This window comes from Mesorhizobium sp. AR10 (assembly GCF_024746795.1).
Taxonomy (GTDB): Bacteria; Pseudomonadota; Alphaproteobacteria; order Rhizobiales; family Rhizobiaceae; genus Mesorhizobium.
Genome location: NZ_CP080524.1, coordinates 2,635,301 through 2,688,095, shown reverse-complemented (window position 1 = coordinate 2,688,095; position 52,795 = coordinate 2,635,301). Strand labels below are relative to the sequence as shown.

Below are 52,795 nucleotides of genomic sequence, written 5' to 3'. Positions count from 1 at the left end.
GATACGTTCATTCAAGGACAAGACCAGCGAGGCGGTTTCGAAAGGCAAGGCTCCGAAGGGCTTCCCATCGGATCTCGTTCGTTCCGCTCAACGCAAGGTGTTCATGATCGACAACGCCGCCGAACTGTCAGACCTGAAGACGCCTCCCGGCAACAGGCTTGAGCCGCTGAAAGGCAACCGTGCTGGTCAGCATTCGATCCGCATCAACGATCAATTCCGCATCTGCTTTCGGTGGGTGGACGGCGGAGCAGAGGCGTAGAAGTCACCGATTACCATTAGGGCGCTGCCCAAACCGTAAAGGATACCAAAGATGGTTGTTAACATCTTCCCCCCGATCCACCCCGGAGAAATCCTCCGCGAGGAGTATCTCATACCACTTGGCCTGAAGCCCTATACGCTGGCTAAAAAGCTGCATGTGCCGCGCACACGTATCGAGCGCCTGGCCAGCGAGACGACACCGGTAACTCCCGACACAGCGTTGCGCCTTGCGAAGTTTTTCGGAACCACGCCGCAGTTCTGGATGAACATGCAGTCCAGTTATGACCTTGCCGTGGAGGGAGAGGCCAAGAAGGCCGATCTCGAGACGATCGAACGCTTGGAAGTTGCTGCTTGAGGTAAGCGGCACTGGCAACAACCCGCCTCGAGCCGCCTTTGGTGCTGCCGCAAAAAAATCTCGGCGGTCTGTCGGATTATGGCCGCGCACCCCGTCCTTGTGATGCCGACACAATGATGCCGGCGCCAATCGAGGAGAGCATCATGTTTAACCTGTCATCCATTGGTCGTATTGCGAGCCGTTACACGGCGGCTCGCGCCCGTTACCGCAGCGAGCGCGCGCTGCTTTCCCTGCCGATCGAATTGCGCAAGGACATCGGCTGGCCGGAAATCGTCGTCGACGCGCAAAACAGCCCAAGGATTGCGCGTGTTGACTAAAGGTCATCGCCGACGGCCTCGCGCAACTGGTGTCGGCATAGAAAAACGCATAGGCGGTGTAGGATCGCCGCCGCCTCACTCGTCCTAGGGTTCGCAAGGCCACACCAAACGCAAAGAGGAGCAAGCGATGAACGACCAGCCCCACACCCAGCCGGCAGTGAAAGTTCTCGGCGGTTTGACCCCTTATCTCCAGCTGGACGGCGCCTTCAAGGCCGCCGAATTCTACAAGAAGGCCTTCGGCGCCGAGCAGGTATTCTTCTATCCGCCCGATGAGCAGGGCCGCACCATGCACATTCACCTCCACATCAACGGCTCGACGCTGATGCTCTCCGATTTCTATCCCGAAAACGGGATGCCCGCCGTCAAGCCGCAAGGCTACACTATGCAGCTCCACCTCGGCAGCGACGACATCGACGCCTGGTGGAAGCGCGCCGTCGATGCCGGCTGCGAAGTCGCCGTGCCGCTCCAGGTCATGTTCTGGGGCGATCAGTGGGGCAATATGCGCGATCCCTTCGGCGTCGAATGGGCGATGAACGCGCCGGCCAAGAAAGCCTGAGCAATCGCGAATGGCGAAGCCCCTCACCGGCTGGCGCTGGTGAGGTCCCTTTCGACGGCACTCCAGGAGGCTCCAAATGTCCTATGTCGATGGTTTTGTACTCGCCGTGCCCAAGGCGAAGCTCGATGACTACAAGAAGCTGGCCAACCTCACAGGCCCCATATGGATGGAACACGGCGCGCTCGCCTACGTCGAATGTATCGGCGACGACGTGCCCTATGGCGAGTTGACCTCGTTTCCGCGTGCCGTGCAGGCCAAGGATGACGAGATCGTCATCTTCTCCTGGGCCGTCTAAGAATCGCGGGAGAGCCGTGATGCCGTCATGGCCAAGGTCATGGCCGACCCGCGTTTGACACCCGATTGGGGCCCCATGCCCTTCGACGGCAAGCGCATGATCTTCGGCGGCTTCCAGCCATTCATGGAGCTCTGACGCCAAGCTGGGCCGAGATTGAGGTCAGGCCGAGTCGAGAACGGTGGTTTCCGAGAACCGGAACGGAGCGTACGTTTAAGTACGTGAGTACCGGAAGCGCAGGGACCTACCGTTCGCAGGCCGGCCTCACCTCAATATCGGTCTAGCTTGTCGAGCAGCGGCTTTAGCCGCTCCCCATAGCGCTTCCACAGATCGACCGAGCCCTGATACATCGGCTGGCGCACTTGCGCGGCGGACGCCGTGCGCACCGGTCGGTCGGTCTCGTGGAACGACAGCGCCGCATCGTCCCATGGCAGGCCGAGATGGGCGATCAGCGCCCGCGTCTGCCCTTCCTGGTCGGCGACGAAATCCTCGTAGCGCACATCGTGCACGACCCCCGGCAAGACGGCGCGCCAATGCGCCATGATGTCGGTGTAGAGATTGTGGAAATCGGCAAGCTCGCCGAGGTCATAGCCGTAGCGGTGGCTGTCGCCGCGGAAATGCACCTTGTAGATCGACAGGCAGGTTGCCGCCGCATCGCGCGCGCAATGGATGATCTTCGCCTTCGGCAGCATCAGATGGATGAAGCCGATCAGCAGGAAGTTGCCAGGCATCTTGTCGGTGACATGCCTGTAGTTCGGATAGCGGGCATGCAGCATGTCGAGATAGGCCCGGCCGGCCTCGGCAAACTCCGCGTCTGATACGTCCACCAGTCCACAGGGGAAGCCGCCGGGCATATTTGTCGGGAACTGCTTGCCGACCGCGGTCTTCAAAATACTGAGCTCGCCCGCACCATAGACCTGCGGATGGCTGGCGATGATCTGTTCGACCAGCGTGGTGCCCGAGCGCGGCATGCCGACGACGAAGATCGGCGTGTCATCGGAAATCGCACTTGGCTTGTGCTTTTCGAAAAAGCCGGCGTCGAACACCGTCTTCATCGCCTCGAATTCGGCGCGCGTCCTGACCGGATCGTAGTCGATGCCCTTGCGGCGGATCGCATTGCCTTCAGCGAAATAGTCGAAGGCCCTGTTGTAATCCTTCAGATCGTCATTGGCCTTGCCGAGACCAAAGGACAGCTGCATGCGCGCCAGGCTGTCGGCCGGCGCCTTGGCATGCTGTGCCTCCATGCCGGTCAGTTCCGCGTCGCGCTCCTTCTGGCGCTTGACCTGCGTCAGCATCAGCCATGCCGTGGCCATGCCGGGCTCAACTGCCAGCGCTTGCCGGAACAGATCGGCCGCTTCATCGAGCTTGCCTTTTTCCATCATCCCGACGCCGAGCCCATGCAGCAGGTTGGCGTCCTTCGGCCGGATCGTCAGCGCCTCGCGGAAGGTTGCCAGCGCCTCATCCAGACGCCCGGCTTCCTGCAGCGTTTCGGCTAGCCCAATGCGCGCACGCACATGGAAGGGATTGCGACCGATCGTGCCGCGATAGATCGTTTCGGCCTCCTCGAATTGGCCGAGCTGTTTCAGCGCCGAGCCGAGATTGTCGCGCGCCGCCAGTTGATCCGGTCGGATCGCCACCGCCCCACGGAAGAAATCGACGGCCGCACTGACACGGCCGACGTCGCGCATCACCGTGCCGAGATTGTTGAGGAAATCCGGATTCTTGGGTTGCAGGCGCACCGACTGTTCGATGAGATCGAGACCGTCGGCGCTACGCCCGGTCTGGTGCAGCAACAGCCCTAGGAAATGCGCCGCCGCCGCATGGTTGGCCTTTTGCGCCAGCACCTGCCGATACAGGGTCTCGGCCTCTTGCCGGCGGCCGGCTTGATGCAGTTGCAACGCCTGCTGCACGCGCTGATCAAGTCCCAGCGGTGGTTGCCCACCACCTGCGCCTGCCGGTTTTCTTGGATCTCGGTTGATGGGAAACCTGCCGTGTTTGTCTGCTTGCCGGACCTAAGGCATGGCAGACGCAGATTCAAGTGTGGATCGAGGCGGCGCCGCGCTCGAATTCCCTAGTGCGTGCAGGAACCAGGCGACGCCTGGCGCGAGAACGATGCCTTGCGTCTTGCGACATTATGGGAGTTCAGGAACAGCATCCCGTCGGTGGCATCACTCTTGCTGAGACCCACCATGGTTCGCGTTCCGACTTCAGCCGGAATGCCGGTAAAGACATGGTAGATGGTCCACGATCTGTTCATCTCGATACGCCGCCCATAGTCGTGGCTCATATGGCCAAAGCGTTTGCTCTTGTCGTCTCCGACCGTGGTGCTTCTGATGACATCCATTGGCAGTCCTTCCCTCGCAAGTCGGCCCTCGTAAATCGGGCCTTCGCCAAAATTGGGCTTTCGCAAAAATTGAAGCGGCTGACAAACCTGTCTGCGATTGGTCTCGAACCGAACCCGCCCCAACTCGGCTCTATCAAATCAGGCGGTTGCTTTCGGCAATTTGACGTGCCCGGCGCAGTGTGCCGTCAGTGTCGGCGATCGTTCGCCTTGCCGCCTCGTCAGCTCTGATCGTCAGCCGCGCCGAGATGACTTTTGTCGGCTTGACGATCGGCTTGATTGTCACCGTCGTGCCATCCGGGGTTTTTACGGAAATCATAGGTTTTCCTCTCATGCCTAAATAAAATGCAAATGCCGGGACAAATGCTCCGGCAAATTATCAAACAATTTTTGAGAATGCGGCTGGACCCTATCAGCTTCCTACAGATAGTTATAGAGAACGAATTTTGCGAGAAGATCAGGCATTTACCGAAATCTTCTTGATTTGCACGGGATTTTAGATTAACAATTTGAGATCGTTTTTTGGGCCAAGCTTGGCATCTCGCGGCGTCGGAGGTTCACGACCCCGCCAATCTCATTCCAAATCGCCGACACTCAAATTGCCGATAGCAAGAGCGCGCGGCACATTCGCCCACATCGAGTCACCAGAATGTCCGGCCGCACCACCCATTCCATCGCGCATTTCACGGCACCTTTCGTGCTTAGTGGGTTGGAAGGAAAGCTGCCGGCCGGCGACTACGACATCGACCATGACGAAGAGCTGATCGACGGCATGTCGTGGCTTGCCTGGCGCCATGTCGCCACCTTCATCCATCTGCCGGCAAGGACGGTGAAAAGCCCGACCAGCCAGCTCGTCGCCATCGACCACGCCGAACTCGAAACCGCGCTTCGGCAAGACCGGGAGAACGCCGCATGATCCGTTTCCAGCAGAATGCACGCCCACGCACCGACACGCCCGCGCACCACTTCGCGATCGGCCAGACAGTTCGCATGAAGAGCCGCACCGGCCTCGTGCAGAAGACCGCGGAGCTGTTCCAGATCAAGAGCATGCTGCCGGTCAAGGACGGCTCGCCGCAATACCGCATTCGCAGCGACCAGGAGACCCACGAACGGGTCACCACGGAAGACAATCTCGAAGCGGCCGACAATCCGGCCGTCTAGAGCATGTTGCCCAAAAGTGCGCAGCGGTTTTGGGACAACGACATGCATAAAAACAAAGACTTAAAGCGCTTCGACTGAACCCCTTCACGCGACGCGCCGAAGCCGACACCACAACACCTACCGTCCACCACGCAACGAGGGACCAGAAAATGGCCAAGGGTCAACAGCGCAGCAACCGCGAGACACGCAAGCCCAAGAAGGACAAGGTTGTGGCCAAGCCGGCCTCGCCTTTCGGTTCGGCGGTCAAGCAGGCGGAAACCAGTCTGAAGCCGAAGTCCAAGGGCTAGGCCCAAAAAACTGGCCCGGGCCTTGGGAAAATCTGATGCTCAAACAGACTAGAGCATCGGCATTCCAGGGTCCTGCGCCCGTCTCTCTCGGGACCTCAAAATACAAGACGCGCCGCAGGATTTCTGCCGCGGCAACAGGGCCGCGCAACGCCTGCCCAACACGGAGGCGCCGCTTGAACTTCGTCATCGAGTTCTATCGGTCGCGCGATGCCGACGAGGCGATGCTCGACAAGGTGTCGCTGGAGGCGCCGAACCTGCGCGCCGCCCTGCAGGGCGCAACCGCGCTGTTCCACACCCTGGCCATGCCGCAGATCCCCGACCGTCTGCGCATCTCGGACGAGGACGGCAGCGAGCTTTACGCCGGCCCTGCCGATGGCGCGTATCCGGTGGCGTGAAGGAGCGGTCCCATTAAAGTTCATGTAAGGTCGAAGCCGTAAGATCCACTTCGACTGGCCCTTGGCGCATTGGGGGCCTGACACTTTGCGGGTACCCGGCACGACAATCGCCGCTCGCATCCGAGGCAGGAGGCGCATGGACAGGTCGCGCATCATCGTGATTGCGGTGGTGTTGGCCTTGCTCGGCGCCATGGTGCCCATCGCCGCCATGTTGCATTTTTCATGGGTTCTCGCAGTTCAACAAGAACACGACCGGCTGCAGCTGTTCGCCAGCCGCGTGATCGCCAGGGCCGACATATCGCTCAACGATGCGACCGGAGCGCTGCGGCAAGTCGATCAGTTCACCGGCATCCGCTGTTCTGCGGACCACATAGCCCGCATGCGGCAACTCACCATCAACACGCGCTCGATCGAAGAGATGGGCTATTTCGAAGATGGCCTGCTCAAATGCACGTCCTGGGGGCCGACCAAAGAACGCGTCGCGCAAACCCCGCCGGATTTTACCACCGCGAGCGGCGTTGCCATCACGGCTCGGATGCAGCCTTTGGCAAGCCAGGACCATCCGCTGATGGCGCTACAATACAAGGACCACAACGTCCTCGTAGATCCGGTGCGCTTTGTCGACGTCATCGTCGATCCCGGTGTCCAACTTGCTCTGGCGACGGAAAAGGGCATCCTCCTTGGCGCTCTGAACGGGCCTGATCCCGCCCGCATCGAAAAGATGATCGCCGGTCCCGGCAACGGCATCGATGACGGTCATCTGTTCGCCACCGCGCGCGGGATTGGCTGGCTTGCCGTCGCCACCGAACCGGAAAGCCAGATTCTGGACAGTGTTCGCAGACAGCAGCTTCTGCTGCTTCCTCTCGGCGCTTTCATTGCCGCCTTTATCATCGGCATGGTGGTCTGGTTGTCGCGGCGGCGGCTGTCGCCCTTGGGAGAGTTGCAGATTGCGGTCCGCAAGCGCGAGTTCATCGTTCACTATCAGCCGATCGTCGAACTCAGGACCGGCAACTGTATCGGAGCGGAAGCGCTGGTGCGCTGGAAAAGGCCGGACGGCTCCCTGGTGCGGCCCGATCTTTTCATCCCACTGGCCGAAGAGAGCGGCCTGATCACGCAGATCACCGATCAAATCGTCGCCCTTGTGATTTTCGATCTGAACAGGCTGCTCGTCACCGATCGCTCCATCCACGTCGCAATCAATCTCAGCGCAGCTGATGTCAGCACGGCAAGGGTCCTTCCCGTGATCGAAAAGGCCCTGCAGCACACGGGAATCCAGGCGCGGCAAATCTGGCTGGAGGCGACGGAGCGCGGCTTCGTGGACATTGATTCAGCGCGCTCGACCCTCATTCGCGCCCGCGACCTTGGCCACACAGTGGCAATCGACGACTTCGGCACCGGCTATTCCAGCCTGTCCCATCTCGAAGGTCTGCCGCTGGATGCGCTGAAGATCGACAAGTCGTTCATCGATACGATCAGCACCAACTCCGCCACCAGTTCAGTCACACCGCATATCATCGGGATGGCCAAGGCACTGAATCTGAGGATCATTGCCGAGGGCGTGGAGACACAGGCACAGGCCGACTACCTCGTGGAACACGACGTCGAGTATGGCCAGGGCTGGCTGTTTGCCAAACCGATGCCTGCGGCCGAGTTCATCGCCTATTGTCGACAGTTCAAGTCACCTGGATAGAGGCCGGCCGTTCCGTTGCAGGGCACCTTCGTCCATTGTGGGAGAAGGCCCGGCCCTATCGGCCGGCCGGTGGCCTCCCCGTCCGGAGACGGGGAGGAACTGGGACTCTCTAGCAGGGACCGTCGTCGACGACGCGATAGTCGGCGGCACGAGCCTCGCAGGCGTTCGGGAAGGTGCGCAGCTCACCAGAGCGGCGGCCGCAGACCGGAGCATATTCGCGCGTGCAGAACGTCTGCTCCTCGCCTCCGCCGCCACCACCGCCGCGGCACTCGCCGTCACGGATGATGCGGTATCCGGCCCGGTCGGCAAGGCAGGCATTGGCGAATGTCTGGCGGTCGCCGCCGCGCCGTGCGCAGACCGGCTCGTATTGTTTGGTGCAGAATTGCGGCTCCGGCCTTGGCGGGCGTGGCCCTGGCCCCTCATCGACCACCACAGTGCAGGCGCTAAGAATTGCCGACAGGAACAGGATGGCAAAACCCTGTCGCGAGAAGATTGCCGCAAGAAACTTCATGAATATGTCTCCCTCGAGACCCCCGTCCCGGCGCTAAACGCACCAGCCGATCCTCGCCATTCCAGTGCCAAATGCAACCCCCGTTTGCGGTACGCCGTATGACGGAAACGATGGCGACGTGCTCGCGCACACCGCCTTCGACGTGGCTGGCCACCGCCGCTGGACCATGCGTGGCCGGGCTCTGGCCGATGACCAGGAAGAGAGCCGGGTCTATCGATGCGCTGCGTCGGGATGCGCCCATCGGGGCGGCCCGCGGGTCTATCTTGCAACCATCACGTTTCCGTGCGATAAATTTTGTGTTCGGGCATTTGCGACCCGGAGAGCGGAACGTTTTGGACGACCTTTCCCCGATACTGTGAATCTCTGACGGCCCCGTTTTCGGCGGGGGGTTTGACCATGCGCAAATGCGTGACTGCCGAAGCAACCACCGGGACTTGCCCACGGCGCCAGGCAGCGGGCAAACCACAAGACTGACACGGGTGAAGGAGTTTCCCCAATGGCCCAGACCGGCACCGTTAAATTCTTCAACGCGACCAAAGGCTTCGGCTTCATCACGCCAGACGGCGGCGCCAAGGATGTGTTCGTCCACATTTCCGCAATCGAGGCTTCGGGCCTGCGTACTCTCGTCGACGGCCAGAAGGTCACCTTCGACGTCGAGCCCGACCGTATGGGCAAGGGTCCGAAGGCGGTCAATCTCCGCGCCGCCTAAGCCATCGGCGTGCCAGCGCGTCCGTTCGGACGCGCGGAGGAGGCTGCAAGGCCTTGAGCCGGCCTACAGAGCCGGGTTTGAATTTTCGAAGGCGCGACGGTTTTCGTCGCGCCTTTTTCGTGTCCGGGGTCGCTTGCCCATCCCGCAAAACTTTCTCTTGCCGATAGCGCTAAAATAAAGGACAAATTTCCATTCGGGCATTTGCCGGCCCGAGACTGACTTTATGGGATCAAAGGGAGCCTCCCATGCCGCAGACCGGCACCGTCAAATTCTTCAATCATGCCAAAGGCTTCGGCTTCATCACGCCGGACGATGGCGCGAAGGATGTCTTCGTCCATATTTCGGCCGTGCAAGCGTCGGGTCTTCCCGGTCTTGAGGATGGGCAGAAAGTGACTTTCGACACCGAGCCGGACAAGCGCGGCAAGGGGCCGAAGGCCGTCAACCTTTCGGTCGGCTGAGCGGCCTGAAGGACAGGACCGAACGCTCTCCACGAGCGTGCGATTTATGGCGCCCGCATCGAACCGCCTCCGAAATTTCGTTCAGCCCCTGTTCAGCCACGGTCGCCTATTAGTCTTTGGTAAAGCCGGACCGCATCCCCCGAAAACTACACGGGCCGGCACGAAGGAGACCAAAATGAACCGAATTCTCAAGACCGCCATCCTGGCTGCAGCCGTCGCCGCGACCACGCTCGCCACCTTGCCTGCGGCCAACGCCGGCGAGTGGCGTCACCGGCACCGTCATCATGGCAATGGCGACGCCATCGCGGCTGGCGTCCTTGGCCTCGCCGCCGGCGCGCTGATCGTTGGCGCGCTCAACAACCCGCAGCCCAGCTATTACGACCCCTACTATGACGAGTATGATCGCGACCCGCGGCCGCGGCCGGCCCCGGTGCGCCGCTACTATGTCGAACCGCAGGTCGTCTATGCCGACCGCTACGCCGAGCCATGGACCCGCGCATGGTACGATTACTGCTCGGACCGCTACCGGACCTTCAACGCCCGTACCGGCACGTTCACCGGCAATGACGGAGAGCAGCATTTCTGCACCGCCAACTGAAACAGCTATGCTGTTTCGAACAAAAAGCGCTGCCCCTGGGCAGCGCTTTTTTCGTTCTCGCGACTGCCGTTGAAGCCGTGCCTTCAGACGAGGAATGGATTGGTCCGGCGCTCCTCGCCGAAACGGCCGCCGGGACCATGACCGCAGATGAAGCCGATATCGTCGCCGAGCGGCAAGAGCTTGTTCTTGATCGAGGCAATCAGCGTGGCATGGTCGCCGCCCGGCAGATCGGTGCGGCCCACCGAGCCGCGAAACAGCACGTCGCCGACATGGGCGAACTTTGCCGCACGGTTGTAGTAGACGACATGTCCGGGCGCATGGCCGGGACAATGGAAGACCTCGAACACATGCTGGCCGAACGACACGGTTTCGCCCTCGGTGAGGAACCGGTCGGGCACGCAATTGCGCACGGTATCGGTGATGCCGAAGCGTTTCGCCTGGTTCTCAAGATTGGCGAGCAGCGGCCGGTCGGTCTCATGCGGGCCAATGATCTCGACGCCGAGCGCCTCCTTCAAATCCATCGCACCGCCGGCATGATCGATATGGCCATGCGTGATCCAGATCGCACCGGCGATAATCGCATTGTCCTTCAGCACCGACAATATCTTGTCGATGTCGCCGCCAGGATCGACGACGACACCGCTCTTGTCGTCCATATCGAAGAGGATGGTGCAGTTCTGCTGGAAGGGTGTAACCGGCACGATGCCGGCATTGAGCTGCCCCATGGTCGTCCTTTCGGTGTGTTGGAGCGAAGGATGCTCCGACCTCCGATGTAGAGACACAGGCGAAAGCCGTCCACCGCCAAAAAGGCAAACAGTGAGTACCCCAAAAACAAAAATGGGCGGCCGAAGCCGCCCATGCGAAAAGCCTGAAATGTCGAGGCTTATTTCTTCATCGCACCCATGACCGCGCCGATGATGCCGGTCAGGATGGCGCCGCCGCCGGCGCCGCCAACGATGTTCTCCAAGTTCAACGCGCTACCCAATCCACTCGTTGCCGCTGCAGCCGCTGCCGGATCGACCGCACCGCCGCCGAGCAGGCTGCCGAGGATGGCCGCGCCGCCGACGCCGCCAATGGCGCCACCCAGGATTTTAGGAAGCTGACCCAACGCCGCCTGCTTGAGCGCCGCACCGACCGCCTGACCACCGATGATACCCGTAATCACCTGAACAATGATCGGAAGAAGCGTGTTCATGTCCATATTACCAGTCCCTCCATAGCTGCCAGCCTCCCGGGCCGACGCCATCATGAGACGCCGAATTAGACGAAAGTCAAATGCAGACGTGCTGAAATAAAAAGGGCGGCCCGAAAACCGCCCCTGCTTGACTAAAAAGCTGTGACTTTCGCTATTCTGCTGCGATCGCGTGCTTGGGTTGAACGGCTGCAGAATAGTCATTCATCAATGTCTTGGCGATCTCGCCGACCTCGAATCGGTATGGCCCGATCTCCGAAACCGGCGTCACTTCGGCTGCTGTCCCGGTGAGGAAACACTGCTCGAAGCCTTCGAGTTCGTCGGGCATGATGGCGCGCTCGATCACCTCGAAGCCATTGTCCTTGGCCAGCCCGATGACCGTGCGGCGGGTGATGCCATCGAGGAAGCAATCGGGCTTGGGCGTATGGATCTTGCCGTCCTTGACGAAGAAGATGTTGGCGCCCGTCGCCTCCGCGACCTGGCCGCGCCAGTCGAGCATCATGGCGTCGGCATAGCCTTTGGCTTCGGCGGCATGCTTGGACATGGTGCAGATCATGTAGAGGCCGGCAGCCTTCGACTTGGACGGCGCGGTGCGCGGGTCGGGCCGGCGCCACTCGGCCAGATCGAGACGGATGCCCTTGAGCTTCTGTGCCGGGTCGAAATAGCTCGGCCATTGCCAGATGGCGATGGCGCAGTTGATGCGGCTGTTCTGCGCCGAAACGCCCATCTGCTCGCTGCCGCGCCAGGCGATCGGCCGGACATAGGCGTCCTGGAAGCCCTGCTTCTTCAGAAGCGTGGTGGAGGCGTCGTTGAGTTCTGCCACCGAATAGGGAATCTTGAAGCCGAGCAGGCGCGCCGATTCATGCAGGCGCTCGGTGTGCTCGTTGAGCTTGAAAATCTCGCCGCCATAGGCGCGCTCGCCCTCGAACACGGCGCTCGCGTAGTGCAGACCATGGGTCAGCACATGGACCTTGGCGTCGACCCATTTGACGAACTCGCCGTTCATCCAGATAAAGCCGTCCAGTTGGTCGAAGGGAACGGATGCCATGGAAACCTCCCGCGGACCGCCGCCCGCACATCATTGTGTCGTTGCTTGTTTCGTGTCGGCCGCATCAGGGCAGACGGTGTCTCAAAGCGTAGGCGGATATTTGAGGTATGGCAAACTCAGGAAATTCCGGAAAAACGGCTTCCCCTTGCCTTTTCGTTCGCAATCCGCCGAAAAGCTTGCCAAAAATTACCATTGCCGGAAAATTACGTCAATAGTACTGACATAGTTTCCTGGTTCATACGGAGAAAAGATGACGGATCGAAGCCAAGCAGCCGGTAAACCGATCAGGACGGCGATCACCGACGAGGACGGCATAGACTTCGCCATCATCGAATTGTTCTTCTTTGCCTATCGCGATTTTACCTCGGATCCGGACCAGATCCTGGCCGACTACGGCTTTGGCCGAGCCCATCACCGGGTGTTGCATTTCGTCAATCGCAGGCCGGGCCTCACGGTCGCCGAACTGCTCGACGTCCTGAAGATCACCAAGCAGAGTCTGGCGCGTGTGCTCAAGCAATTGATCGAAACCGACCATATCGTCCAGTTGCAGGGTCCTCGCGACCGTCGCCAGCGCGAACTCTATCCGACGGCCAAGGGCCGTGCGCTGGCTCTGGCACTGGCACGGCCACAGTCGCGCCGCATCCATGCGGCATTGGAAGATTCCGGAGCCACCGAACGCGCTTTGATCGAACGATTCCTGGAAGCGATGGTCAATCCGGAACTAAGGGCGCAGATCGACATTGTGCCAACAAAGATGTCAGGGAAAAGCCATGGAGACCATTGAAACGGTTGATCATCCGATAGCACCGGACGATGACGCACCGCATCTGCTTGTGGTCGACGATGACACCCGCATCCGCAACCTGCTCAAGCAGTTTCTGACCGAAAACGGCTTTCGCGTCACCGTTGCCGGAAATTCCGGCGAAGCCAGGCGAAAGCTCGCCGGTCTCGACTTCGATCTGATCGTGCTCGACGTCATGATGCCGGGCGAAAGCGGCGTCGACCTCACCAAGGCGTTGAGGGCCGAGAAGAATGTACCGATCCTCATGCTCACCGCGCTTTCCGAAACCGACAGCCGCATCACCGGGCTCGAGGCTGGCGCCGACGACTATCTGCCGAAACCGTTCGATCCGCGCGAGCTGATCCTGCGCATCAACAACATCCTGCGCCGCGGCGGCCCCGCGACGACGCCCAAGGTCGAGCAACTGGTCTTCGGCCCTTATACGTTCCAGATCGCCCGGCGGGAGTTGAAGCGCGGCGGCGAGGCTCTGAAACTGACCGACCGCGAGCAGGAGATCCTGGCAATCTTCGCCGCACGAGCCGGCGAAACCATACCGCGCCATGAACTTGTCGGCGACGATTCGGAAGTCGGCGAGCGTACCATCGATGTTCAGATCAACCGGCTGCGCCGCAAGATCGAGCGAGATCCGTCCAATCCGGTCTGGCTGCAGACCGTGCGCGGTATTGGGTATCGGCTCAGTGTAGAATAGCTGATTAACTATCAAGCGTTTTCAATAACTTACAACCAAAACTGTCAAACTATCCTAGTTGGTTTGACAGTTTTTGTTCCCGCTCCGTGCTTGGAAATGGCGTTCATCGCTTCATGCGCTAGGCGCATCTGATCAACGGCCTCGGTGTAGCGAACGATTTCATCAAGCTTTTTGTGGCCAGTAATTGCCTTGATCTGGTGGGGGGTGCAGCCGGCTTGGGCAAGCCGTCGGCTACACGCCTTGCGCAGACCGTGCGGTGAAAGCCCCATGGCGCCGCTTGCCATATCCTCGCGCAAACCAGCTTCGCGGACACAGACCCGGAACCAGTTAGTGAAAGACTCGGGCTGGAACGGCTTTTCGTATTGCGTCAGGAGAAATGTGAGATTGTCCTGGGGCCGGGCATCCAGCGTGCCTTTGAGGTATGCATGAAGCGGGATCGAGACGGCCGTGCCAGTCTTTTGCTGCCGAATGGACAAGACGTCGTGCTTGACGTGCTGCCGACCCATACGAATCACGTCTGAGCGTCGCTGGCCCGTAAACAGCAGAAGGTCGAGGGCGAGGCGGGCGCGGGTGCCCTCCGCGTGCGCCGAGTAGAACGCGACAATGTCCTCCTCTTGCCAAGTGATGAACCCGCCCGACTTGATTTTCATGCGCCGTATCCGGATCGTCGGATCGTCCTTGCGCATTCCCATATCGATGGCGCGCCCCATCAGCAGCTTGATCATCTTCAGCAGTTCGTTGGCCGCGCCAGGGTGTTCAGCCTTCTTGTCCATCATCCTGAGGACGTGCTTGCGCTCGATCCTGTCGACCGAGCCAATGCCGTATTCAATACGGATACGCTCAAGTGCGTTCCGATACGTCTTCTGGCTTGCCTTTGCTAGATTTCTGAAATCCGCACTGCCGTAGTAGGAGAGGATCAGGGCCCCCATCGTGCCGGGCTGGGTTCGATCAGCTCCTATCATGGTTGTTGGCGCCGCCCTGCCGGCTTGCCACGCCTTCAGCGCCGCCCCATAAGCATCCATGAACTCCGTCGAGTATGGAAGACCTGGCAGGGTAGTGTTCGACTGTCTGAAATAGTGCCGTGGCCGGCCGGTTCGATCAACAAAGGCTTTGACGTGCTTCGGCAGCTTACGCTTCATTGGACGAGCCGATCCCACTCGTTGTCGGAATCTTGAGACTCGGAAATCCCGCTCAGGCCGTCAAGCGCCCTCTCAAGTGCGCGGACATCCCAACGCTTGACGCCAGGAAGCCGCAACGGCGGTGGCATGATGCCGGCACGCACCAGCTTGTCAAAATAACCGACGCTAGCACCCACGAAGCTGGCGGCTTCGGGACGGCCAAAGACGCGGCGATCCGATGGTGGTAAGGCGTGGATAAGCCCGCAGGTGATCATTGTCATGGCAGAATGCTCCTTCTGCTGACGTTATAGCGCTGTTGCCGCCGAAGAGCCGAAAACGGAAAAAAGAATTCGATCGTGGGAAGCGGACTCCAGTTACGGGGGACCCGCTAGCGCATGGGTCAGCCAAGACTCACAGATCGAGCCCATCGACCGCCCTCTCGGAGGCGTCCTCCGGACCATGACGACCGTCAGTTTCAAACGGAATGACAATGTGCACGCGAAGGGAGGTTCGGCCGGGATCGAACTTTGCAAATTGACGACCGTCAAGGCGTTGGACCCTGAATTGGTCTGGAAATCTTAGGAGTTGAGTCCCGAAGACGGTTTCCGGCCTGTCGTAATCAGACATGAACCTTCTCAGACAGCAGCCCGACGACAGCCCTGATCACCGACGGAGCATGGCTATGGTACCGAGCAAGGCTCAGAGAGATTTGAGATTGAACGCCGAGGCAGCCTCCACAACGCTTCTGAATGCGCGTCTAGCGGATGCAATCGACTTGGCGCTTTCCGTCAAGCAGGCGCACTGGAATCTCAAGGGTCCGCAGTTTATCGCTTTGCATGATATGCTTGACCATCTGCGTGGCGAGGTTGACGGTCATGTTGACACAATCGCGGAGCGCGTCGCGCAACTCGGCGGCACCGCGCTAGGGACCACACAGACCGTCGCCAAGGCGACAACGCTGCAAGCGTACCCAACCGACATATACAAGATAAAGGACCACCTCGCCGCGTTGATCGAGCGCTATAGCGCAATGGCCGATGCCGTCCGCAGGGCGATCGAGGATGCCGATGAAGCCGGCGATTCCGGCACTGCGGACATTTTCACGGCCTTTTCCCGCGCTTTGGACAAATCGCTCTGGTTCCTCAAGGCGCATGTCCAGGAATCGGACTGAGGTCCGCCGGGTAAGGTCTCTTTGGGAGAAAAACAGCACGTATACACTGCCAGGCCTGATCATGCGAAGTGTAATTAAGAAAGGTCCGTAGTCTCACCGTTGAGCCTTCGGAGACCGGACGACCGGAGCCCTGCGCCAAGCACGACGTCTCTGGCATTCCATCAACGAGGAGAACCGCAGCATGCCGGTGAAACTCAATCGAACAGGGTATGACCAGGCAACGAAGCTTATCGAGGAAGATCGTGCTGTATTGGATGAAAGAGATGACTGGAGCGAACACCAGCCCTCGACAGGGGACAAAAACAGATTCATCGAAGACCACGGGTTTCGCGAATACCAAAAATGGCATCTGGGCGTCGACGATGCGCAAAGCGAGAACAACAAGCGGCGCTATAAATTCCCGTACGGCGACTTCAAAAATGTACATCGTTGCGCCGTGCTCGCTGCCGAATCGCGAGCCGGCCAGTACAAGTATCTTGATATCGAACTTGCTGCGGCTCATTTGCACGGCATGTTGAAGGCGCCGGATTGAGCCTAGGCTGTGAATAAGCCCGGCGCGCGAAAATCCTTTCTACCCATCAACTTTGGCGGTTTGGTTTGCCAGAGTCCCGATTGGGATGATGTCTGACGATAAGTCGCGCCAGTGCTCAACTGCAACATCAAGGGTCATCGAACTCTAAAATCGAGGCGCCTGTCCACACGAGACATCCGAATGCGTGGCTGACGGCACATTGTTGTGGTCGTCACGGTCTTGGTCTTCCGACAATTTCAAGGGCCGGCAGCCGCAAGTGCATAGGCGATTGTGTAATCCCCTATCCTGGTGCCGACATTGGAATGGCCGCCGGCAGTGATGACGACGAACTGCCGCCCCCCGCTTTCATAGCTCATCGGCGTCGCTTGCCCTCCGGCAGGCAGAGGGACCTTCCACACTTCACGGCCAGTCCTCAGATCGAAGGCGCGGAAATATTCATCGGCCGCAGCGCCAACGAATGTCAGGCCACCCGCCGTCGTCACCGTGCCGCCGATGTTGGGCACGCCGACCGTCAGTGGCAAATACGAGGGAATGCCGAGCGGCCCATTCCGCTCCGCCGTACCGAGCAGGCTGCGCCAAAGCACCCTCCCCGTCTTCAGGTCGAAAGCGTTCATGTAACCCCAGGGCGGCTGGTTGCAGGGGACGCCGAGAGGATTGAGAAAGGCCTCGTTATTGATGGCGAAGGGCGTCCCGGCCTGCGCCCCCCAGCCGGTCTCTCCCCCGCCCTTGCTGACGGGCTCACCGGGCTTGACGGCCTTGACGAAACTCTGCACCGCCTTCGGCGCCCGCTCGCGTGGGACCAGAGTATCGTAGAAGGGAATGCCGGACGAGTTCATCACCAGGATCTTGTTGACCTCGTCGATCGAAGCTCCGCCCCAGTCCGTGATGCCGAACTGACCCGGATGGATGACGGCCGGTGTGAGGCCCTGAGGCGTGAAGGTGCCATCGTAGCGGGCGCGCCTGAACTGAATGCGACACCAGAGTTGGTCGACGGGTGTCACCCCCCACATGTCGGCCTCGGTCAGCTCCGCTGGACGAAGGCTGATAGCCGAAGCAGGCTGCGTCGGCGACAGCGTGTCCCCCGGCGGAGGTCCTTGCGGCGCCAGTTCCTCGATCACCGGAGCGATTGGCTTGCCGGTGGTGCGGTCGAGAACATAGATGTCGCCAACCTTCGTCACCTGGATGATCGCCGGCTTCACACCGTCGGCTGTCGGCAGGTTGGTAAGGATCGGCTGCGCCGGCAGATCGTAGTCCCAGCGATCCTTGTGCACGGTCTGGAAATGCCAGCGCGGCCGGCCGTTTTCGAGATCGAGCGCAACGAGGGCGTCGCCGTATTCCTCGTCGAACGGCCGGCGATGACCGCCCCAGAAGTCCGGCGTGGCATTCCCCATCGGTACGTAGACGAGACCGAGTTCATCGTCGGCCGCGAAGATCGTCCAGGAATTGGGGGTGGCCGGCGTATAGAACTCGCCGGGCGGCGGTGCGCCGATGCGGTCCGGGTGCCCGACGTCCCAGGCCCAGGCGAGACGGCCGGTGACGGCATCGAAGGCTCGGATCACGCCGGAGGGCTCGTTGTCGGACTGGTTGTCGGCGACTTGGCCGCCCACCACCACCTTGCCGCGTGCGATCGTCGGCGGCGAGGTCACGAAATAGAAGTGGAGTTGGTCCGGCGGCTCCATCTGGTAGCGTAGATCGACTTCGCCATGGGTACCGAAGCTCTCACAGACTCGCCCGGTCATCGCGTCGACGGCGATCAGCCGCGCGTCGATAGTGGCCTCGATGATGCGAGTGGGGCACTCGGGTGTCCCGGCGGGCGCCTCGAACCAGGCCACGCCGCGGCAAACCACTTGATAGGAATTGGTCGGATCGACCTTGGGGTCGTAGCGCCAGCGCTCGTGCCCCGTGGCGACGTCGAGGGCGACGATGATGTTGTGCGCCGTGCAGGTGTAGAGGATCTCGCCAACCTTAAGGGGGGTTGCCTCATTGCGGAACTCATATCCAGTTTTCTCGAAGGGCTTCGGCAGGTCACCGCTGCGATAGACCCAAGCCACCTCCAAGCGGCTGACGTTTTCCGGAGTGATCTGGGCAAGCGGAGAATAGCGCGTGCCTTGGAGCGTGTTGCCGTAATGCCGCCAGTCCACCTCTTTGACATCATTCGATACCGTAGCCAGCACAAAAGGTATGGCCGGGGAAACATTGCCTGGGGCTTCCCGAAAGAAAGCAGCCACGAGCACGGCGGCGGCCAGGAGAGAAACGATAAGGGTGGGTGCCATCACCGTGCGGGGGCCATTCAGATAGGCCTTGTCGAGGCCGCGCCTGGCTAACGCCGTCAGCAACCAGAGTCCGAGCACGGCGGGCGGTGCTATACGCGGAAGCAGAGCCCAGAAGTAGTCGCCCGATTCCGAAATCGCCCAGGGGATGGTGCCAGCGATTACCGCAAGGAACAGCCACGCGCCGAGGCCATCTCCGCGCCACAAGAGGATGGCAGCGATAATCGTCGCCGCACCAGCGACGAGATAGTATGGAGACCCGCCGAGGATCACGAGCCAGCCTCCGCCCACGGCGAGTATGAGCCCGATCAGCACAAGGACAGAGGCGTAGACGCGGGGTGGCCGACGGCCTGAAGCCGCATGATCTCGCGTCATGTTCATACCTTTCTCCGTTCGGTGTCGCAACGGCCGCGGCAAAGAGAACCGGTATGCCGCGACCAGGTCGCGCCAGCCACAATCTCATCCGTCGGGGCTGTGCTGTTCGTCGACGAAATCTTATTGGCGCACCTTTGCCCGGCGTTGACGGTCGTCAACGCGCTGCACGATTTCCGGAGCCATGAAGGACGCTAAATGTCAGGAACCGGATGCCCCGTAGCCATCGGTTCAAGCCACAGATTAAGACGAAGCAACATCCATGAAGCCAAGACGTTCCCCTTGCAGTTTGGCCCTGGCCTCCGTGGCCGCCGTCCTCTTTCTGGCGCAGCCTGGCGCCTCTGCGGAGGAGGTTGGCCTCGTGACGCTTGATGCCAAAGAGGTCGCAAAAGGCTACCGCGGCGAGGAGCTGAAGCTAAAAACCGTGGTGAACGACAAAGACGAGACCATCGGCCGGATCGATGATTTCATCTTCAGCCGGGATGGTGGGCAAGTCTTTGCGGTTTTGTCTGTCGGCGGCTTTACCGGACTCTATGGCAATCTGGTTGCCGTGCCGTTCCGCAGCCTCGAACTCGATGATCCTTCGGGCTTGATCGTGCTGCCTGGCGCCAGTCGAGCGGCGCTGCAGAAATTGCCCGTATTTGTCTACAACCGTTGAAACCGGATCCGTCGGCGACCGGCTGCTCGGCCCTCGCCATTGCTCGACGGACGAGATTTTGGGCGCCTGCCGCGCGCCCTGGTAACGGGGGCACGCGATGCAGCTGCAGTATCTGCGATTGACCTCAGTGCGCAATCACCAGCGACACCGGCGATTTCCGCAGGAGCTTGTAGGTGACCCCGCCGAGCAGCCATTCGCGTAGCCGCGAATGCCCGTAACCGCCCATGACGACGAGATCGGCCTTCTTTTCGCCGATCACGTCAAGCAGCGCGGACGACGTATCGAGCCCGCGTTTGTTCGCGACGTGCGCGGACGCATCGATCCCGTGGCGTCCTAGATAGGTGACAAGTTCTTCCCCCCGTTTTGCCGGCGTTTCCAGGGGTTCTCCATGCTCGACCGCGACGATGGTGACCAGTCGTGACTTCGCAAGATATGGCAACGCCTCCGCGACGGCCCGCGCCGCTTCGCGGCTCCGATTCCAGGCAATGATTGCGTGCTCGAAGCCCCGCTCGAAGCTCTTCTGGTCGGCAACGAGGAACAAGTGCTTGCCCGATTCGAAGAGAACCTCCTCCACGACATCACGAAGCTCCACAGTCTTGTCGACATCGCTCAACCGCAGGCCGAGGAACACGTCGGCGGTCCGGCATTCGCGGGCGGTTACCCCCGCCTGCTCCTCTTCGTAGACGTCGAAGTGGCGCAACTCGGCCGATGCAGCGATACCTCGCAGACGCTTGCCGAAATCCTCTTCCATGTCCCGTCCACGCTGCCTCGCCTGCTCGAGCAGGCGTGTCCAATACTCCACGCTCACATTGGCCTCGGCCAATGCCGGTTCCGGCAGCACGTTCAGGAAAAGGCCGACGATATGGGCGTCAAACAACGTGACCAGGCTTTCGGACGCGGCCAACCGGAATTCGTCGCTGGCTGTCCCGTCGAGCCGCACTAATACAACCTTGATCATGGCTGCCTCCTGAAGCTTAGAAACGTTCGACGCGCTGCGATATCGTTGCGAATGTCGATCAGCTTCTAGGAGACACTGCCCGGTTTCATTGACAGTTGTCAGCGCCGGCCAATTTTTCTGCTCATTCGCGCCCAATGACCTGATCCAAGTCGCGAGCCTGAAAACTGACGTTCGTCAACGCAGTTTGCCCGCAATGTGGAATGTTGCTGGTGACAAGCACGTTGCACTAGTCGAAACAGAATTGAGGCAATTCCGATGTCTGATCTCATCGTCATCGTGTACGCGAACGAGGCCAAGGCCGAGGAAATGCGGCAGAAGCTCCTGAACCTCCAGAAGGAGTATCTCATTGAACTCAGCGATGCCGTGATTGCCGTAAAACGCCAAGATGGCCACGTGAAACTCAATCAACTGATCAGCACGACCAAGATCGGTGCGCTTCAGGGCAGTTTGTGGGGGCTAATTATCGGGGCCATTTTCCTGATGCCGGTCATGGGACCAGCGATCGGCGCGCTTTCAGGCGCCGCCCTCGGGGCTGCCTCCGGAGCGGTCGGCGGAGCCCTGTCCGATTTCGGCATCAACGATGATTTCATGAAGGAACTCGCCGCCAGCCTCGATTCAGGGAAGGCGGCACTCTTCCTTCAAGTCCAGAAGATGACCGTGGACAAGGTACTCGAAGCCATCAAAGGAACTGGTGGCAAGGTGCTTCGGACCTCGCTCGATCATAGCAAGGAGGCGGCGCTGCGCGAGGCTGTAGAGGCGGCTGATGAAGAAAGATTCCAAACAGCCTGAGCGAAAACGACGATCATGAATTCCAAGCCGAATCCACACCGATATCCGGCATATGAACGCTCGAAGGCCGCTATGAGTGCAACGCTACGAGCAATCGTCTGGGTTTTCATTTTCCCCGGCGAGTGGGCATCAGACCGGCTGGGAGTCTCGCAATCCGACAATCGTGATCTGGTCAGAATGCTCGTCAATTCGCTTTTCTGGATTCTGGTCGCCGTGGCCGGGCTGGCAATCTGGACCTCGACCCTGCCTATATACAACTGAGTTTCGACAACTATGGTCGCGGCCAACCGCATCAGTCCGTGAATGAAGATTCTGGCCGACACTTTTTCGCAAATTCTGTCGACGTCGGCCCATAGGTTGCCCGGGTCACATCCTCACGGGCGGATGAGGTTGCCCCATTTTGGGTCCCATAGATCGTCATGTTCGAGGACGATATCGATGCGGCGAAAGCCATAGCGGTTGGCAAGACGATGGGCTTGAGCAAGAGCAGCCTCAACTTCCCTTTCGTCACCTTCGTCGGGTCCTATTTCGGTTCCGTCCCGGGAATGGGCATTCCAACCAACCGTGGCGCGCACCGGAGCCTTTCCTTGCCAATCGAAGATCGTGACGATGATTTCGTTCTCTGAGGCCGACATTGGGTCATCAAGAACGGTGTAACTCGGACGGTCTTTCATGCCACCTACAGCCCGGATTGACCCATTCGCATCAATAGCCCTGGTCTGCCAGGGTCGACACGGTGGTGCGTTTGGAAACGGTGCCTTCGGTCTAAAGTTCCTCAGTGCAGACCAAGTCCGATATGCCTCGAACAAAGACACCAAGCTGATTCGAGATACATTGTGAGATGATTAACTCGGTTCAATCAGCCTGACGTACGATCAGCTATATTCGTTACTCGAGGCTAAGGCCAAACGTTAAAACACAACGGAACCTGGTAGGTATGGCCATATTCCCGCTATTCATCAGACTTTTGAGAGACGAACAAACATGTGCCAGAGTGGAAAGTAGGAGAACTAAACCGCTCCTTGCGCAATCTGCTCGCTCTCTCGGAGACGCGAAAACTCCGTAGGTACCGGCACCGGATGAGATCCGTCGAACCGGCCTCTATTCATCAGTTCGGCAGGCCTAAGACATGTCGGAATGGCTGCCGATGACGACCGTCAAGTCACATCGGGCGAGAGCGAATTATCACGGTGCGATCAACGATCAGGAAAGATCCAATGTCGATCAAGGATGTGTTCCAATCGAAAAAGGCTGAACTCCGCCCGCTTTCTCTGTACCAGCGGTTCGAATATGTCGTCGTTCTGATCTTGACCGGGCTGATCGCAATCGTCGTCGTTGCCGCCGTCTGGAACCTCACGCTGAAGATCCTGCTCGGGCTCGTCCTCTCGGACAGCCTCGATCCGTCCGACTATACTGCCTTCCAGGCGGTGTTCGGCATGATCTTCACAGTGATCATCGCGTTGGAATTCAAGAAATCGCTTCTTGTCGTCGCAGAGCGTCGCGAAAATGTCGTCCAGGTCCGCTCTGTCATGGTGATCGCCCTCCTCGCCATCTGTCGCAAGGTCATCATCCTGGATCTGGCCGCGACCGATGCCTTGCATGTCATGGCGCTTGCAGCTGCGATCTTTGCGCTGGGTGTCGTTTATTGGCTGATCGACGATCGCGGCCATCAGTCGGCCAATCCCGCGGATGGGAGCTTGTTGTCTTAGGCTAGACACCAATCGGCGAGGGGGTCATTGCCCGACGTTTGGTATTGGAGGACAGCGGGCTGCTCGCCTTGGATTAAGGGAAATTACGATACGGAAAGTCCCCGAATTTACTTTGTAAAGGCCATTGCCGATGCTGATACCACTTTGATGATCGCAGGGCCAAGCAGGAAGGGACTCCGCTATGCTTGAGCAGCAAAATTCAGAATACACTGGGCAGTCGGTCGCTTGGCAGCGCCCGCAGCAGTACGACGCTGCCCAGCCGGAGGCGCTTCCTTCCATCGCCCGCGTACGGCGATTTCGGCGCGAGCAGGAAATCTACAGCCAGGAAGATAGAAGTGACACCTGGTACCGCATGGTGTCTGGAGCCGCCCGAAAATACATCATACACGCCAGTGGACGCAGGCAGATCGTCGATATCCACCTGCCGGGCGACTTCTTCGGCTTCACCTCCCACAACCGTCACCGTTTCGGGGTGCAGTCCGTCATCGACGGAACATCAATAGAGTGCTATCCGCGCCAGCGCCTCGAAGCGCTAGCCGATGCAAGTCCCGCTTTGGCGCGTGAGATTCGGATGCGCGGTTTCGAAGCAATCGAAAGGCTCCAGGAGCAGCTGCTGATCGTCGGCACGATGACTGCGAAGGAAAAGGTGCGCGCCTTTCTCATCTACTTCTGCGAGAGGATTTCCACGGCCCAGGACGAAGGCGTTGCGCTCCCGATCTCGCGCTACGACATGGCGGATCTGCTTGGTATCTCCGTCGAAACGGTGTGTCGTGTTTTTACGGAACTACAGCAGCGCGGTGCCATTTCCATGCAAGGCCCGCGGCGCGTAAGGCTGACGCGGCGCGTCGATCGGTCATGAGTGTTCTGCGGCCGATCAAACGGCATCTAAACGCTATTCTTCGCCTTGGAACCGAGCCAGTACCAGAAGGGTCACTGCCTCTGCCAGACTACGGACTCCCAGACGGCGCATCATGCGGGCCCGGTGGACTTCGACGGTACGCACGCTGATGCCTAGGTCGTAGGCGATCCGTTTTTGGGGATGGCCGGTGGCAAGCGCTGTTAGAACGTCGCGCTCGCGCGGGCTGAGCGCTGCGATCTGCGCAGAAGCCTCTGCCATCTCGCTATTTGCCAATCTTTGCATCGGCCGCTCACGCGTCGCCGCGATCGCCGCGAACAGAGCATCGTCGGTGAACGGTTTTTGCAGGAATTCGACAGCCCCGAGCTTCATCGCCCTAACGGCACTCTCGATGTCGCTTTGGCCGGTCATGATAACGACCGGCAATGAAGTCTGGAGGGCCGCCTGTCGCTCCAGGAAAGTCAGGCCATCGACGTTCGGCATCTGGAGATCGAGAAGGACGCAGCCTTGCTGATCATCCGGATCACGAACCTGATATTCCGCTGCGGAAGCGTAGGTCTCGACGAGGAACCCTGCGGACAGGATCAACAGTCGCAGCGAACGCCGCACTGCGGCATCGTCATCAATCACGTGGACGATGTAGTTCGTCATCGGCAGCTAACGGCCCTCCTGCCCAGTCTCCAGGGTGAAAGCAAAAATGGTGCCTCCGCCGGGATTCGGCGCGGTGCGAATCGTACCGCCATGGGCATGGACGATCGTTTGGCAAATCGACAGCCCGAGCCCCATTCCCTCGCGCTTGGTCGTGGTAAATGGCTCAAACAGATGGTCGCTCACGTCTGTCGGCAAGCCGGGGCCGCGATCAGAGACGATGATTTCGACCATCTCGTTCGGAGCCGGCGCGGCCTGGATCGTCAGTTCGCGCCCATCACCGTCCGCCATAGCTTCGATCGCGTTGCGTACCAGATTGACGATCACCTGCTCGATTTGGATGCGGTCGACAAAGGCGACGGAGGCTTCCTGGTGGAAATCGACCGTTACCTTGATCCCGAGCGAATCGGCCCCAATCAGAGCAAATCGAAGGGCCTCATCGAGCATAGAGTGGAGGCTCTCCAAACGTCGGCTGGCCTTGCCGTGAGCCACAAAGTTGCGCAGCCGTTTGATGATCTGATTGGCGCGGGCCGCCTGCTGCGACGCCACGGTCACCGCTTCGCGAGCCAAGTCCATGGATTCAGGTCGCGACGACGCAAGAAACCTGGCTGTTGCATTCAGGGAATTCGTTGTGGCCGAGAGAGGTTGGCTCAACTCATGCGCCAGCGCCGCGGCTGTCTGTCCCGCGGCACTGAGCCGCGCCGCATGAAAAAGTTCAGAGCGCGTCTCCTCGAGGCGTTTGTTTGCTTTCTCGCGTTCGATGATTTCGAGGCGCAGCTTTTCGTTGGCCTCGGCCAACGCAGTCGTGCGTTCGGCGACGCGTGTTTCCAGCGTGTCGTTCAGCGAGAGCAGGTCGGCCTCGGCAGCTTTCATCAGTCGTAGATCGATGCTCACCGTCGCAATGTTCATTGGCCTGTGTGTGCGCGGATCGTCGATGTAGAACCAGTCGACAAGGACAGGAATGTCGGCACGCTCCCGGAAGTGCCGGAGCTTGAGTTCTCCCGACCACCGCCCCTGACGCAGGAAAAATGGCCACAATTCGTGTTCAAGCCGAGTCCGGTCGCTTTCGGCTACGAAATCCGCAATGTTGAGTTCCGAGATTTCCTCGGAGCCGAGGCCGACGAGCTTGCGCCCCGCGGGATTCAAGTAAGAGCCTCGACCCTTGAGATCCGCGATGCCGATGAAGTCCGACGAGCGTTCGACCAGTGAGGCGAATTGATGCTGGCCACCCTCCGTGCTCCAATGGTGCAGGCCGATCGCAATCTCGTCGGCAGCAAGGTCAAGCAGAAGTCGTTGCCGGTAGTTCGGAAAAGCCGGTTCGAGGGAGCCGACGACGATCGCCGCATCGCCGCCGAAACTGACCCGTGCCGAAGCGGCGTACAGTTGTCCGCCGCCGAGCGGATTGGAGATTGGGGTCTGTGTCGGGCCGCCATTGCCTGGCAGCCAGCCTGCGAATGCCTTGCGGATACCCGGCAGTATTCCGGGTGCTGGACCAAACCGCGCTTGTCCATGCTGCAGAGCGGTGCCAAGCGCCGCCGCGCCGATCGTAACGAAAACCAATTCAGCATCGAGCATCGAAACGAGGGCAGATGAAATGCTCTCCACGATCTCCGCTGGCAGCATATCCTTCCAAAGCAATGGTAACGACGAAAGTACTATAAGATCCCGCACACACCGCCGGAGTTCTTCCGTCTCCGTATCTGGGTGGGGCCACGGCATTCTACGCTCCCTACCTTGCCAGTGATGCCGGCGGACATCGGGCCTTGGCCGGCGCTCTTTCAAGCGATGAGTTTGCGAAGGCGGCACATAGAAACGGATTCTCGCGCACGATGCCGCCCAAAATCGCGTAAGGGCGGTGCCCAATCGACGATCAGCGTCAAACCGCAGGTGCAGATTGTCGCCATCTCGTAAAGTGGCAACTCGTGAAGTGGCAACACATCGAGCCGCGATTCATGCTCCGGACAGTGGTGAACGCCTGGGAAATCCTGCCGTGCCCACTCCATGTTTGCCCAGAGCCGCGTGAGGCCGGTCTCGGGTTGCACGTCGATGCCTGCGGCTGATGCGGTCCGCCGGTTTGCGCCTATCGAGGATTTGCACGGCTTGTCGCCGCGTTCCACCCCTTCCTTCATGAAAGGAACTAGAATCTTGAACGCTTCGTCCCAACCGTTAACAGACGGACAAACGTCACGGCGGCAGTCGGTTGCCGATCCCGCCAAATTCACGGTCCTACCCATCTTCCGAATCCCTGCGCCCCGCCCTCATGTCGGCACAAGTCCTGCCTTATCGATCCGTTCGGCAGGCAGATGGCTACGCAGCACTATTGAGCCGAAGATACAACACAACGTTAATATTAGTATCAAATCAGACATTTCAGACATTCGCGCCGAACCGGCGGCCACCCGTCCGTAAAAGGTTTTCCGCCTATCGCCCTATCACGCCAGTGTAGATTTAGGAGTAGATTTAGGACAATTTCGGTAGATTTAGGACAATTTCCCATAGGAGAAAATGACGATCGTCAAAGCGCGCCGAGCGTTACTGCCGGAATCTCCTTCGCTAGGCTTTACTCAGCAGCCCGCCGATTGATTGGGAGATGCCGCCATGGATTCAAACGATGATGTCATCGCACAACACAAGGTTCGGGAGGTCGCGGCGGTTTTCCACAGACAGGATATCCTTGAAGACGCTATCAAGGCATTGCTCCAAGCCGGGTTCGACCGCAGTCAAATCGACGTCATGAGCAATATCGAAACAGTTCGGCAGCGACTGGGCGCACTTTATGTGCCGTCTGACGAAATCGCCGACGTTCCAGGAACGCCCCGGCGCGCCTATATCGCCCGCGACGATATCACGACCGCAACCGCCGGTGTCGCCGGCATTCTATTCTATCTGGGCGCTGCAAGCGCCGCCATGACCGTGATCGCGTCGGGCGGCAGCCTGGCGCTCGTCGCGGCTGCAGCAGTCGCAGCCGGGACCATCGGTGCGGGGTTCGGCGCGACCGCCATACACCTGCTTGGAAGGAAGCAGGCCGAAGATTTGGAACTGCAACTTATGTCGGGCGGAATCGTCCTTTGGGCGCGCGCGCGCAACCCGGAAAGGGAGACCGAAGCGCAGGAAATACTGGCAAAGTTCGGTGGCGAGGGGATCCGCGTGCACGAAATCGAAATCGACAAGCGGCTGGACGACCTGCCGCTCTCGAAATTCAAGCCTGATCCGTGGCTCGGCAGCGAACCATTGGCGCACCACTGAGCATTGCCAAATCCCGAAACTGACGACCGTCAAGGCCGACGATCGACACGATCGGCAAGAATCCGGATGAAGGCGCGGCAGTCACGCTTGTGCCGGACGACCAAATCTAGACGGAGGCTTGACATGGCAGGCAAAGTGATCGGCATCGATCTTGGAACGACCAATTCCTGCGTCGCGGTAATGGAAGGCACACAGGCCAAGGTCATCGAGAACGCTGAAGGCGGGCGCACAACCCCCTCCGTCGTGGCGTTCACAAAGGGCGGGGAAATCCTTGTCGGTCAGCCCGCCAAGCGCCAGGCTGTGACCAACCCCGAAAACACGATCTTCGCCATCAAGCGCCTGATTGGCCGCCGCTACGACGATCCGGTCGTGGAGAAGGACAGGAAGCTCGTCCCCTACAACATCGTCAAGGGCGACAATGGCGACGCCTGGGTCGAGGTTGCTGGCAAGAAGTACAGCCCGGGCCAGATCAGTTCCTATGTGCTGGTGAAGATGAAGGAGACGGCAGAAGCCTATCTCGGCGAGACGGTCACCCAGGCAGTTATCACCGTGCCGGCCTATTTCAACGACAGCCAGCGGCAGGCGACAAAGGACGCGGGGAAGATTGCGGGGCTCGACGTGCTGCGCATCATCAACGAGCCTACAGCCGCTGCCCTCGCCTACGGTCTCGACAAGAAAAAGGCTGGAACGATCGCGGTCTACGACCTCGGCGGCGGCACCTTCGACATCTCGCTCCTCGACATCGGCGATGGCGTCTTCGAGGTCAAGGCGACCAACGGTGACACGTTTCTAGGAGGGGAGGATTTCGACAAGCGGATCGTCGACTGGCTGGCCGAGGAATTCAAGAAAGAGCAGGGCATCGATCTTCGCAACGACCGACTTGCACTTCAGCGCCTTCGCGAGGCCGCCGAAAAGGCCAAGATCGAACTCTCCTCATCGCTCGAAACGACCGTCAGCCTGCCCTTTATCACGGCCGACCAGAACGGCCCAAAGCATCTTGAGATCAAGTTGCGGCGCGCCAAGCTGGAGGATCTGGTCGACGATTTGATCCGCCGGACGGAGAAACCCTGCAAGGACGCGATGAAGGACGCCAAGGTCAAGCCGGATAACATCGACGAGGCGATTCTCGTCGGCGGCATGACGCGCATGCCGAAGGTGCAGGAGACCGTCGCCGGAATCTTCGGCAAGGAGCCGAACAAGAGCGTCAACCCCGACGAAGTGGTAGCGATCGGCGCTGCCATACAGGCAGGCGTGCTGCAGGGCGACGTCAAGGACGTGCTGCTGCTCGACGTGACACCGTTGTCGCTCGGCATTGAGACGCTCGGCGGCGTGTTCACGCGGTTGATCGAGCGCAACACGACCATTCCCGCTAAAAAGAGCCAGATCTTCTCGACGGCGGAAGACAACCAGAGCGCCGTCACCATCCGCGTCTTCCAGGGCGAGCGCGAAATGGCTGCCGACAACAAGCTGCTCGGTCAATTTGACCTCGTCGGCATCCCACCGGCGCCGCGCGGCGTGCCGCAGATCGAGGTGACCTTCGATATCGACGCAAACGGCATCGTCAACGTCACCGCCAAGGATAAGGCGACTGGCAAGGAGCAGCAGATCAAGATCCAGGCGTCCGGCGGACTGTCGCAATCGGATATCGATCGAATGGTGAAGGAAGCCGAGGCAAATGCAGAGGCCGACAAGAAAAGACGCGCCTTGGTTGAGGCACGCAACCAGGCTGATGCGCAGATCGGCACCAGCCAGAGGGCGCTCGACGAGGCGAAGGAAAAGGCTCCGACCGCAGACAAGACTCCCGTCGAAAAGGCCATCGGCGATCTCAGGTCGGCAATGGCCGGGGAATCGGTGGACGAGATCGAAGCAAAGACGAAGGCGCTGCAGATCGCTTCCGTGAACTTTGGCGCCAAGGTGCATGACGCGACCGCCGGCCCGGGCGCGTCAGCGGCGCAAGAACCGTCAAGTGCTTCGTCCGGCGATGATGTCGTCGACGCAGATTTCGAGGAGGTTGATGACCAGGACGGACAGCGCCATGGGTGACGTGGGAAATCGGAGCGCAGCTGGGATCGAGCCCAAAGGAGCCGAGCCAGATGCGGGTGCCCCGGTCGTCGAAGCCACGACCGGCGATCAGCTCCCGCAGGGCGTGGAAGCGGAACTCGCGGACACCAGGGAAAAGCTGCTGCGCGCGCTGGCCGAGCAACAGAACATCCGAAGGCAGATGCAGCGCGAGCGCGAGGAAGCCGTGAGATTTGCCAGCTCGCGGCTGGCCGAAGATCTGCTCGACACGCTCGACAATTTGCGCCGTGCAATCGAGAGCGTTCCGGTGGAAGTTTCGGGTCACAAAGTGGTGAAGCCGCTCCTGGCCGGCGTGGAAGCGACCGAGCGCAATCTCCTGGAAACGCTCGCCCGGCATGGCGTGCAAAAGATCGATCCATTCGGCTCGGCGTTCGACCCGCATCATCATCACGCGATGTTCCAGCGCCCCGATGCGACGGCCGCGGAAGGCACTGTCATCGAGGTACTGCAGCCGGGATACATGCTCCACGGGCGGCTTCTACGACCGGCGATGGTCGGCGTCGCAGTTCCCGGATAGCAGAATGGGCGACTTGGCTGCACGATGAATTGGCTCTTGTGAATTCCAACGATCAAGAGATGGCGAGGGAAGTCGCCTAAGCGGAGATACTTGCAGTTCAAGAAGGGTCTCAACCGCGTTCATCATCATAGCGCAGGTCGACCAGCGCGCGATCGCCGGTAAGTTAATGCCTTCAGCTTCTGCGCGTCATTCACGACATGGCGCTTGATCCCCCGCGGTTGAACCTCCAACGCGTCGATCAGGGTGCCGAAGGCAAGGCGCAGGCCGTAGAGTTGGTCGAGCAACTCCAGCACAACGTCGACGCCTTCGTCGTTGATACCCAGTTCGTTGGTGAGATCGGCTATCAGGTTGGCGCGCGCCATGTCGACGTCGCGGAACACCGGGTGTCCGTCGATCACCTTCGGCGATATCCAGCCCCGGTCGATGAAAAAGCGCAGCCTCTTTGTCTCAATATGAGCATGTCGAGCAAACTTTTGATAGCCGAGCATCTATACCCCCATCGCCTGCCGTGGATTGTATAACTTGCCGGCCGTCCAGCCGCTAACGAATGCCTTCAGGTCAGGATCCGCCTTTTCCGGAAGCACGATCTTTAGCGTCGCATAGACGTCGCCGCGGTCGCCGTTTCGCCGGGCGACGCCCTTTCCCTTCAGGCGCAGCGTCCTGCCGCTCGACGAATTCTCGGGCACATTCGCGACCACCGGCCCGACGGGCGTCGGCACCCTGAGCTTGCCGCCAAGCACCGCCTCGGCAAGCGAGATCGGCAGGTCGAAGCGGATGTCGTCACCCTCGCGCCGGTAGAAGGGATGAGCGCGCACATGGAGTTCGATCAGAGCATCGCCGGTCTCCGCGCCGCCTTCGCCGGCACCGCCCTTCCCGCGCAGCCTGAGCCTCTGCCCGTCCCGCGCGCCGGGTGGAATGCGGATGTCCAGCGTTTTGCCGTCGGGTAGCGTCACCTGGCGCGTGCCGCCGTTCACCGCGTCGAGGAAGTCGATCTCCATCGAATACCGCGCGTCGGCGCCACGCATGCGGAAACCTTGTCGCCCGCGCTGGGAGAAGAATTGCGAAAAGATGTCGTCGGCGCCGAAATCCGCGAAGCCGGCGCCGTTTTCGTAGGTTCCCGCGCCTGTTCCGGCTTCAGCGAAGTCGCGATAATAGCGGCGCTGAGGCTTTTCCGAGCCCGTCGCGTCGATCTCGCCGCGATCGAAGCGGCCGCGTTTTTCCTCATCGCGCAGAATTTCGTAAGCCGCGGACAGGTCCTTGAAGTCCTGTTCCGCCTGCTTGTTACCGGGATTGAGATCAGGATGCAGCTTCTTTGCCCGACGACGATAGGCCGCCTGGATTTCCTTCTGCGAAGCATCGCGTTTGACGCCAAGGAGTTCGTAGGGATCGCCGCCACTCATCGGGATTTCCGCCGGGCCCCCTTTTTTGCGAACGCCCCGTAGGTGAAGGCCATTCGAATGGCATCGGGACGCCGATAGCAATTAGCCGAATTCCCTCAACCTCAAACTGACGGTCATCAATGCCGCTCACAGGATGTGGATGCATCATCCCTCGAACATTGCTGCGTCGTGCGGCTCTGAAAGGGAGAAAATGGCATGCTCAACTACCTTGAAAACACGGGACGCTGGTTTGACCCTGTTCGACAGATGCGCTTCGCGCAGCGGGACGTGAGCCGGTTGCTTGACAATCTGCGGCTTGCAGCAGCCCCCGAATTTCCCCTGATGAACATCTGGACTGGAACCGACGGAGCCGTGGTCACAGCCGAGATCCCGGGCGTCGCGCCGGAGGAACTCGACATCGCCGTGCATCAGAACACGGTGACGCTGCGCGGCGGCCGCCCGGCCGAACCTCTGGCGGACGGTGCTATCGTCCACCGCCAGGAGCGCGTCACTGGCGCCTTCGCGCGCAACCTCGTCCTGCCGTTCCATGTCGACGGCGACCAAGCCACGGCCAAATTCCGAAATGGTGTGCTGCGGCTCGATTTACCGCGGCCGGAGGCCGACAAGCCGCACAAGATCAACGTCAGCCGCTCTTGAGGAGAACGCAGCCATGACCGACCAGGAAACCAATGGAACCGTGCCGGCGGAAGCGACGCGGGCTGACCCTGTCTTCACGCCGCCGACAGACATTATCGAGACCGCGGACAGTGTATTGATGGTGCTGGACATGCCCGGCGCAGATCCGGACAGCCTCGACGTCACTCTGGACAAGCGCGTCCTGCATATCGCGGCGCGTTCGGCGTCCAGTGCGCCGGAAGGCTATGCGCTGCTCCATGCGGAATACCGCGACGGCAGCTATGAACGGAGCTTCACGGTTTCCGAGCCGATCGACACGGCGAAAATCGAGGCCGTGTTCAAGGACGGCGTGCTTCGGCTGACCCTTCCGAAAGCGGCGCCTTCGCCGGCTGCCAAGATCAGCGTCAAAGCTGCATAAGGGAGATTGTGCGATGAAGATCACCGATCTCGTGCCATGGCGCGGCTCCAGACGAGATGTCCCTGCGCGAACCAGAAACATCGACCCGGTCGGCGCTCTGCAACTGGATGTCGAGCGCGCCTTCGACAATTTCTGGCGCATGTTCTCGATTCCTCTTTCCGATTTCGGACAACAGAATCAGACCGACGCCGTTCGCATCGACGTCAGTGACGACGGAAAAGTCGTGACTGTCGCGGCAGAATTGCCGGGGATGACCGAATCGGATGTGGATGTGACCGTCGACGACGGACATTTGCGAATCCGGGGCGAGAAGAAGAGCGACCGCAAAACAGAAGAGGATGGCGTTTCGGTCAGAGAGCGGATCTACGGTCTCGTCGAACGCGTTGTCCCCCTGCCTGAAGGCATCGAGCCGGATGCCGCCAAAGCCACGTTCAAGAATGGCGTTCTCACGGTGGCGATCCCGAAATCTGCCGAAACGCAGTCCGACATGAAGCGAATCCCTGTCCAGGCGGGTTGATCTCCCTCTGTCCCGTCCCCGCCTCACTGCCCGCCGCTTTCGTCCAGCGGCGGGCTTTTTCTTCTTGGACGCGCAAAAGCAACTGATCCCGTGAAACTGACAGCCGTCAACGCACGCAGCTGCAAGCGAAATAGTCTTGCCGGACTGCCAAGCGGAATTCGCTTCACGCAGCACAGCCCATCAGCCCAGAACGGAGGATTGCGACATGAGACTGGATAGCGACATCAAGCATGACGTGGAAAGCGAACTCAAATGGGATCCCGACATCGACGCCTCCGATATCGGCGTAGCAGTAAAAAATGGCGTCGTCACGCTGAGTGGCTTTGTCCGCAGCTACAGCCAAAAATACCAGGCGGAGAAAGCAACGAAACGCGTCAAGGGCGTGCTTGGCGTTGCCAATGACATCGAGGTTCGGCTGCCTTCCGGCAACGAAAGGACCGATCCGGAGATAGCCCGCGCCGCCGTCGAGGCTATCAAGGACGAGCTTCCCTACTCCCATGAGAATATCAAAGTCGTTGTGAAGAACGGCTGGGTCACACTCGAAGGCAATGCCGAGTGGGAATATCAGCGCAACCGAGCCGAATCGGTCGTGCGAAAGGTCAAGGGCGTCAAAGGCATCTCGAACCTGGTGGTCTTGAAACCGCGCGTCGCTCCTTCGGAGATCAAGGCCAAGATCGAGGACGCACTGAAGCGCATGGCGGAAGTCGACGCGGATCGCGTTTCCGTTTCCGCGAGCGGCGGCGAGGTGGTCCTGACCGGCACGGTGCGTTCCTGGGCGGAACGACAGGAAGCCGAGCGCGCCGCGTGGCGGGCGCCCGGCGTCACCAAGGTTGAAAACCGGATCACTATTTCTCCGTGAATCGGACGAAGCAATCGAGGGCGGCCGGACTGTCCTTCGGTCCGGCCGCCTACCGACGAAGGAGACCGCAGCTTGAACCGCAAGACGAGACAGAAACGAGGTCACCTAGAAGCCGAGGATACTGACCCGGTGGAGTTGGCCGGCATAGAATCCTTTCCAGCGAGTGATCCGCCCTCGTGGATACCGGTGCGTCTCGGTCGGCCCGCCACACCTGCCGCACAAGGAATGCCCGCAAAGTCTGCTTCCCGGAAAGCTGATCCGCCGACCAACACCTCGGGCCCTGGCCCCACGCTTGATTCCGACACGCCAGGCCGCGCTCGTCGCAGACGGGCGCGATAAGAATGGATGATGTCCTGCTCGCCCGAACCTTGATCCTCATCGGGGCATCCGGCTTGGCCGTCGCGATCTTCACCTCACTGCGCATGCCCGCGGCCATGGGCTACCTACTCGCCGGCGTGGCCCTCGGAACACACGGCTTGGGTCTGATCGAAGCGGCAGAAAATACGCGTTTTCTGGCTGAACTGGGCCTGATCTTCCTCATGTTCATGGTCGGGCTCGAATTCTCGATTCCAACGATCCTCGGCGCGCGGCGGGACGTGCTGGTTGCCGGCAGCCTGCAGGTCGGTCTCATGATGGCGCTGGTGGCTACCGGGCTCGTTGTGACAGGCGAGCACCTTCAAGCAGCAATTCTCATCGGCGGTGCGGTCGCCATGTCGTCGACCGCTGTAACATTGAAACAGCTTGCCGATCAGGGCGAAGTCAGCAGCCGCCACGGACGACTTGTGCTCGGCATGCTGGTTTTCCAGGATCTGGCGACGCTGCCCTTGCTTATCCTGGTGGATGTCTGGTCCCGGGCGGGATCGCCGGGCGCCATCGGAATCCTGAAGCAAATGGCGGTGGCGGCGGCAGCGCTTGCTGCTGTCGCCGCTATCGCACGGCCGCTGGTCCATTTTGGGTTCTCAGGCGTTCTCAGGACGCGCTCTCCCGACCTGTTCCTGCTGTGGGCGCTAATGACCTCGCTGGGGACCGCTTATGCCATGCATCTCGCTGGCCTTGCGCCTCCGATCGGCGCCTTCGTCGCCGGCATGGTAATCGGCGAGAGCGAATTTCGCCACCGCGTCGAGGAGGACATCCGGCCGTTCCGTGACGTGCTGGTGGGTCTGTTTTTCGTCAGCGTGGGCATGGGTATCGATTTGTCGGTGATCGCGCGCTTCCCTGCGGCGATCGCACTGTGGGCGCTCGTCCTTCTGCCGGTAAAGGCTGCGCTCATCTTCACGACCAGCCTGATTTCTGGAACGCATCGTGAAGCGGCGGCAAGAGCCGCGGTCATTCTTGCGCATGGCGGTGAATTCGGCCTGCTTTTGATGACGCTGGCGCTGCAGACCGGAATCGTGTCACCAGATACAGGCCAGCCGGTGCTTTTCGCCTTGGCTCTGACGATGGGCGTCGCCCCGCTCGTCATACAACGCAACCACTGGGCCGAGTGGCCCTTCGGGCTTCGCGATCGTCGCCTCGCGGGAACGGAAGTGTCGATCCGAGCCGAGAGCAACAGGCTCCACGACCATATCATTCTGTGCGGTTGCGGTCGCGTCGGCCGCCTGGTTGCGACCGTCCTCGAATCCGCAGCCATCCCTTATATTGCGATCGAGCTTGATCTGGGGCGTTTTCGGACGGCGCGTCGGCAAGGACATGCGGTCGTGTTCGGCGATGCGAGGCATCACCGCGTTCTCGAAGCCGCTGGCATGGACCAGGCGCAACTCGTAGTCATTACCTTTGATCGTGACAAAGCGGTGGAGCGTATCCTGCATCAGGTCAAACAGGTCGACACACCGCCAGCCACGCTTGTCTCCGCTGAGGACGACCTCGACATGGCTCGCTTTGCGCAGTTCGGTGCCACTGCAGTGTTCCCGGAAAATCTGGCAGCAAGTCTGGGCCTGGCCGATCAGGCACTGCTGCTCTGCGGCAAGACGCAGGACGAAGCCGCCCAGGTCGTGAGTAAGGTCCGCACGGAACTCAATCCGGAACTCAGGGAGATGGTCGGGATATAGGGCCGAATCCTGCCGCCTATGCCTGAAACGAAATTTCGGGGAAGGGAAATGATCATGATCCAGAAAGCAGTTTATGTGCGGCTGGAAGCCAAACCGGGCTTCGAAGACAAATCGAAGAATTCCTCAAAGGCGCTTTGCCGCTGGTGGAGGCAGAAACGGGAACGAAGGCCTGGTTCGCCATCAAGAGGGGTCCGATGACATACGGCATATTCGATGTGTTCCTGGATGATGGGGGTCGCAACGCTCATCTCTCGGGAAAGGTGCCAGGTGCGTTGATGGCGCGTGCGGAGGAGCTTTTTCGCCTGCCGCCCAAGATCGAAAAGGTCGACGTGGTTGCTGCCAAGCTGCGATGAAACCACATGCTCTATAGCATCTCGAGCGTGCGCTTCCCCGTAGGCGGCGGGAAGGCGCGATCGAGGTTGTGCAAATCCGCGGGTATGAGTCGGATATCATGCGCGGCGCGATTTTCGCGGACATGATCCAGCTTGCTCGCTTTCGGAATGGCAATGACGCCCTCTTGGCGCAGCACCCAGGCAAGCGCGATCTGCGACCGGCTCACGCCGTACCGCTCCGCGACCTTGGCGAGGCGCCCGTCGTCCGCCAGGACGCCCTGCTCGACCGGCGAATAGGCCATGATCGGAATCCCGCGCTGATGACACCAGGGCAGAAGATCGTACTCTATGCCGCGCCTCATGAGGTTGTAGAGCACCTGATTAGTCTGCACGCTCTTTCCGTCAGCAACGCCGGCCAGCTCGACCATATCGGCCATATCAAAATTGCTGACGCCCCAATGCCGGATTTTTCCCGCCGCTTTGAGCAACTCGAAGGCCGCGACCGTCTCGGCAAGAGGCGTGCCGAGACGCCAATGCAGGAGATAGAGATCGATCCGGTCGGTGCGCAGCCGTTTCAGGCTGTTCGCGCATGCGGTCACCACGCCGAGGCGCGAAGCATGGGTCGGCAAAACCTTGCTGACGATGAAGACTTCGTCGCGCCGTCCGGCGACGGCCTCACCGACAATCTCCTCCGCGCCGCCGTCGCCATACATCTCGGCTGTGTCAATGAGCGACATGCCGAGATCGAGGCCGAGCCTGAGCGCTGCCACTTCGTCGGCGCGACGATTCGGTTTCTCGCCCATGCCCCAGGTGCCCTGGCCAAGAACCGGAACCTCGTCGCCAGCCGGTAATCGCGTTGTCCGGACGGTCGAGGGCATGAAAGCTTCCTTCCTTGCGCTAGCGGATCGTTGCAATCCTATCGGGCAGCCATGTCCGCAAAACTGACGGTCATCAACGCCGGGGCAGCGAAGCCCTTCTAGCGTTCACCTCGCTCCGAAGGCTGCGGATCCTGACGCAGGATTTGGTCTTCGGCAGGGGGCCGAGCCTATGAAATCCGATGAAGACGTCAGGAAAGATGTCGAGAGCGAGCTACGGTGGGACCCGGATGTTGACGCGACCGATGTCGTCGTCACGGTCAGGGAGGGCGTCGTCGCTCTGGCAGGCATCGTGCGGAGTTTCAGCGAGAGATGGGAAGCGGAGTCGGCGGCAAAGCGCGTGGCCGGCGTACGCGGCGTGGCCAATCACCTGGAGACTCGCCTGCCAGCGATCAGTCAGCGGTCGGATCCTGAAATTGCCAGGGACGCCGTGAACGCGCTCCTCCACGAATTGCCGGATTTCGCAGAGGATATTCAGGTTGTGGTGTCGGACGGCCTGCTCACACTCGAGGGGGAGGTTGGATCACGCCAGAACCGGCAGGACGCCGCCCAAGCTGTGCGCCGAGTGCGCGGCGTCAAGGGGGTTCTCAATACGATCAAGGCCAGGTCCATGGTCGCGCCGGAGGACATCCATCTGAAGATAGCCGAAGCGCTGAAGCGCAGTGCGCTGCTCAATTCGGCGAATATCGCCGTGGAAGCAAACGGAAACGAGGTGGTGCTGAAGGGAACAGTCCGTTCATGGGCCGAACGAAAAGAAGCCGATGAAGCGGCCTGGCGCACCCCCGGCGTCACAAAGGTCGACAATCGCATCACCGTCGAAAGCTAGCAATTCAAGTCCGAATGGAGAGCACAATGACAATCTCATCGAACGACAATGCGAGGACCGAGGCGATGAACGACATACTCGCCAACAACTGGTGGGCCGTCGCGTTGCGTGGTGTCGTCGCCATTCTCTTTGGCATCGCTGCATTCGCGATGCCTCTCATCACAATGCTATCGTTGGTTGTGGTCTTTGCCGCCTTCAGTTTGATCGACGGCATCTTCGGGATCATCATGGCCGTGCGCGGGGCACGCAAAGGAGAGCGTTGGGTTTGGCTGCTCCTCAACGGCATCCTTGGCATCGCAGCCTGCGCTGTGGCCGTCCTGTGGCCGGGCATTACGGTTCTCGCCTTCGTCTTTCTGGTCGCGGCCTGGGCGCTTATCTCGGGCATATTCATGCTGATCTCTGTGTTCCGGCTCAAGATCGACCATGGCCGCATCTGGCTAGCGATCGCCGGCATCGCAAGCGTCCTGCTCGGAATATTACTCACTATCTCGCCGTTTGTCGGTGCGCTGGTGCTCACCTTCTGGGTGGGAGCCCATGCTCTGGTTCTGGGCGTTACGCTGCTCATGCTGGCCTACAAGTTGCGGTCCCGCCGCACCGGCCACCCTAGCAATCTCGCTGCCGCCGATGCGGCCTAGACCAATCTTGGAAGGAGCGAACCATGCCAGCGATCCTCGCACCTGCAACGAAGGCACCAGCCTTCAACCTTCATGTGACGCCCGACCAGACACTCTCGCTGTCCGAGTTTGCGGGCAGGCGCGTAATCCTGGCGTTTTATCCGGCCGACTGGAGCCCCGTCTGCGGCGACCAGATGACGCTCTACAACCACGTGCTTTCTGAATTCCGCAAAAAGGGTGCCGAGTTGGTGGGCATTTCCGTGGATGGGGCATGGTGCCATCAAGCCTTTGCAAGGGACCGAAATCTCCATTTTCCGTTGCTGGCGGATTTTCATCCCAAGGGAGAAATCTCACGCGCCTATGGAGTCTATCGCGACGACGTCGGTGAGAGCGCCCGCGCACTCTTTATCGTCGACGAAAAGGGCACCATCGCCTGGAGTTATCTTTCGCCGGTCGCAGTCAATCCCGGAGCGGACGGCATTTTGGACGCCCTGGACCAAATGCCAAGCCTGGAGCAGAAAAATGTCGACCCTAAGAGTGCCCGTCAATCGGCGTGACCACACGCGCGGTGCGCAGAATGCCATCGTTACACTCGTGGAATATGGTGACTATCAGTGCCCTCATTGCGCCGCCGCCAATCCCGTGATGCATTTCCTGGAGGGCCGGTACGGCCAGGCGCTGCGCATCGTCTTCCGGCACTTTCCCATGATGGAAGTCCATCCTGTCGCGCCGATCGCAGCGGAAGCCGCTGAATATGCCGGCGACCATAGTCTGTTCTGGGAAATGCACGACGCCATCTTTGCAAACCAGCATCAGCTCAGCGTCCGGTTACTGTTTACCTTGGCCGGGACCCTGAGCCTGTCGCAGATGGGGCTTAGAGATTCGATCGCACGGTCGCTCCACGCGGACAAGATTCAGGCCGACTTCATCGGCGGTGTGCGCAGCGGGGTCAACGGAACCCCGACCTTCTTTGTCAACGGACTGCGGCACAATGGCGACTACAGCGCACCAGAACTCTCGGCATCGATCCAGACTGCGATGGATGCTCTCGCTCCGGTGCGTTGAACAAGGAACGGATGCGCGAAACTGATAGGCGTCAAGGCGCCAAGGCCAACGGCGATCGACGATCACGAGCCTGCGAGGCTGAGGTAAAGGGGACATCGTCCCACCGACCGCCAGCGTCGCCTTCCCAAGCCCAGAGGATTCGTCATGAACCAGAAAAGCGCCTCCGACAAATATTGCAGCCTTAGCCTCGTTCTGGCAGTCGGCACGAGCACACTCCTCACCACCGCCATCTTCCTGCCTTCAGCGACACGGCCGGCTTTCTCGCAGAATGTCGTTGTGTTGGACGTCGATGTAAAGGAAGTGGCGAAAGGCTACCGCGCCTCCGAACTTGTCGGCGCCAAGGTCCAAAACCAGCAAGGAGAGAAGATCGGTAAGATCGACGACCTCATCGTCGACCGCGAGAAGGTCCTGTTCGCGATCCTCCAGGTCGGCGGCTTTCTTGGTCTCGGCGGCTACCTCGTCGCCATTCCCTACAACGCCTTGGATATCAGCGCCGACGGCTTGAAGATCGTGCTCGCCCAAGGCAGCAAGGAAGAGTTGCAGAAAATGCCGGAGTTCAAATACCAACAAAAATGATTGCCGTAATGCTCCTCGTCGACGCCCCGCTATCGCAGCGGGGCGTGTGTTTATTCGGCAAGGCACGCCTTTCGAAGAATGCAAGGACCAGGATCGGCACGAGAATGCTGCCGCCACGTTTTGCAAAACTGATGGTTATCAAGGTCTGCAGCGTTGCCCCGGCTAGGGTTGCAATCGTGCAGGCGCACTGCAGGCCCGGCCAGGTGAAACCATCCGGTTTGTTTCCTCCCCGCCTGGCCGGGCTCCTGGAAGGACCTGATTGAGGACTGAACAGGAGGAGGTATACGTGATCCAAACGAGATGCAGGCCGACACGCCGCGAATTGCTAACACTGATCGGCATGACGGCCGGCTCTGCTGCGATGTACCAGGCGATGACCAGCCTGGGGTTCGCGGCTGAGTCCGGCTACAAGGGCCGCATCAAGCTGGAAGGCGACCCGAAGGGCGCGTCGGTGCTGATTTTGGGGGCCGGGCTTGCCGGCATGACGGCTGCGCTGGAGCTGCGCCAGGCCGGCTACAAGGTGCAGATCCTCGAATACAACAGCCGCGCTGGCGGCCGTAGCTGGACGCTGCGCGGCGGCGACACCTACACCGAGCTCGGCGGGGCCACCCAAAAGTGCGAATTCGACGAGGGCCTCTACTTCAACCCGGGTCCGTGGCGCATTCCCTATCACCACAACGGGCTTCTGGATTACTGCAAGCGGGTGGGTGTGACGCTGGAGCCGTTCCAGCAGGTGAACCACAACGCGTTTTTGCATTCGAGCAAGGCGTTTGGCGGCAAGCCGCAGCGCATGCGCGATATCAAGATCGATTTCCAGGGCCATATCTCCGAGTTGCTGGCCAAGGTTACGCAGAAGGGCAAGCTGGAAAACCTGGTCGCCAAGGACGACCAGGAGATGTTGCTCGAGGCGCTACGCTCGTGGGGTGCGCTCGACAAGGATTATGCCTACGCGACCGGTCTCACCAGCGCCGAGTTCCGCGGCTATGCGAAGGACCCCGGCGGCGGTCTCGGCGCCGCGCCGATCCCCGGCGCGCCGATCAACCTGTCCGATATCCTGAAATCGGGACTGTGGGGCAGCCTCGCCAATTTCTCGCTTTACGAGTTCCAGACCACCATGTTCCAGCCGGTCGGCGGGATGGGCCGCATCGGCGAGGCCTTTGCTAAGCAGGTCGGCGATCTCATCACCTATAATTCGAAGGTCTCGAAGATAGCCCAGGACGACAAGGGCGTGACCGTCACCTACGAGGACACCAAAAACCAGGGCACATGCATGAGGCCGTCGCCGACTGGTGCGTCTGCACCATTCCGCTGTCGATCCTCAGTCAGATCGAGGTCGATGTCGGCGCGCCAATGCAGGCGGCGATCGGCGCCGTACCCTACGCGTCGTCCGTCAAGGTCGGGCTGCAGTTCAAGCGTCGCTTCTGGGAAGAGGATGAGCTGATCTTTGGCGGCATCAGCTATACTGATTTGCCCATCACCCAGATCTCCTATCCGAGCACGAGCTACAACACGACCGGCAAAGGTGTGCTGCTCGGATGCTATACTTGGAACGGACCGAACTCCTACGAGTTCACGGCGATGTCGCCCAAGGACCGGGTCACTCGCGCGATGGAATACGGCTCGCAGATTCATCCGCAATACAAGAACGAGTTCGAGAACGGCGTTGCCGTTGCTTGGCACCGTTCACCCTTCACGCTCGGCTGCGCCGGCGACTGGACCGACGAAGGCCGAAAGGAGCACTATAACAATCTCTGCCAGATCGACGGGCGCATCGTGCTGGCCGGCGAGCATGCCTCATACATTCCGGCCTGGCAGGAAGGGGCGATTCTTTCATCGCTGAACGCAATCACGCGCCTGCATCAGCGCGTGCTCCAAAGGTGACGGCCATGACCAGCCGACCCTGCCCCCTCAAGCGCGCGAGGTACGCCCCCATGAACAGCCCTTCCGCTCGGCGGCTCGGCAATATCGTTTCCGCCTCCTTCATCCTAGCGCTCGGCGCTACCGCTGCGCTCGCCGACTCGACCGGAGTGGTGTTTAGCGACGGTAACAAATTCCTCGAGCAGACCGGTGAGGCGATCTATGCCAGTGTCTGCCAGGCCTGCCATATGGAACAGGGCCAGGGCGCCGTCGGCGCCGGAAAATATCCTGCCTTGGCCAAAAACGAGAAACTGGAGGCGGCCGGCTATCCTGTCTATCTCGTTATCCACGGGCAGAAAGCGATGCCACCCCTCGGCGGCATGCTCGACGACGAGCAGATCGCTGCCGTCGTCGACTACATTCGCACGCATTTCGGTAACAACTATACAGATCCCGTCACAACGGATGACGTCAAGAGCTCAAGATGACGCAGAAAAATTGTGACCTGAGGCTTCTTCTGGCGTATCCGGATTGTCAGTGCAGATACTTCCGGTCAGCCCCCGACTGGACGACGAGGGATCTGTAAAGCAAGGCAAAGCCTTGCATCACACGCAAGTAATCCTGGTGTCGCGAAGCGAAGCCATGCGCCATCTGCATAAGCTCCGGATTGGTGCTTTCCAGATCTTCAATGGTCCGCAGCGTGAATGATTCGGAGCCCTCTGCATCGATTTCACGCACGAGCGAATCGCGCGTCTTCGCCGTCACGCAGGGCAATGGGTGCATGATTTGCTTCTCGTTTGTGTCGGCCGACGCCGAAACCAGGAGCTGATAGAACATGCCAAAGCCAACCATGACTTTCGGCCCGTTGTCGACATCGGCTGCGCAGTTGCGCGCCATGTCCAGGAGTTCCGGGTTTTCGCGCGTCAGGCACTCGGTGATTTCCGCCAGGCAGGCCTCTGGCCCGAGATCATCGAATTGCCTTGATACAAACTCCCGGGTCCATTCGGTCACACGAGGAAGAGAACTCATCGGCAGCGTTTCCTTCTGAAACGATTTCGTTTTCAACGACAACATAGGTGGCGCTCGTGCGAAAGCAAAATTAAGGATTTTTAATAGGAAAGACGCCGAAGACGGTCGCGACAACACACCTGACGTTGAGAACGGACATTGACCCCCGTCAACGCGCTGCCGGCCGCAGGATACTAAACTGAGTGCTCTGAGAAGAACTCCCGCCCCGGGACGTTCCGCCCAAGGAGCAAGACATGAGAACCACAAGCATCGTCACGATAGCGTCGTTCGCGCTCGGTCTCGGCATGAGCGCTGCACTTGCGCAAGACGCGCCCGGCATGAAGGAGTTCGGCGTTGACATCAGCGGCGCCGGGACCACCCAGGATGAGAACAAGAAATTCACGGAGGGCCTCCCGGCTGACCAGCAGGTCAAAGTCAGGGAGGCCTGCCTCGTCGCCGTGACCGAGCCAGCAGATTCTCATCCGCCAGCAGTGATCGCCTTCTGCAAGAACGTCAATCCGCCGTCATAGCGTTTCGTCGCGGCGCCCTCGGTCGAACGGACACGTTGCGAGAGAACCCGCGTTGCGACGCGCCGCTGACGCCCTTGCATCCACAGCGCCGGCCGTCGGCAAGGGCGACACAGGCGCCGCCGCGGGCTCTTTCGCAGTTATTTGCACCAGCCGTCGGGCGTTGGACTTTGTAGGCCGTGTCCTCGCCTTTCGCGGTCTTCGCCAGATCGGCATATCGGATGAACGTCCAGGAAACAGGTGTCCCATGACCACCTACAAGGTTGGCTACTTTATCGGAAGCCTGGCCACGGCCTCCATCAATCGCAGGCTAGCCCGGGCGCTGGTGGTTCTCGCTCCCCCGGAACTTGAAATGGAGGAAATTTCGTTCAGGGACCTGCCGCTCTACAGCTACGACTACGACGCCAATTTTCCCCCACCTGCCAAAGCCTTCAAGGAAGCCATCGCAGCGGTCGACGCGGTGCTGTTCGTAACGCCGGAATACAACCGTTCAATCCCTGGCGGTCTGAAAAACGCCATCGACTGGGCAAGTCGTCCCTACGGGACGAACTCGTTCACGCGCAAACCGTCAGCTGTGATCGGGACATCGCCAGGCGCGATCGGCACTGCAGTGGCCCAGCAAAGCCTGCGCAGCGTGCTCGGCTTCTGCAATTCACCGCAGATGAATGCACCGGAAGCCTATATCCAGTTCAAGCCTGGCCTCATTACCGATGAAGGTGAAATTACAGACGAGACGACGGCCGATTTCCTTCGCAGCTATATGGCAGAATTCCATGCATTTATCACCCGCGTCTATACGGTATTGCCGAGGCCCAGGCTGAACTCTTGACGGCGCTGCCACCAGGCGACGACCTCTTCTTCGGGGACGAATGTGCAATTGGGATCGGAGCGTCGTCTCCGCAGCGTGCCGTACGCAAACGAGGGACTGTCCCTGTCGGGGCTAGCGAGTCTGCCATCGGTGAAGGCGCCGCGGGCGTGCCCGAAGTTCACGCCAGGCTGGCGCGAGCATCATAGGTCCGGTCGGCGGTCTTGACCAAAGGCGAGGGACGAGGCCCTTCCAGATTTGACAACGGTCAATGTATCGTTGGCCCACAACGGCCACCTTGCGACAATAAGCACCCACGTATGTACAGGACAGTCGCATGACCCGGTTTGGCGTTCATAAGATCCAGCGGCTCTTCCGCAAGGCTGCAGAACTCGACGTCGACAAGGCGGACATCGCCCGCTACCAGGATTTTGTTAACCGCAAGCTCTACGACATGCTGCTCATCGCCGAGGCTAGGGCGAGGGCCAACGGCAATCTGGTGATAGAACCGCAGGACCTACCGATTACCAAGGGGCTGCAGGAAAGTGTTCAAGCCTTCAAGCGGATCGACGCCGAGCTCGAAGTCACTCCGATCATCGACCATATCGCTGGACGCCCGCCGCTCGACATCGCCATCAGTTACGAAACCGACGAACATTTTGCCGAGATAGCCGGTGGCTTGAGCTACGCGCTCGCAAAGACTTTTGTAGTCCTGCAACCGGACTTGAAGAACCCCCAGACTAGACATTGGGATCAGGCCTTCCGCATGTTCGACCTACTGCTGTAGGGCAAAGGCGGAAGACGGCGTAGTACCGACGCTGGCCTGCCTCCGCCGACCTACACGTCGTTTGGCGGCTGAAACACGTGATTCATGATGACCGTCAATGCCTGTTGCCGAGCGTCATCTAGCCTCCTGCACGCAGCACCACAAAAGGTACGGGACTATGACCAACTACGATCCGCACAGGCCGCCTATGGGCTCTCGGCTGGCGGATTCGGTCGCGCCAGTGATCGATACCGCCCTGCGAGACTACTGATGAAGGTCTACAACCACATGGCGGGTGGCTTGGCGATGACCGGGTTCGTTGCTTATGTCGCTGCGTCCTCCGGCTTTATCAGTCGATCGCAGGCACGGCCCTGATTTGGCTCGTCCTGCTGGCGCCGCTCGGGTTCGTGTTCGTCCTGAGCTTCGGCATCGACCGGATAAGCGTCGGTACGGCGCGAATCCTGTTTTGGACCTACGCGGCCGTGATGGGGCTTTCGTTGGGAGGATTTTCCTCATCTACGCCGGCGCATCGATTGCGCGGGTCTTCTTCATTACTGCCGCTACGTTCGGCGCCATGAGCCTGTACGGCTACACCACCAAGAGCGACCTGTCGGCGATCGGCTCGTTCATGTTTATGGGCTTGATCGCAATCGTCATCGCCTCGATCATTAACATCTTTCTTGGGTCTTCCACCCTTCAATTTGTCATCTCGATCATCGGCGTGATCGTGTTCGTCGGCCTCACTGCCTATGACACGCAGCGGATCAAGGAGCTGTATCTTGAATCTGACAGCCTTGAGGGCGCCGACAAGAAGGCGATCCTTGGTGCGTTGTCACTCTATCTCGACTTCATCAATCTTTTTATGCTCCTGCTGCAGCTCTTTGGCCAGCGGCGGAACGAATAGCGGAGCCCCCGCCCCATTGTCATTTGTCACGGCTGGTTTGAAGGCTTGGAGAGTTTCGATGGACCGCGCCATTGGCGTTTGGTTCTTTCAGGCCGAATGGCTTTCCAGTTTCCGCTTTCAATTGGCCACGCCTTGTCCAGAAGCGCCTGGACGTTCTCCGATGCGACGGGCCGACTAAATCGGTAGCCCTGGGCAAAGGTAACGCCCCTGCGGGACAGCATTTCAGCCTGCTTTCGTGTCTCCACACCTTCCGCCGTGATCGAAAGACCTAGGTGCTCGCCAAGGTCAATGATCATGTCGACAATGATCGTGCTCTCACGACGCAGACCGTATCCTGTGAGAAAAGATCGATCGATCTTGAGCCGAGTGAAAGGAAATCTGATGAGCAGAGATAGCGAGGAATACCCGGTACCGAAATCGTCGAGTGCAATCGAAATCCCGAGCCGTCTGAAGGTCTCAAGACGTTGCGCCGCCGCTTCCGGGTCCTTCGTGAGGGCACTCTCTGTAATCTCCAGCTCAAGCCGGCTCGGGGACAACCCGCTATCCGCGAGAACACGTGCAACAACGGCCGGAAAAACTGGATCATCAAGTTGCATCGGTGAGACATTGACAGCGACGAACGGTGCCCGCTCTGAACCCACGTGCCAGCTGGCCGCGGCGCGGCATGCCTGCCTGAGGACATCTTCCCCGATCTGCCCTATGTGCCCGAACTCCTCAGCAAGCCCAATGAACTGATCCGGGGCGAGCAAACCCTCGCCGGTTGTACGCCACCGTGCAAGCGCCTCGAACCCGGCCGTTCGCCCGGTGGAGAGGTCGATAATGGGTTGGAAGTGGCATTCGATTTCGCGGTTGACCACAGCACTTGCAAGGTCTCGGAGGCGAGTGTTCCGCTGCCGGAATCTGGAATTCACACCGTCAGTGAACCATCGGATGCCAGCATCTGCGGTACGGTCGGCCTCATCGAGAGCATGGCCGCTGTTGCGCAGTAGGCCATGTGCATTGGCGCCATCCCCTGAATAGAGGGCGGCTCCCGTATGAAAGCGAACCCGCACGCATCGACCCGCTAACTGCATCGGCTCCGAAATACGATCCAGAACATGCTGCACAAGGCTGTGGACCGCTTCTGCGGTCTGCATTGCTGGCGTCGCGATAGCAAAAACATCGGTCGATACGCGGGAGGCAAGGACGGCGGAATCCGAGAGCGCGTGTAAACGATCGCCAATGATGTGGATGATCTGTGCATCTTCCACCGTCTCTGATTCCTCGATGAGGTTATTGAGATCAAGCAACTTGACCTGAACAACCGCAAGCACGGCAACCGGGGTTATCGTGGCAAGCGCGTGATCGACATCGGCAAGGAACTTGTGCGGCTTTGCCAATCCTGTCAGAGGGTCAAAACGCAGAAGCTGTCGGACTCGCTCTTCGGCCTCCATCTGCTCGGTGATATCCAGGGAGACGCCGACCATTCGTTGGGCCGTGCCACTCTCGTCGGAAACAATATTTCCGCGCGAATGTACCCAGCGGTAAGAACCGTCGTTTGTTCGCACCCTGTAGCGAACGTCATATGGGCGCTGTCCGCCGGACGTGATGAAATCCTCCAAGATTCGATCGATACGTTCGAGGTCATCTGGGTGTCTTCTCGCACGCAGCTCCGCCATGGAGAGCCTGTGGGTTGGAGGAAGTCCCAGTCGCCCCGTCAGCTCCGGCGAAATGAAAGTAATTTTTGGGTCGCCATTTGCCAAATTCATTTCCCAAACGCCTCCGTCCGCGCTGGTCAGCGCCAGTTGGAGCCGGCGCTCGCTTTCCAACGAAGTCTCATATACGGCGAAGATACCCTTCCAGGCACCTCTGAGAACCAGAAGGATCATCAGTGCCGAAATAGAAACGAAAAGCCATCCTTTGTACGTCTGGAGGTACTGGTACTGGGAATAGTCTCCGGCAAGGCTGACCAACAATCGGTCGCTGAAGACAATCCATGTCGCGCTCACCAAGGCATAGATGCCGGCAACGATATAGGGCACCTTCGCGAACAGCCGATCGGATTGGCCAAGAAAGGCATTCTCTCGCCAGCGATGATAAGGCATGCTGATCAACACCACATTTGCGGGGCAGACTAAGAATTATTGATCCCATCTCTCGATTAAGAAACTGTTCTAAAGAGCGCCAAATTCACTGGCACGACGCTCTGTCTGAGCTTCCACAGTCCTATCTAGGGCTGCCTTCCGCTCACCGGGGCGGTAGGCAGTTTATGCATAACCCCGTTCCCGCAGCAGCGCGATTTCGGCGCTGAATGCCGCCAACCCTCCAAAACCGGCTGAAAAACCGACTGAATTCCGAAAAACTTAGCCAGTGCGCACGGATCCGGAAGCGAAAAAGATCAGCGAATTCAATTGTTGGAAATGGCATGCCCGACAGAATTCGAACCCGTGACACCTGTCTTCGGAGGGCAGACATGACGATGTTCTTTCGTTGTGGCGGCCAATTGCGAGCCTCAGTGCCGCTCCCTGGCTCGGCGATCGGCTGGCCTCAGGTTTCGCTGATGGGCTCGCGAACTCACCTCCGATTGAGCTTTTCGACACGTTCAAGGAGGTTTCTGGCCGAATTGTGATTCCAGAGGCCTGAACGCGGCGAGAGGACACCAGCCTCGTTAAGTGAGCGTGCCAAGGCTGATGGTGAAACCTTCGCACCGGGCACTAGTTTCGCCATTTGCGATCGAACGAACTCCGCGAGTTCGCGTGCAAATGCGTCAGCCTTGGTCTGGTTTGCCATATTGCCTCGCTTCCAGTTATCGGCCGGAGGTTTCTTTCGAGTGCCGGCTGACTTCAATCCAGCTCTGATCGGGCCTGTCCGGCTCAACCGAACCGCCATCGCCCGGCGCCCTAATTCGTTTCGCACCTCAAACGACAGTGACTGCCACGTACAGTTGCGACTCGCGTCCCAAACGTCCACGGCGATGGAATCGAGCAGTTGCATACAGGTAACGATTTTCTCGGTTGAAGTTCGAGATAGCAAACCCAACACATCGGCCAGGACCAAGGGGCACGCCAGTCCTCCCGCAAGGCGCACGGCCGTATGGAATTTTGCGCTTTCGGTAAAAACTGTTTCAGTGTGAGTTGTGGTTTGAAAGAGCGTGGCGGCCAGATGATAATTACTCGCCGCTGCCCAATGCTGAATTATCCTGTGCTGTCGGTTCAGCCATGGGAGCTTGCGGAGCTCTGAAGCTGTGCGAGGTTGTCTCCCCACATGGCTAAAACACAATGCCACAAACTGCTTCCGATCTGTCATTGCAATGACTGCACTATGTTCAGTGTTTTCAATTTGATCTGCTGCCACCTATCTCCCGCCACGGCAGAGGATGGCGCGCCTTGAGCCGTTGTCGGGCAGCGTCACCAGAGCACACATCGCCAGTTCATGCACAACGATGCTCAACGACGCTCGGAGCGCGCCCTTAGCCTCCCCTGAACGAACCTGATGTGCTCCTACACCATATCGAACTTCTCGCGACCCCGAATACGAGGTCGGCCCCTATCCCTGGATAACCGGAAAAGGCTAGCAGTTGCGGAATAGCGAGCCGGGGTATCACGCATCTGTCGTTTTCTGAACCTTCATGATCAATCAGCCTTGCTGGACCAGAACTTTTGTCCACGCTTTCAAGCGCGCTGCGAGCATTCTGAGCGCTCTCAACTCGTTGACAGCGTTGCGTTTGCGAAAAAGGCAGGCTCTGGGATCTAATAACTTGTCTTAGACACAACGACACATGGCAGCTGACACGAACCAATCACACAAGCTCTTTGCCTCGCTTGCCTCTACGAAATCGTAGCCGCATGGACACGGCCTCCTAAATGACGAAGCGCCATCAATACGCGATCCGTCAAGGCCTTGTAGGCGACCATAGGCTCTTGCTGAGTCGTAGCCCTCCTAGCTGAACCGGTTCCATTCTTGTCCACGCTCTCCTGAAGCTTTCCGGTTTGCCTAGCTCTTGCATCGTCCATGGCCTTCAGCCCGACTACGCCGCTATTCAAGAATTTCGTTCGGCGTTGACTCTCCCGCAGATGGCTTACAGCGGCGTGATTGTCTTTTGGCAGCACACTCACATCTACGAACGTGGGCAGTCTGAACCGGAAGTACAGACCTTGAAATGTCTGGAAGCGGAATGCCATCAGGCTTGCCATCGTGTCGATGCCGATGCTTCGCAGTTCGGTGTTCGAAAGCGTCACCTCAATTCTCACTCGTCTCTCATTCTCCGGGAGAATTAGACGCTTCCCGGTCGCCTTGTTCTGCTGGTCCATGATCTTTGTCATGGTGCGCCACGACGGTGAGGCTTTCTTGGCGCCCACGTAATAAGATGCATCAGCCACTGCCGGCCGGTCCTTATCGGTGGCTAGAAGCAATTCGTCGTTTCTGTGGGGTTTGCCTTTCTGAGCAGCCAGTATGTGTGCAGTTTTCCCCTTTCCTTTACCCCATGTGAACCGCGGCCGATCTGATAGTTCTGAAATGACATCCCGGCCAGGAATGTGACTCCGGACGAGAACGCCAAAGATCCTCGCCAGGCTGACGTCCGACGGCACCTTCGGACGAAAATCTACACTGATCTCCAAGTTCTCGACCATGGTCGGCTGTGTCAATTCCCACCTGCCCTTGATAGCGAGCTCAGCGGCCAAGAGATCTTTCATTTCCGGTTCCTGAAAGCGTACGCGAAATTCCCGGTACTCGACTTCATCCTCGTCCCGGTTCTGCCAGACGAACGACCTGCTCCCGATGGCCTTCTCGAGTTCAGCGAAAATCCATCTCCGTTGGGTCGGAAGAACCGTCCGGAAAACCAGGTCGACCCAGTCGATGACGGCAGTTGTAATGTACGCGTTGAAATCGACGTGCGGTTCCAGCGTCAATCGGCCCCGTAGACGAGGCTGGATGTTCGGCAGCCGCCTACACTCATAGCGGATCGCCGCGGCTGTAGAGCCATCCTTGTTGGCTATAGTGATGTTCGCGCTTAGAGGCATCTGCTTGCTTTCTTGGTGACCGGTTATCGAATTCTGTGGACTTGTGCACGGCGTTGAGACCGATGAAGCTCACCGGACGCCCGGCAAGGCGCAAGAACAGCAGCCACGTCGTCAGCGGAGCTCACCTAGGAGTGCCGCCGCTATTCCAGCGTATAGCTGCGCTTCCAAACGCCCCGGCCCGTGACAAGCTTCCCTGACAGTGTGGCGCCGGCGGGTGAGATGTGCCGGCGGCACTCATTGGTAACGGTTGCGATTTGCGACTTAGCGTTGTCGACGCGGCCGTAACAGAAAAGGTGGACGCCGGCGCCCCAGCGTCCATCCGTTAGAGCTATTGCCAGAACCCCGTATTGGGGTCGTTCGCCATCGTCTGTGCAACGAGCCTGCCTACCTCTTCAAGAACCGTGTCGATCTTGGAGTATTCGACCCATTTCTTTGACGGATACGGTTCGATAGCCCACAATGCGTCGCGAATAAGTTCCGCTCTTTCCCCGAGGATGCGAAACCTCCGTAGCGTCACTAAAATTCGGGAGTGGTCGGGGTCGTAGCGTCCGTGCCACTTCCACGCATCATACCGATCTGACGGGAGTGAAATTTCCACCAGCTCGCGTATCACGGCATCGATGATGGGCCCCGGCAGGTAATTCCTGCCGGGGAACATGTCAGGCATGCCCATGGTCCCGTAGCAGTCCGAGATCGCTTTGCTGTTGCGGAACTTTGCAAAGTCATGGGTGTCGTGAGATGCGCATTTGAACCGCCTTCTCGTTGTCCAGGACCATGGCTTTGGCGTCTTTGGCTTTGACCTGCGAACAGTCACGGTCATGCCGCATTCCTCGACTTGGTCGCTGAGGCTTTTTCAGCCATTATCGCCTTACGTTCATTTTCCCGTACGATACGCCGTGTGCCACAGGCGCGATCGATTTTCTGCTTCCACATCATCAGCTTTGCACGCGACTTCGTATTAAACTCCGGATCGTCTCGCTGTTGCCGTTCAACAACAAAACTGTCCCACGCTTCGTGCAACTCGCGGTACATTTCGCCAAATTCAGCTTCGTCGTTTTTCGTCCTTTCCATGTAGTTATCGAAGGGACTTGACCGACTTTCCAATTGATCAATTTGCCAGTCGCGGGAGCGAATTGCTTCTTCTGCTTCACAGTTCTCCAATGCCAACCGAAGAGCCTCACGCTGTTTGCGGCCAGCGGCTC

General features: G+C 59.6%; 63 protein-coding genes and 4 pseudogenes (2 of these 67 cut by a window edge). 43 read left to right on the top strand and 24 right to left on the bottom strand.

Going from position 1 to position 52,795, the window contains the following annotated elements:
• The 5 genes and pseudogenes from LHFGNBLO_RS16635 to LHFGNBLO_RS16615 all read left to right on the top strand — a co-directional run.
• A pseudogene (locus LHFGNBLO_RS16635) lies at positions 1-279 on the top strand (type II toxin-antitoxin system RelE/ParE family toxin) (it extends 2 nt beyond the left edge of the window).
• A gap of 31 nt (positions 280-310) precedes the next feature.
• Complete coding sequence (locus LHFGNBLO_RS16630; protein WP_258609091.1) at positions 311-613, top strand: HigA family addiction module antitoxin; 303 nt, start codon at positions 311-313, stop codon at positions 611-613.
• 38 nt (positions 614-651) lie between these two features.
• Positions 652-930 (top strand): hypothetical protein, encoded by a 279-nt coding sequence (locus LHFGNBLO_RS16625; RefSeq protein WP_258610057.1) that lies wholly within the window; start codon positions 652-654, stop codon positions 928-930.
• Positions 931-1,057: 127 nt separating this feature from the next.
• The gene (locus LHFGNBLO_RS16620) at positions 1,058-1,486 is read left to right on the top strand and encodes a VOC family protein (protein WP_258609090.1); all 429 of its coding nucleotides are present in this window, start codon (positions 1,058-1,060) and stop codon (positions 1,484-1,486) included.
• 76 nt (positions 1,487-1,562) lie between these two features.
• Positions 1,563-1,916 (top strand): annotated as a pseudogene (locus LHFGNBLO_RS16615) (DUF1428 domain-containing protein).
• Between the two features lie 131 nt (positions 1,917-2,047).
• On the opposite strand, the gene LHFGNBLO_RS16610 reads toward LHFGNBLO_RS16615, so the two are convergent.
• The 3 genes from LHFGNBLO_RS16610 to LHFGNBLO_RS16600 form a co-directional block, all read right to left on the bottom strand.
• Positions 2,048-3,688, bottom strand: a complete 1,641-nt coding sequence (locus LHFGNBLO_RS16610; protein ID WP_258609089.1) for a tetratricopeptide repeat-containing sulfotransferase family protein — start codon at positions 3,686-3,688, stop codon at positions 2,048-2,050.
• Positions 3,689-3,849: 161 nt separating this feature from the next.
• A complete protein-coding gene (locus LHFGNBLO_RS16605; RefSeq protein ID WP_413774691.1) occupies positions 3,850-4,122 on the bottom strand; it encodes a hypothetical protein in 273 nt (90 codons plus the stop codon).
• 133 nt (positions 4,123-4,255) lie between these two features.
• Positions 4,256-4,438, bottom strand: coding sequence for a hypothetical protein (locus tag LHFGNBLO_RS16600; RefSeq protein ID WP_258609088.1), 183 nt, complete (start codon positions 4,436-4,438; stop codon positions 4,256-4,258).
• Between the two features lie 330 nt (positions 4,439-4,768).
• Here LHFGNBLO_RS16600 and LHFGNBLO_RS16595 point away from each other — a divergent pair, with 330 nt between their 5' ends.
• The 5 genes from LHFGNBLO_RS16595 to LHFGNBLO_RS16575 all read left to right on the top strand — a co-directional run bounded on the left by LHFGNBLO_RS16595 (position 4,769) and on the right by LHFGNBLO_RS16575 (position 7,652).
• Positions 4,769-5,035: a hypothetical protein gene (locus LHFGNBLO_RS16595; protein ID WP_258609086.1), complete on the top strand. Its 267-nt coding sequence runs from the start codon at positions 4,769-4,771 to the stop codon at positions 5,033-5,035.
• Positions 5,032-5,280: a hypothetical protein gene (locus LHFGNBLO_RS16590; RefSeq protein ID WP_258609084.1), complete on the top strand. Its 249-nt coding sequence runs from the start codon at positions 5,032-5,034 to the stop codon at positions 5,278-5,280. The genes LHFGNBLO_RS16595 and LHFGNBLO_RS16590 overlap by 4 nt, the downstream gene beginning before the upstream one ends.
• A 149-nt stretch (positions 5,281-5,429) precedes the next feature.
• Positions 5,430-5,567: a hypothetical protein gene (locus LHFGNBLO_RS16585; RefSeq protein ID WP_258609082.1), complete on the top strand. Its 138-nt coding sequence runs from the start codon at positions 5,430-5,432 to the stop codon at positions 5,565-5,567.
• Positions 5,568-5,740: 173 nt separating this feature from the next.
• Positions 5,741-5,962, top strand: coding sequence for a hypothetical protein (locus LHFGNBLO_RS16580; protein WP_258609080.1), 222 nt, complete (start codon positions 5,741-5,743; stop codon positions 5,960-5,962).
• A gap of 136 nt (positions 5,963-6,098) precedes the next feature.
• Positions 6,099-7,652 carry an EAL domain-containing protein gene (locus tag LHFGNBLO_RS16575; RefSeq protein ID WP_258609078.1) on the top strand — a complete coding sequence of 518 codons (1,554 nt, stop codon included), beginning with the start codon at positions 6,099-6,101 and terminating at the stop codon, positions 7,650-7,652.
• Between the two features lie 109 nt (positions 7,653-7,761).
• Here LHFGNBLO_RS16575 and LHFGNBLO_RS16570 read toward each other — a convergent pair whose 3' ends face one another.
• Positions 7,762-8,163, bottom strand: coding sequence for a Kazal-type serine protease inhibitor family protein (locus LHFGNBLO_RS16570; protein ID WP_258609076.1), 402 nt, complete (start codon positions 8,161-8,163; stop codon positions 7,762-7,764).
• A gap of 496 nt (positions 8,164-8,659) precedes the next feature.
• Between LHFGNBLO_RS16570 and LHFGNBLO_RS16565 the strand changes: the two genes are divergently transcribed.
• The 3 genes from LHFGNBLO_RS16565 to LHFGNBLO_RS16555 all read left to right on the top strand — a co-directional run bounded on the left by LHFGNBLO_RS16565 (position 8,660) and on the right by LHFGNBLO_RS16555 (position 9,928).
• Positions 8,660-8,872: a cold-shock protein gene (locus tag LHFGNBLO_RS16565; RefSeq protein ID WP_006202520.1), complete on the top strand. Its 213-nt coding sequence runs from the start codon at positions 8,660-8,662 to the stop codon at positions 8,870-8,872.
• A gap of 245 nt (positions 8,873-9,117) precedes the next feature.
• Positions 9,118-9,330 carry a cold-shock protein gene (locus LHFGNBLO_RS16560; protein ID WP_008877668.1) on the top strand — a complete coding sequence of 71 codons (213 nt, stop codon included), beginning with the start codon at positions 9,118-9,120 and terminating at the stop codon, positions 9,328-9,330.
• Positions 9,331-9,505: 175 nt separating this feature from the next.
• The gene (locus tag LHFGNBLO_RS16555; RefSeq protein WP_258609075.1) at positions 9,506-9,928 is read left to right on the top strand and encodes a BA14K family protein; all 423 of its coding nucleotides are present in this window, start codon (positions 9,506-9,508) and stop codon (positions 9,926-9,928) included.
• A gap of 83 nt (positions 9,929-10,011) precedes the next feature.
• On the opposite strand, the gene LHFGNBLO_RS16550 is transcribed toward LHFGNBLO_RS16555, so the two are convergent.
• The 3 genes from LHFGNBLO_RS16550 to LHFGNBLO_RS16540 form a co-directional block, all read right to left on the bottom strand.
• Positions 10,012-10,653, bottom strand: coding sequence for an MBL fold metallo-hydrolase (locus tag LHFGNBLO_RS16550; RefSeq protein ID WP_258609074.1), 642 nt, complete (start codon positions 10,651-10,653; stop codon positions 10,012-10,014).
• 158 nt (positions 10,654-10,811) lie between these two features.
• Positions 10,812-11,129, bottom strand: coding sequence for a hypothetical protein (locus LHFGNBLO_RS16545; RefSeq protein WP_258609756.1), 318 nt, complete (start codon positions 11,127-11,129; stop codon positions 10,812-10,814).
• A gap of 145 nt (positions 11,130-11,274) precedes the next feature.
• The gene (locus LHFGNBLO_RS16540) at positions 11,275-12,168 is read right to left on the bottom strand and encodes a branched-chain amino acid aminotransferase (protein ID WP_258609073.1); all 894 of its coding nucleotides are present in this window, start codon (positions 12,166-12,168) and stop codon (positions 11,275-11,277) included.
• 250 nt (positions 12,169-12,418) lie between these two features.
• Here LHFGNBLO_RS16540 and LHFGNBLO_RS16535 point away from each other — a divergent pair, with 250 nt between their 5' ends.
• On the top strand, positions 12,419-12,952 hold the full coding sequence (locus LHFGNBLO_RS16535) for a MarR family winged helix-turn-helix transcriptional regulator (RefSeq protein ID WP_258609072.1): 534 nt from the start codon (positions 12,419-12,421) through the stop codon (positions 12,950-12,952).
• Positions 12,939-13,658 carry a response regulator gene (locus tag LHFGNBLO_RS16530; protein ID WP_258609071.1) on the top strand — a complete coding sequence of 240 codons (720 nt, stop codon included), beginning with the start codon at positions 12,939-12,941 and terminating at the stop codon, positions 13,656-13,658. The genes LHFGNBLO_RS16535 and LHFGNBLO_RS16530 overlap by 14 nt, the downstream gene beginning before the upstream one ends.
• Before the next feature lie 44 nt (positions 13,659-13,702).
• On the opposite strand, the gene LHFGNBLO_RS16525 is transcribed toward LHFGNBLO_RS16530, so the two are convergent.
• Both LHFGNBLO_RS16525 and LHFGNBLO_RS16520 read right to left on the bottom strand, forming a co-directional pair.
• Positions 13,703-14,797, bottom strand: coding sequence for a tyrosine-type recombinase/integrase (locus tag LHFGNBLO_RS16525; RefSeq protein ID WP_258609070.1), 1,095 nt, complete (start codon positions 14,795-14,797; stop codon positions 13,703-13,705).
• Complete coding sequence (locus tag LHFGNBLO_RS16520) at positions 14,794-15,057, bottom strand: XRE family transcriptional regulator (RefSeq protein ID WP_258609069.1); 264 nt, start codon at positions 15,055-15,057, stop codon at positions 14,794-14,796. Before LHFGNBLO_RS16520 ends, LHFGNBLO_RS16525 begins: the two co-directional genes overlap by 4 nt.
• Positions 15,058-15,458: 401 nt before the next feature.
• Here LHFGNBLO_RS16520 and dps point away from each other — a divergent pair, with 401 nt between their 5' ends.
• Together dps and LHFGNBLO_RS16510 are read left to right on the top strand one after the other, a co-directional pair.
• A complete protein-coding gene (gene dps, locus LHFGNBLO_RS16515; protein ID WP_258609068.1) occupies positions 15,459-15,947 on the top strand; it encodes a DNA starvation/stationary phase protection protein Dps in 489 nt (162 codons plus the stop codon).
• 181 nt (positions 15,948-16,128) lie between these two features.
• Positions 16,129-16,479, top strand: coding sequence for a hypothetical protein (locus tag LHFGNBLO_RS16510; protein WP_258609065.1), 351 nt, complete (start codon positions 16,129-16,131; stop codon positions 16,477-16,479).
• Between the two features lie 236 nt (positions 16,480-16,715).
• Here LHFGNBLO_RS16510 and LHFGNBLO_RS16505 read toward each other — a convergent pair whose 3' ends face one another.
• Positions 16,716-19,130 carry a membrane-bound PQQ-dependent dehydrogenase, glucose/quinate/shikimate family gene (locus LHFGNBLO_RS16505; RefSeq protein WP_258609064.1) on the bottom strand — a complete coding sequence of 805 codons (2,415 nt, stop codon included), beginning with the start codon at positions 19,128-19,130 and terminating at the stop codon, positions 16,716-16,718.
• 352 nt (positions 19,131-19,482) lie between these two features.
• Here LHFGNBLO_RS16505 and LHFGNBLO_RS16500 point away from each other — a divergent pair, with 352 nt between their 5' ends.
• Positions 19,483-19,779 carry a PRC-barrel domain-containing protein gene (locus LHFGNBLO_RS16500; protein WP_258609061.1) on the top strand — a complete coding sequence of 99 codons (297 nt, stop codon included), beginning with the start codon at positions 19,483-19,485 and terminating at the stop codon, positions 19,777-19,779.
• Positions 19,780-19,903: 124 nt separating this feature from the next.
• On the opposite strand, the gene LHFGNBLO_RS16495 is transcribed toward LHFGNBLO_RS16500, so the two are convergent.
• Positions 19,904-20,737, bottom strand: a complete 834-nt coding sequence (locus LHFGNBLO_RS16495; protein WP_258609059.1) for a universal stress protein — start codon at positions 20,735-20,737, stop codon at positions 19,904-19,906.
• Between the two features lie 255 nt (positions 20,738-20,992).
• Between LHFGNBLO_RS16495 and LHFGNBLO_RS16490 the strand changes: the two genes are divergently transcribed.
• Both LHFGNBLO_RS16490 and LHFGNBLO_RS16485 read left to right on the top strand, forming a co-directional pair.
• Entirely contained in the window at positions 20,993-21,526 is a 534-nt protein-coding gene (locus LHFGNBLO_RS16490; protein ID WP_258609057.1) for a DUF1269 domain-containing protein, read from the top strand.
• Positions 21,527-21,541: 15 nt separating this feature from the next.
• Positions 21,542-21,787 (top strand): hypothetical protein, encoded by a 246-nt coding sequence (locus tag LHFGNBLO_RS16485; protein WP_258609056.1) that lies wholly within the window; start codon positions 21,542-21,544, stop codon positions 21,785-21,787.
• 113 nt (positions 21,788-21,900) lie between these two features.
• Here LHFGNBLO_RS16485 and LHFGNBLO_RS16480 read toward each other — a convergent pair whose 3' ends face one another.
• A complete protein-coding gene (locus LHFGNBLO_RS16480; RefSeq protein WP_258609054.1) occupies positions 21,901-22,200 on the bottom strand; it encodes a hypothetical protein in 300 nt (99 codons plus the stop codon).
• A 543-nt stretch (positions 22,201-22,743) separates the two neighbouring features.
• Between LHFGNBLO_RS16480 and LHFGNBLO_RS16475 the strand changes: the two genes are divergently transcribed.
• Both LHFGNBLO_RS16475 and LHFGNBLO_RS16470 read left to right on the top strand, forming a co-directional pair.
• Positions 22,744-23,235 (top strand): phosphate-starvation-inducible PsiE family protein, encoded by a 492-nt coding sequence (locus LHFGNBLO_RS16475; RefSeq protein ID WP_258609052.1) that lies wholly within the window; start codon positions 22,744-22,746, stop codon positions 23,233-23,235.
• A 181-nt stretch (positions 23,236-23,416) separates the two neighbouring features.
• Complete coding sequence (locus LHFGNBLO_RS16470; RefSeq protein WP_258609049.1) at positions 23,417-24,094, top strand: helix-turn-helix domain-containing protein; 678 nt, start codon at positions 23,417-23,419, stop codon at positions 24,092-24,094.
• 33 nt (positions 24,095-24,127) lie between these two features.
• On the opposite strand, the gene LHFGNBLO_RS16465 is transcribed toward LHFGNBLO_RS16470, so the two are convergent.
• The 3 genes from LHFGNBLO_RS16465 to LHFGNBLO_RS16455 all read right to left on the bottom strand — a co-directional run bounded on the left by LHFGNBLO_RS16465 (position 24,128) and on the right by LHFGNBLO_RS16455 (position 26,973).
• The gene (locus LHFGNBLO_RS16465) at positions 24,128-24,742 is read right to left on the bottom strand and encodes a response regulator transcription factor (RefSeq protein WP_258609047.1); all 615 of its coding nucleotides are present in this window, start codon (positions 24,740-24,742) and stop codon (positions 24,128-24,130) included.
• A 6-nt stretch (positions 24,743-24,748) separates the two neighbouring features.
• On the bottom strand, positions 24,749-26,362 hold the full coding sequence (locus LHFGNBLO_RS16460) for an ATP-binding protein (protein ID WP_258609042.1): 1,614 nt from the start codon (positions 26,360-26,362) through the stop codon (positions 24,749-24,751).
• Positions 26,363-26,517: 155 nt separating this feature from the next.
• Positions 26,518-26,973, bottom strand: coding sequence for a hypothetical protein (locus tag LHFGNBLO_RS16455; RefSeq protein WP_258609041.1), 456 nt, complete (start codon positions 26,971-26,973; stop codon positions 26,518-26,520).
• A 364-nt stretch (positions 26,974-27,337) separates the two neighbouring features.
• Here LHFGNBLO_RS16455 and LHFGNBLO_RS16450 point away from each other — a divergent pair, with 364 nt between their 5' ends.
• The 3 genes from LHFGNBLO_RS16450 (at position 27,338) to LHFGNBLO_RS16440 (ending at position 30,581) form a co-directional block, all read left to right on the top strand.
• Positions 27,338-27,985 (top strand): hypothetical protein, encoded by a 648-nt coding sequence (locus LHFGNBLO_RS16450; protein WP_258609040.1) that lies wholly within the window; start codon positions 27,338-27,340, stop codon positions 27,983-27,985.
• Between the two features lie 123 nt (positions 27,986-28,108).
• Entirely contained in the window at positions 28,109-30,028 is a 1,920-nt protein-coding gene (gene dnaK, locus LHFGNBLO_RS16445; protein WP_258609039.1) for a molecular chaperone DnaK, read from the top strand.
• Positions 30,000-30,581 carry a nucleotide exchange factor GrpE gene (locus LHFGNBLO_RS16440; RefSeq protein ID WP_258609038.1) on the top strand — a complete coding sequence of 194 codons (582 nt, stop codon included), beginning with the start codon at positions 30,000-30,002 and terminating at the stop codon, positions 30,579-30,581. The genes dnaK and LHFGNBLO_RS16440 overlap by 29 nt, the downstream gene beginning before the upstream one ends.
• Before the next feature lie 125 nt (positions 30,582-30,706).
• On the opposite strand, the gene LHFGNBLO_RS16435 is transcribed toward LHFGNBLO_RS16440, so the two are convergent.
• Together LHFGNBLO_RS16435 and LHFGNBLO_RS16430 are read right to left on the bottom strand one after the other, a co-directional pair.
• The gene (locus LHFGNBLO_RS16435; RefSeq protein WP_258609037.1) at positions 30,707-31,069 is read right to left on the bottom strand and encodes a chaperone modulator CbpM; all 363 of its coding nucleotides are present in this window, start codon (positions 31,067-31,069) and stop codon (positions 30,707-30,709) included.
• Complete coding sequence (locus LHFGNBLO_RS16430) at positions 31,070-31,981, bottom strand: J domain-containing protein (RefSeq protein WP_258609033.1); 912 nt, start codon at positions 31,979-31,981, stop codon at positions 31,070-31,072.
• A 195-nt stretch (positions 31,982-32,176) separates the two neighbouring features.
• On the opposite strand from LHFGNBLO_RS16430, the gene LHFGNBLO_RS16425 reads away from it, so the two are divergent.
• The 6 genes and pseudogenes from LHFGNBLO_RS16425 (at position 32,177) to LHFGNBLO_RS16400 (ending at position 36,791) form a co-directional block, all read left to right on the top strand.
• Positions 32,177-32,617 (top strand): Hsp20/alpha crystallin family protein, encoded by a 441-nt coding sequence (locus LHFGNBLO_RS16425; protein ID WP_258609031.1) that lies wholly within the window; start codon positions 32,177-32,179, stop codon positions 32,615-32,617.
• Positions 32,618-32,630: 13 nt separating this feature from the next.
• Positions 32,631-33,014, top strand: coding sequence for an Hsp20/alpha crystallin family protein (locus LHFGNBLO_RS16420; protein ID WP_258609030.1), 384 nt, complete (start codon positions 32,631-32,633; stop codon positions 33,012-33,014).
• 13 nt (positions 33,015-33,027) lie between these two features.
• Positions 33,028-33,531 (top strand): Hsp20/alpha crystallin family protein, encoded by a 504-nt coding sequence (locus LHFGNBLO_RS16415; RefSeq protein ID WP_258609028.1) that lies wholly within the window; start codon positions 33,028-33,030, stop codon positions 33,529-33,531.
• 205 nt (positions 33,532-33,736) lie between these two features.
• Positions 33,737-34,390 carry a BON domain-containing protein gene (locus tag LHFGNBLO_RS16410; RefSeq protein ID WP_258609026.1) on the top strand — a complete coding sequence of 218 codons (654 nt, stop codon included), beginning with the start codon at positions 33,737-33,739 and terminating at the stop codon, positions 34,388-34,390.
• 341 nt (positions 34,391-34,731) lie between these two features.
• On the top strand, positions 34,732-36,438 hold the full coding sequence (locus tag LHFGNBLO_RS16405) for a cation:proton antiporter (protein WP_258609024.1): 1,707 nt from the start codon (positions 34,732-34,734) through the stop codon (positions 36,436-36,438).
• Positions 36,439-36,492: 54 nt separating this feature from the next.
• Positions 36,493-36,791: pseudogene (locus tag LHFGNBLO_RS16400) on the top strand (antibiotic biosynthesis monooxygenase).
• 11 nt (positions 36,792-36,802) lie between these two features.
• Here LHFGNBLO_RS16400 and LHFGNBLO_RS16395 read toward each other — a convergent pair.
• Complete coding sequence (locus tag LHFGNBLO_RS16395; protein ID WP_258609023.1) at positions 36,803-37,648, bottom strand: aldo/keto reductase; 846 nt, start codon at positions 37,646-37,648, stop codon at positions 36,803-36,805.
• 169 nt (positions 37,649-37,817) lie between these two features.
• Here LHFGNBLO_RS16395 and LHFGNBLO_RS16390 point away from each other — a divergent pair, with 169 nt between their 5' ends.
• The 8 genes from LHFGNBLO_RS16390 (at position 37,818) to LHFGNBLO_RS16355 (ending at position 43,071) form a co-directional block, all read left to right on the top strand.
• Positions 37,818-38,471, top strand: coding sequence for a BON domain-containing protein (locus LHFGNBLO_RS16390; protein WP_258609022.1), 654 nt, complete (start codon positions 37,818-37,820; stop codon positions 38,469-38,471).
• 26 nt (positions 38,472-38,497) lie between these two features.
• Positions 38,498-39,106, top strand: a complete 609-nt coding sequence (locus LHFGNBLO_RS16385; protein ID WP_258609021.1) for an HdeD family acid-resistance protein — start codon at positions 38,498-38,500, stop codon at positions 39,104-39,106.
• Between the two features lie 23 nt (positions 39,107-39,129).
• The gene (locus LHFGNBLO_RS16380; RefSeq protein ID WP_258609020.1) at positions 39,130-39,642 is read left to right on the top strand and encodes a redoxin domain-containing protein; all 513 of its coding nucleotides are present in this window, start codon (positions 39,130-39,132) and stop codon (positions 39,640-39,642) included.
• Complete coding sequence (locus tag LHFGNBLO_RS16375; RefSeq protein ID WP_258609019.1) at positions 39,608-40,150, top strand: DsbA family protein; 543 nt, start codon at positions 39,608-39,610, stop codon at positions 40,148-40,150. Before LHFGNBLO_RS16380 ends, LHFGNBLO_RS16375 begins: the two co-directional genes overlap by 35 nt.
• 144 nt (positions 40,151-40,294) lie before the next feature.
• Positions 40,295-40,726 (top strand): PRC-barrel domain-containing protein, encoded by a 432-nt coding sequence (locus tag LHFGNBLO_RS16370; protein WP_258609017.1) that lies wholly within the window; start codon positions 40,295-40,297, stop codon positions 40,724-40,726.
• A gap of 286 nt (positions 40,727-41,012) precedes the next feature.
• Positions 41,013-42,167, top strand: coding sequence for an NAD(P)/FAD-dependent oxidoreductase (locus LHFGNBLO_RS16365; RefSeq protein ID WP_258609016.1), 1,155 nt, complete (start codon positions 41,013-41,015; stop codon positions 42,165-42,167).
• Entirely contained in the window at positions 42,053-42,607 is a 555-nt protein-coding gene (locus tag LHFGNBLO_RS16360; protein WP_258609755.1) for a flavin monoamine oxidase family protein, read from the top strand. The genes LHFGNBLO_RS16365 and LHFGNBLO_RS16360 overlap by 115 nt, the downstream gene beginning before the upstream one ends.
• Before the next feature lie 50 nt (positions 42,608-42,657).
• Positions 42,658-43,071: a c-type cytochrome gene (locus LHFGNBLO_RS16355; RefSeq protein WP_258609011.1), complete on the top strand. Its 414-nt coding sequence runs from the start codon at positions 42,658-42,660 to the stop codon at positions 43,069-43,071.
• Positions 43,072-43,117: 46 nt separating this feature from the next.
• Here LHFGNBLO_RS16355 and LHFGNBLO_RS16350 read toward each other — a convergent pair whose 3' ends face one another.
• Positions 43,118-43,657 carry a hypothetical protein gene (locus tag LHFGNBLO_RS16350; RefSeq protein WP_258609008.1) on the bottom strand — a complete coding sequence of 180 codons (540 nt, stop codon included), beginning with the start codon at positions 43,655-43,657 and terminating at the stop codon, positions 43,118-43,120.
• Positions 43,658-43,845: 188 nt separating this feature from the next.
• On the opposite strand from LHFGNBLO_RS16350, the gene LHFGNBLO_RS16345 reads away from it, so the two are divergent.
• The 4 genes and pseudogenes from LHFGNBLO_RS16345 to LHFGNBLO_RS16330 all read left to right on the top strand — a co-directional run bounded on the left by LHFGNBLO_RS16345 (position 43,846) and on the right by LHFGNBLO_RS16330 (position 46,593).
• Entirely contained in the window at positions 43,846-44,121 is a 276-nt protein-coding gene (locus LHFGNBLO_RS16345) for a hypothetical protein (protein WP_258609006.1), read from the top strand.
• Between the two features lie 244 nt (positions 44,122-44,365).
• Complete coding sequence (locus tag LHFGNBLO_RS16340) at positions 44,366-44,947, top strand: NADPH-dependent FMN reductase (protein ID WP_258609005.1); 582 nt, start codon at positions 44,366-44,368, stop codon at positions 44,945-44,947.
• Positions 44,948-45,260: 313 nt separating this feature from the next.
• Positions 45,261-45,710, top strand: a complete 450-nt coding sequence (locus tag LHFGNBLO_RS16335) for a DUF1931 family protein (protein WP_258609004.1) — start codon at positions 45,261-45,263, stop codon at positions 45,708-45,710.
• Between the two features lie 126 nt (positions 45,711-45,836).
• Positions 45,837-46,593, top strand: a pseudogene (locus LHFGNBLO_RS16330) (Bax inhibitor-1/YccA family protein).
• A 26-nt stretch (positions 46,594-46,619) separates the two neighbouring features.
• On the opposite strand, the gene LHFGNBLO_RS16325 reads toward LHFGNBLO_RS16330, so the two are convergent.
• From LHFGNBLO_RS16325 to LHFGNBLO_RS16305, 5 genes are all read right to left on the bottom strand, one after another.
• Positions 46,620-48,677, bottom strand: coding sequence for a putative bifunctional diguanylate cyclase/phosphodiesterase (locus LHFGNBLO_RS16325; RefSeq protein WP_258609002.1), 2,058 nt, complete (start codon positions 48,675-48,677; stop codon positions 46,620-46,622).
• A 469-nt stretch (positions 48,678-49,146) separates the two neighbouring features.
• Positions 49,147-49,926 carry a hypothetical protein gene (locus LHFGNBLO_RS16320; protein ID WP_258609000.1) on the bottom strand — a complete coding sequence of 260 codons (780 nt, stop codon included), beginning with the start codon at positions 49,924-49,926 and terminating at the stop codon, positions 49,147-49,149.
• Between the two features lie 473 nt (positions 49,927-50,399).
• Complete coding sequence (locus LHFGNBLO_RS16315; protein ID WP_258608998.1) at positions 50,400-51,482, bottom strand: hypothetical protein; 1,083 nt, start codon at positions 51,480-51,482, stop codon at positions 50,400-50,402.
• 439 nt (positions 51,483-51,921) lie between these two features.
• Positions 51,922-52,413 (bottom strand): hypothetical protein, encoded by a 492-nt coding sequence (locus LHFGNBLO_RS16310; protein ID WP_258608996.1) that lies wholly within the window; start codon positions 52,411-52,413, stop codon positions 51,922-51,924.
• On the bottom strand, positions 52,410-52,795 hold the 3' portion of the coding sequence (locus tag LHFGNBLO_RS16305; protein WP_258608994.1) for a hypothetical protein. Its footprint extends 472 nt past the window's final position; the window shows 386 of its 858 coding nt (coding positions 473-858); its start codon lies off the right edge, out of view; it ends in the stop codon at positions 52,410-52,412. The genes LHFGNBLO_RS16310 and LHFGNBLO_RS16305 overlap by 4 nt, the downstream gene beginning before the upstream one ends.

Coding starts and splice junctions, on each gene's coding strand:
- LHFGNBLO_RS16370 (WP_258609017.1), top strand. CDS start 40,295: ATGAACCAGAAAAGCGCCTCCGACAAATATTGCAGCCTTAGCCTCGTT.
- LHFGNBLO_RS16570 (WP_258609076.1), bottom strand. CDS start 8,163: ATGAAGTTTCTTGCGGCAATCTTCTCGCGACAGGGTTTTGCCATCCTG.
- LHFGNBLO_RS16410 (WP_258609026.1), top strand. CDS start 33,737: ATGAGACTGGATAGCGACATCAAGCATGACGTGGAAAGCGAACTCAAA.
- dps (WP_258609068.1), top strand. CDS start 15,459: ATGGTACCGAGCAAGGCTCAGAGAGATTTGAGATTGAACGCCGAGGCA.
- LHFGNBLO_RS16440 (WP_258609038.1), top strand. CDS start 30,000: ATGACCAGGACGGACAGCGCCATGGGTGACGTGGGAAATCGGAGCGCA.
- LHFGNBLO_RS16425 (WP_258609031.1), top strand. CDS start 32,177: ATGCTCAACTACCTTGAAAACACGGGACGCTGGTTTGACCCTGTTCGA.
- LHFGNBLO_RS16390 (WP_258609022.1), top strand. CDS start 37,818: ATGAAATCCGATGAAGACGTCAGGAAAGATGTCGAGAGCGAGCTACGG.
- LHFGNBLO_RS16590 (WP_258609084.1), top strand. CDS start 5,032: ATGATCCGTTTCCAGCAGAATGCACGCCCACGCACCGACACGCCCGCG.
- LHFGNBLO_RS16455 (WP_258609041.1), bottom strand. CDS start 26,973: ATGGGTAGGACCGTGAATTTGGCGGGATCGGCAACCGACTGCCGCCGT.
- LHFGNBLO_RS16595 (WP_258609086.1), top strand. CDS start 4,769: ATGTCCGGCCGCACCACCCATTCCATCGCGCATTTCACGGCACCTTTC.
- LHFGNBLO_RS16520 (WP_258609069.1), bottom strand. CDS start 15,057: ATGACAATGATCACCTGCGGGCTTATCCACGCCTTACCACCATCGGAT.
- LHFGNBLO_RS16565 (WP_006202520.1), top strand. CDS start 8,660: ATGGCCCAGACCGGCACCGTTAAATTCTTCAACGCGACCAAAGGCTTC.
- LHFGNBLO_RS16560 (WP_008877668.1), top strand. CDS start 9,118: ATGCCGCAGACCGGCACCGTCAAATTCTTCAATCATGCCAAAGGCTTC.
- LHFGNBLO_RS16415 (WP_258609028.1), top strand. CDS start 33,028: ATGAAGATCACCGATCTCGTGCCATGGCGCGGCTCCAGACGAGATGTC.
- LHFGNBLO_RS16420 (WP_258609030.1), top strand. CDS start 32,631: ATGACCGACCAGGAAACCAATGGAACCGTGCCGGCGGAAGCGACGCGG.
- LHFGNBLO_RS16340 (WP_258609005.1), top strand. CDS start 44,366: ATGACCACCTACAAGGTTGGCTACTTTATCGGAAGCCTGGCCACGGCC.
- LHFGNBLO_RS16460 (WP_258609042.1), bottom strand. CDS start 26,362: ATGCTGCCAGCGGAGATCGTGGAGAGCATTTCATCTGCCCTCGTTTCG.
- LHFGNBLO_RS16485 (WP_258609056.1), top strand. CDS start 21,542: ATGAATTCCAAGCCGAATCCACACCGATATCCGGCATATGAACGCTCG.
- LHFGNBLO_RS16600 (WP_258609088.1), bottom strand. CDS start 4,438: ATGATTTCCGTAAAAACCCCGGATGGCACGACGGTGACAATCAAGCCG.
- LHFGNBLO_RS16510 (WP_258609065.1), top strand. CDS start 16,129: ATGCCGGTGAAACTCAATCGAACAGGGTATGACCAGGCAACGAAGCTT.
- LHFGNBLO_RS16475 (WP_258609052.1), top strand. CDS start 22,744: ATGTCGATCAAGGATGTGTTCCAATCGAAAAAGGCTGAACTCCGCCCG.
- LHFGNBLO_RS16375 (WP_258609019.1), top strand. CDS start 39,608: ATGTCGACCCTAAGAGTGCCCGTCAATCGGCGTGACCACACGCGCGGT.
- LHFGNBLO_RS16530 (WP_258609071.1), top strand. CDS start 12,939: ATGGAGACCATTGAAACGGTTGATCATCCGATAGCACCGGACGATGAC.
- LHFGNBLO_RS16585 (WP_258609082.1), top strand. CDS start 5,430: ATGGCCAAGGGTCAACAGCGCAGCAACCGCGAGACACGCAAGCCCAAG.
- LHFGNBLO_RS16355 (WP_258609011.1), top strand. CDS start 42,658: ATGAACAGCCCTTCCGCTCGGCGGCTCGGCAATATCGTTTCCGCCTCC.
- LHFGNBLO_RS16310 (WP_258608996.1), bottom strand. CDS start 52,413: ATGACCGTGACTGTTCGCAGGTCAAAGCCAAAGACGCCAAAGCCATGG.
- LHFGNBLO_RS16430 (WP_258609033.1), bottom strand. CDS start 31,981: ATGAGTGGCGGCGATCCCTACGAACTCCTTGGCGTCAAACGCGATGCT.
- LHFGNBLO_RS16385 (WP_258609021.1), top strand. CDS start 38,498: ATGACAATCTCATCGAACGACAATGCGAGGACCGAGGCGATGAACGAC.
- LHFGNBLO_RS16395 (WP_258609023.1), bottom strand. CDS start 37,648: ATGCCCTCGACCGTCCGGACAACGCGATTACCGGCTGGCGACGAGGTT.
- LHFGNBLO_RS16550 (WP_258609074.1), bottom strand. CDS start 10,653: ATGGGGCAGCTCAATGCCGGCATCGTGCCGGTTACACCCTTCCAGCAG.
- LHFGNBLO_RS16630 (WP_258609091.1), top strand. CDS start 311: ATGGTTGTTAACATCTTCCCCCCGATCCACCCCGGAGAAATCCTCCGC.
- LHFGNBLO_RS16545 (WP_258609756.1), bottom strand. CDS start 11,129: ATGGACATGAACACGCTTCTTCCGATCATTGTTCAGGTGATTACGGGT.
- LHFGNBLO_RS16620 (WP_258609090.1), top strand. CDS start 1,058: ATGAACGACCAGCCCCACACCCAGCCGGCAGTGAAAGTTCTCGGCGGT.
- LHFGNBLO_RS16470 (WP_258609049.1), top strand. CDS start 23,417: ATGCTTGAGCAGCAAAATTCAGAATACACTGGGCAGTCGGTCGCTTGG.
- LHFGNBLO_RS16555 (WP_258609075.1), top strand. CDS start 9,506: ATGAACCGAATTCTCAAGACCGCCATCCTGGCTGCAGCCGTCGCCGCG.
- LHFGNBLO_RS16490 (WP_258609057.1), top strand. CDS start 20,993: ATGTCTGATCTCATCGTCATCGTGTACGCGAACGAGGCCAAGGCCGAG.
- LHFGNBLO_RS16480 (WP_258609054.1), bottom strand. CDS start 22,200: ATGAAAGACCGTCCGAGTTACACCGTTCTTGATGACCCAATGTCGGCC.
- LHFGNBLO_RS16405 (WP_258609024.1), top strand. CDS start 34,732: ATGGATGATGTCCTGCTCGCCCGAACCTTGATCCTCATCGGGGCATCC.
- LHFGNBLO_RS16575 (WP_258609078.1), top strand. CDS start 6,099: ATGGACAGGTCGCGCATCATCGTGATTGCGGTGGTGTTGGCCTTGCTC.
- LHFGNBLO_RS16350 (WP_258609008.1), bottom strand. CDS start 43,657: ATGTTGTCGTTGAAAACGAAATCGTTTCAGAAGGAAACGCTGCCGATG.
- LHFGNBLO_RS16450 (WP_258609040.1), top strand. CDS start 27,338: ATGGATTCAAACGATGATGTCATCGCACAACACAAGGTTCGGGAGGTC.
- dnaK (WP_258609039.1), top strand. CDS start 28,109: ATGGCAGGCAAAGTGATCGGCATCGATCTTGGAACGACCAATTCCTGC.
- LHFGNBLO_RS16325 (WP_258609002.1), bottom strand. CDS start 48,677: ATGCCTTATCATCGCTGGCGAGAGAATGCCTTTCTTGGCCAATCCGAT.
- LHFGNBLO_RS16345 (WP_258609006.1), top strand. CDS start 43,846: ATGAGAACCACAAGCATCGTCACGATAGCGTCGTTCGCGCTCGGTCTC.
- LHFGNBLO_RS16380 (WP_258609020.1), top strand. CDS start 39,130: ATGCCAGCGATCCTCGCACCTGCAACGAAGGCACCAGCCTTCAACCTT.
- LHFGNBLO_RS16540 (WP_258609073.1), bottom strand. CDS start 12,168: ATGGCATCCGTTCCCTTCGACCAACTGGACGGCTTTATCTGGATGAAC.
- LHFGNBLO_RS16435 (WP_258609037.1), bottom strand. CDS start 31,069: ATGCTCGGCTATCAAAAGTTTGCTCGACATGCTCATATTGAGACAAAG.
- LHFGNBLO_RS16605 (WP_413774691.1), bottom strand. CDS start 4,122: ATGGATGTCATCAGAAGCACCACGGTCGGAGACGACAAGAGCAAACGC.
- LHFGNBLO_RS16535 (WP_258609072.1), top strand. CDS start 12,419: ATGACGGATCGAAGCCAAGCAGCCGGTAAACCGATCAGGACGGCGATC.
- LHFGNBLO_RS16495 (WP_258609059.1), bottom strand. CDS start 20,737: ATGATCAAGGTTGTATTAGTGCGGCTCGACGGGACAGCCAGCGACGAA.
- LHFGNBLO_RS16335 (WP_258609004.1), top strand. CDS start 45,261: ATGACCCGGTTTGGCGTTCATAAGATCCAGCGGCTCTTCCGCAAGGCT.
- LHFGNBLO_RS16465 (WP_258609047.1), bottom strand. CDS start 24,742: ATGACGAACTACATCGTCCACGTGATTGATGACGATGCCGCAGTGCGG.
- LHFGNBLO_RS16525 (WP_258609070.1), bottom strand. CDS start 14,797: ATGAAGCGTAAGCTGCCGAAGCACGTCAAAGCCTTTGTTGATCGAACC.
- LHFGNBLO_RS16505 (WP_258609064.1), bottom strand. CDS start 19,130: ATGAACATGACGCGAGATCATGCGGCTTCAGGCCGTCGGCCACCCCGC.